The sequence below is a fragment of the Pseudomonas sp. C9-3 genome (assembly GCF_032392015.1).
Lineage (GTDB): Bacteria > Pseudomonadota > Gammaproteobacteria > Pseudomonadales > Pseudomonadaceae > Pseudomonas > Pseudomonas nitroreducens.
In genome coordinates this window covers 5,341,742-5,398,284 of sequence record NZ_CP135919.1, presented here as the reverse complement: position 1 = coordinate 5,398,284, position 56,543 = coordinate 5,341,742, and the positions used below count along the sequence as shown (strand labels likewise).

Here is a 56,543-nt window from a genome sequence, read left to right as displayed (position 1 = left end):
TATTATCTGGGGTCTCTTTTTATGGAGTACGGCCTGCAGAAGAGAATTGGGAATATTTTCTTGCTGGGGAGTGTTTACGTTATTCAGCAGCAATTGTGGGTCTATGCAGGTAATTTAGACTTCTGGATGCAGATTTCCAAGTATCAGCAGGCCTACCTGCCTGTTGTCAGTAGTGTCCTTTCTATTTTGTTCTTCTTCGGTATTTCCGATATCCTGGCGAAGAATCAATCCTTTAGTATGGTTCTGGGATATGTTGGGAAGAATTCTTTGCCTATTGTTCTTCATCACATATTCGGGTTCTTCACAGTGAATGCAGTTCTGTGTCTAATGGGAGTTATCCAGCCTGCCCAAGTGGTGAGTGTGTATTATCAATGGGATACAGTTCACACTTGGCCTTTGTATATGGCTGTCGGTGTGCTCTACTCGTTGCTGTTTGATCGGTATGTTTCAGGACCGATCGCAGGAAAGTTGCGATTCTGGCGAGGTGCGGTGATGCAGAAGTGCACGGGTTTGAGGGGCTGAAACTGGCGTCGCTCCAGTTGGTTTAGCAGAAAGTCGGCACCTGTTCTGGAAACGATCTTCTGCATTGCGTTTCGTGTGCTACGCTGAAGCGAGATTTCAAATCTCGTGGGCGTGTTGATTTACTGTTCGGCTTTACCCAATTTGCTGATTTTAGACTTCTCGAGGAATGCTAAAAGTGCCTAGTCGAATTGATAAAAGTCTTCAGGAAAGGTTTTCCACTGTTTTTTCAGAAAGATTATGGGGGGGGAGTGCGGAGACTGTCTCTGGGCCAGGATCATGCAGAGATAATCCGATGGTTGAAAAGGCGCTTGTAGGACTGACAGATGTCATAGAGCAGTTTGGAATTAAGTCAATCGCAGATATACCTTGCGGTGATTTCAATTTTATTGGTGAGGTGATTGGGAAGCATCCGGCGATAAAGTACACTGGGTACGATATAGTGGAAGATTTGGTCAGGTTGAATAGCGAGAGAAATCCTGGGTTCGAGTTTTGTGTTTTTGATATAGTCTCTGATATTCCTCCTCAAACTGATCTTGTCTTCTGTAAGGAGCTCCTGATTCATCTGGGGAATGATGATATCAATAAGGCTCTTTCCAATATCCGGAATTCTGGCTCGAAGTATTTTATGGCTTCTAACTCCTTTGGTGTCAAAAACGAAGAGCTTCAGCATAATTATCTAGGATATGCACGCCCTATTGATCTGCTTGCCGAGCCATTCGCACTTCCAACTGCCCTTTGGCGAAATGCTTTCTATGCACTTTGGCGCTGTGAAGATATATCTGTTTTCGAAACTGAAAAGCACTGATTTTGATTTGATAGCTGAGCCCTCGATTTTCGAGGGCGTTTAATTCTTACGTCGACGAGTGGGTGTGCAGGCAGCCTAGTGATTCGTCAACTTTCTAGGCTGACATGCAGTTCTGGGGAGGCGGCCCCAATAGCGAAGATAGTATCTTCCCATACTGCACAAGTGCCAGCGCAAGTGTCGAAGATTGCTCCGGCTGGCGCGGCGGGCGTCATGTAAAGCCTGTGTGTCAGTGCACAGAGCGACCTTCAGGCCCGACCGCCAGACTCGGGTGCATATATCTACGTCTTCATAGTAGAGATAGTAGTTTTCGTCGAAGCCGGACAAGCTGGCGTAATCTCTGGCATTGAACAGCATGAACATCCCAGCTATCCAGTCCGGATACATGGTGCCCTCTCCGGTCTGAAGGCTGTAACGATGCTGTGTTCCACCAAATGGCCGCAGCATCAGTTCGCGGAGGCTGGGAAAGCGCCTGGCACTGTCTTCGATAGTGCCTGCGGGTGAGATAATCAATGGTGCTATCACGCTAGTCTGATAGCGAGCCATTGCATCGAGCAGGGCCGGGAAGGGATTTCCGATGAGGCTGATGTCTGGATTGAGAGGGCAAAAACACGCTTGGTTGCAGAGTTTGAAAGCCGCATTGTGATTGGCGCCGAAGCCTTTGGGACGATCGTTTTCTACCACCACGATCCTGGGGTCGGATGGCAGGTCAATGCGTTCCGGAACATTCAGCGTGACCACTATCTGTTTGACTTCCGAGATGTCGATCAGAGACTGTACAAGCTCATTGACCATCCGACCATGGGTATGACTGACTATGGAGACGGCAATCATCTATGCGCTCCAGGCAAATAGGGCGAGAATGAAGTCCCAGTGCTCACACTGACGTTTCCCGCATCAGAAGGTTTGTGCCATCGAAGCGTGTGTTCCAGGAATTCTTCGCCGCAAAATCCCCGCACAGCGCCTGATCATCATTGAAAGATAGTGCCTGGGCTGCCAGAGAGCTAATATCTTCGATCGAGCCGCTTATGAAGGCGCCGGGCTCGTTCCTTCTGAACTTCATTTCGCCGAAATCAGTGGATAGGACTGGTAGCCCGGATGCCCGATATTCGTAGTATTTGATGGGGTCCACCGAGGCGGTCAGTTTATTCTCCCTGAACGGAATGATGCCGACATCGAATCCCAGCAATGCTTTCATTGCATCTGCGTGATTGCAGGGTGGGAGCAATTGCACGTTGTTGGGCAGAGGCGTCCGCGGTGGAGCGAAAACCGGTCCGATCAGGCAGATCCTGTCGTTGGGCCTCAACTCTGCAAGTCTTATCACCCAAGCCCAGTCGAACCACGCGGCGATTGTCCCGACATAACCGAACGTCTTGCTTTCCTGCTTATCTTTTTTCTGTCGTCCAGCACTGGAAAAGCACTTCTGATCCAGTCCGTTCGGTACGAGTTGGAGATTGGGCTTGCTGTTGCTCCAACGATGCTTGAGGCGGGTACTGGTTACCCAAAGTTTGTCGACCCGCTCGACCAACCGCTTCTCGCAATTCATCATGGAGGCTCTGGAAAGCCCCTTGTAGAAGGCGGGAAATTCATCCATCGCGTCATAGACCGATGGCACGTCGGGCAGTTGTGCCAGTACACGAAGGGCCAGGTGGCTCGGCTTGCCAACCACGATGAGAGTATTCTCGGCGCCGGCGAAGACCTGAAGCTGATCCAGCAGCTTGCCCCAACATAATCGATTGATTTGGGCGATTCCGGGTAGGGGCTCAATCGGGAGCGCCCGAGGGATCGCGAGCTGCAGCCAGGAATAATACTCCTGGGCCTCCCCGGGCAGTGATTTTTCCGGACGCTTGAAGTCATTCAATTGCGGCAAGCGTGTGGGGTAGGGATCTACCCAGAATACTTCTCCCCCAGTGCGCAGATGAAACCACTCTACGAACTTCTGCGGCCGTTGGGCAAAGCTCGACCATGGAACTGGTGAGAGATAGATGAGGCGCATTAGCAGAAATGCTCTCGCAGCGCCTTTACGATGCGCTCTGATGCGTGTCCGTCGCCATAGGGCGAAATACCACGAGCCATCGCCTTGTAGGCCTCCTCGTCATCCAGCAGGCGCTGAGTTTCTGCGAGAATCCTGTCATGGTTGGGGCCTACCAGCTTGACTACGCCATGCTCCACCGCCTCGGGTCGTTCCGTTTCATCACGAAGCACCAGCACTGGTTTACCCAGCGCGGGGGCTTCTTCCTGTACTCCGCCGGAGTCGGTCAGGATCAGATAGGCGCGTTTCATGGCCGCTACGAACGGTGCATAGTCCAGCGGTTCGCAGAGCGTGAAATTGGGGACATTGCCAAGGAATTCATAGGCGACATCCTTGACGTTGGGATTGGGGTGGACGGGGTACAGGAACTGCACATCGGGATTAGCCTGCGCAAGCTTCTGCAGTGCTCGGCAAATATTGCGGAAAGGCTCGCCGAAGTTTTCCCGGCGATGAGAGGTCACCATCACCAGGCGTTTGCTCGGGTCCAAGTCGATACCCAATTCCAATGGTTTGGATGCTGTCATCAGTAGGGCATCGATCACCGTATTCCCCGTGACCAGGATCTCGCTCTCGGGAATACCTTCCTTCAGAAGGTTCTGGCGAGAGCCCTCCGTAGGTGCGAAATGCCAATGAGCCAGTTTTCCCGCGATGACGCGATTGGCCTCTTCGGGAAACGGGTTCTGCATGTCCCAGGTCCGCAGGCCCGCTTCGACGTGGCCGACGGGAATACGGTGATAGAAGCAGGCCAGTGCGGCTGTCATGACCGTCGTGGTATCACCCTGAACCAGCACTACATCCGGTTTTTCTGCCAGGAGGACGTCGTCCAGATCGAGCAGTAATCGTGCGGTCAGGGTAGTCAGCGCCTGGTTCGGTCGCATGATATCCAGATCGATATCTGGTTCGATGTCGAAGAAGTTCAAGACCTGATCGAGGATGTGGCGGTGCTGGGCCGTTGCCAGCACTCGCACTTCAGCCCACGCTTCGTTTTTCAGCGCGAGAATGACTGGCGCCATCTTGATGGCTTCGGGACGCGTGCCTACAACACAAAGAATCTTTTTCTTACTCACTTGGACCTCATTCATTGGTCTGAATCGCTTGCCTCTGCAGGCTCTCGATTCTGCTGATATAGCTATGTGCACGAACATCCCAGCTATTGGCTAGGGCAAGGGACCTGAGCCGACTTTTGAAGTTTAGGTCCTCGCACTTCGCCAGTGCATTTTCGATGCCTGCAACGACTTCCTGTGCGTCGCCTCCAGTGAATACCTCTTCAAAGGCAGTGCATTCCAGCATGTCGCTGGTGACGACAACGGGTTTCTCCAACGCGAAGTATTCGAAAAGCTTCAATGGCGATGTCGACTGTGCGATTTCACCTTTGATGAAAGGAATAAAGCAAACATCAAACAGCTCGGCATGTGCCGGAAGATGTTCGTAGTTCACCGGGCCCAGATACAGGACGTTTTCCCGTTTCGGCAAGCTCGGTACGCAGCCGCTGTAGTCGGGACCGATGAAGACAAAACCCTTGTTGGGTAGTAGGCGGCATACCTGATCGATCAGGTCATACCAGAGCCAAGGGGCTATCGCGCCAAAGTAACCAATGACCTCGGCATGCTTTTTCCTGAACTCGATCAGTTGTTGAGATACGGATGATATCTGCAGTTTTCCATGGTCGTAATGCTGGATGTCGACGGCGTTCGGAAGAGAGAGGCTGCGTTCCACCCCGCATTTCTTCTCGGCTTCCGCGAAAAGCAATTGAGCGGAAGCCACCACAAGGTCAGACTGTTCGAAGGCGGCTTTCTTGAGCTCCTGCAGTCGGCGCAAATTTGCCTGGCCCCCCGAGATTGAGGCGTCAATGTGATCTATGTACTCATAGATCGTGATGCCGACCAATTTGGCTTCCAGCAAGTTCCTGTCGGTTGCAAACAGCGAGGTACTGTAGAAGCAGCGGACTGCGCCAGGCAGGGTGTCGAGATTTCCGTCGTTGACCAGCCACAGATTTTCAGTGACTGGCCTGAAGCCGGAGACACCATCGCCTGTCGTCTTGTAGAGCACCAGGGAACCACAGCGCGCCAGTGCGAGCGCTAAGTGATGCGGTCGCTGGTACAGGGTTATCGACCAATCCAGATTGGTCTCGAAAATAAAAATCGGCCCACGCCTTTGGCCGGCCAGCGGCCCTTGGCGGAACTCCTCCCAGGTAAGGTCGCCAGGCTGGTATTGGCCTCGCTTGGTGCTGGTTCTGAACCAGCGTACAAGTGAATGACGGAGTCCGTGCAGGTGATTCCGCAGCGCGGCGGGCATCAACCAGAATGCCCGTCGCGCCAAGCCATACAGCATTGCATTGACGTTCACTTGGACCCCAGAACTGCTTCCTGGCTTGTTGGGAGGTCGACCGTGACCAGCTCCGCCTCGCCGATGATGCCTGCGATCAGTTCAAGATATTTTCCGTAACTGGCTTTCCGGTCGATGGCAATCACCTCCGCCTCTGTCAGGTCAGGGCATTCCGGAGACTGACAAACCGCGATCATCGCGTTCGTCAGGCGCTGCTCGAAAGCGGTACTGGATTGCATTTCCCAGATAGGTCCGTCGTATTCTTTGATCTCGTGGGCGGGGCTGACGAGGTGTACTCCCCTCTTCCCGGAGAAAGACGAAGCGACGCCCACATTACTGATTACGGATGGAAGATTGGCCTGTAGCGCTTCGAGCAGGGTAAGTGGGCCACCCTCGAAGAAGGTTCCGCTGACAAAGGCGTCTGCCATCGCGAGGTAACTCTGGATGCCGGGTGCCGTTCCTGCGTATAGCGCTTTTCCTTGCAGACCGTTGCTGGCGATATAGTCCTGCAGTTCCTGCAGAAGTTGCTTTTCATAAGCAGGGCCGAGGATAACCAGCCTGGCGTCCGGGCAGGTCTTCAGTACTTGTGAAAATGCCTTCAGCGTGCCCAGATGATTTTTCTGATGGTTGATGGCACCTACGTCAAGGAATACAAAATTCTCTTGGTGGAATCCGTATTGCTGACGTAGCCGGGAGCGTTCTGCGCTCTTGTCGATCTTTGCGAAAAGCGACGTATCGATACCGTTATGAATGACGAAGCACTTTTCGGGCGCTACTCCCAGGCGAGCGATGCTGTAGTTTTTCACCTGTTCAGAAACAGCGATGAAAGAGTCGGTCAGTGTGGCTTCACGAGCGAATCGTCGGCGGTCTACGTCGTTGAACCACATGTAGATGTTGTGAAGTACCTGAACGAATGGAATCGTCCGGTCATGGATGTTCTCGATGCCCAGATTGCAGTAGTGCCCCATCACCATTCTGGGCTTCAGGTGTTCAATGATGCTCGCGTGAGAGGCGGCATCGAATTTGCGGCACACCACGGTCAGATTATGTTTTCTTGCCTGTTCGACGGCAGGGCCTGCATTTCCCAAGACCAGAAGAACAACGCGGAACGAGGCTTCAGAGAGTGTCTGGTTGAGGTCGATCACGACATTCTCAAGGCCACCAGCTTCGAAGTTTTCGACCTGAACCAGGATGTCGCACTGCTCGGGAAGTTTCTCAAGTTCCGACTGCACCAGTGCTTCCGGTGCTGCGGGCTGTGGGGCCTTTGTGCGCAAGAGGGGAGCAATGGCAGCCCAGGCGCGACGGGACAGGCGTCCGGCTCGGGTGTGGGCTGGAAGTGCGCGGCGCACCTTGCTCTTTGCCGAGGCCAGGAGCGCTGCTTTGCTTGTTGGCTCGGTAAAGTACTGATAAATCTGCTCGGCCCCGGTCTGGCGCACCTGCTTGAGCTTTTCATAGACCGACAGGTTTACCAGAGCCATTCCTGCACGCTCCGCTTCGGAAGGGAGCGTCGAGTTGAGGAAATCGCCCAGGGTGATGAATTGCATGCCGAGGGCCTTGAAATCGCCAATATCCTCGCAGTCGACGATAGGGATGATGCCCATTGCCAGATACTCGACCAGTTTGGTCGGGCAGGCCACCCGGTTGACGATGATGTCTTCGCGAAGGATGAAGCCGTAGTGGCATTTCGCGTAGATCTTCATCAGCTCGGCATGTGGTTTGGCGTCTACAGTGACACTCTCAAGTAGCGCCTCCGGCAGCATTGCCCTGACAGTGGACGGCTCAGGGCAATAGAAGTGATGCTGGCAACGGTCGGACGTCTTCATGATCGCGTCGATCATCTTCGGGACCTGCTGCCACTTATGCAGGCCGCCTGCATACACGACGATCGGCTTGCCATCTGCCAGCGGCCGACTTGCAACGTCGGGAGCAAAGCTGGGGAACATCGGAAACTCAACGGTACGGGCCTGCAGTTGATCGCGGAACTTCTGTTGCAGGTACTGACGCATGGCGTTCGTCACGACTATCGCCAAACCAGCCTTTTTTACCGCGAGCCGTTCTTCCTTGTCATAGATGAGGGCGCTGAAATAGTCATTGTGCATGCGGAACTCTTCCGGCACGACACCATGAATGTCCACGGCCTTTCGAATGAATGGCAGGTGCAGCAGTTTGCCGAAGCGATTGTCGTACATCCGCAGGACGCTGTGGAAATAGATCTTTCGGCAGCGCAAAGCGGCAGCCAGGGCGAACAGCCTGGCAACCGCTCTGTGCTTCCTGCTGCCAGTTACGCGCAGGACGATGACACCTGCTTCAGGTCGATCAAACCAGGTATCACGGCCGCGAAGCTCTTCGGTCTCGACATAGACACGCCAGTGATTGGGGAACAGCCGATCGACGATCTGAATTCGCTGGAAGTACCCATCACTTTGACGCTCTGGATAGAAGTACCCGCCGAAGAATACGACGCCGTTGAACTGCCGAATGAACTGGAAGCCTTTTTGCGCCAGGGAAATCATTCGGGCCAATTTGCCGTGACCCTGTGGATTCGATGGGGCAAAGCTCGATGGAGGTGGTAGCGCTTTACTGCTGCCGGTTTTGGTAGCAAGGCCGTTGATGAAGAAGTGAATGGCGAAATTGCTGTCAACGCGTTCATGGATGGCAAGTGCAACCCGGTCCAACTGCCCGACTATTTCCTGGCTTTTGTGTCCATTGTCTCGGCCGACAGTCAGGATGGCGTCCAGATTATCGACCGCAATTTGCCAGAAAGCCTGAATGTTTCCATAGGATCTGGCTTGTGCTACTTGGTCTAGGAGAGCCTGCGGTGCCGAGTCTGCATTGGCTTTTAGGGCTTCGGATAGATTGCTGAATTCAGATTCGAAGTAGGTGATCTGATGCTTCAGGCCCGCCCGGTGTAGCTCAAGGAACACTGCTTGTTCAGGCGTTGGATGGCCGTCCTTGAGAGCGAACTCGATATCGCTGGTGAAGGAAACAATCGGCTTTTCGGGGCGGCGCTTCCAGGTAATCGAGTGCTTGGCTTCCAGATAGCTTTTGTTCTTCTGAGCTCTTGCGCTGAAGTATTCATACTGGAGCTTGCCGAACGAAGCGGATCCCCAGTGGTGGATGTAAACATCTCGGGCAAGGAATATCTCGTAACCGCCCTCGATTGCCCGCAGGCAATAATCGTCGTCTTCGAATCCGCCAGGGAAGAAGGTCTCGTCCAGCAGGCCCAGATCATCAAGTGCCTTTCTCGACAATAGGACGCAGAAGAAGGTGACATCCGCAGCAACTAAGTTGCCTTTCCACGCCTTGTTCCAGCGCTCGGCGAAGTCCTGTACGCGTAGATAGGGAGCTTCGGGAATTTCGTTGCTTTGAGAGGCGATGAACTCCGACAGCTGGGCCTCGTAGTCCACGGGGATGCATTGTTCCCCATCGGCCTTGTTGGTGGCTGAACTGATAATGTCCTTGCGATAGGCCTGCAACCTGTCGAGCCAGTGATCGGTGACTATCACGTCGCTGTTCAGGAGACAGACGTGAGTGATTTCAGGATCGTCCAGAAACGCTCTGATACCGACGTTGTTTCCCCCGGAGAAGCCAAGGTTTTCTGGCTGTTCGATATACTGCCAGTCGCCGCCAACCTCGGCGATGTGGTCTACCATCAGCTCGCGAATTCTTTCCTGTTCGTTTGGTTCGGAGGCGTTATCCACCAAAATCAGCTTGAACGGAGATTCGTTGTGCGCACGCCGGACACTGGACAGGGTTGCCTTGACTGCTTCGAAAGCATTGAAAGAGACGATGACTATTCCGGTATTCGTTGCGTAGGTCATGGCTTTTTCTTGGTCATGAATTGATTGAGCGCGCGTTTGAGAAGACTGGGGCGAACGGATTTCTCATCAGCATCCGTATGCTGGTGATTTTCCTTCTCGGCAGCGTATTCGGCAGTGGGCTGAGGCTGCGCTGCCTGGTGTTGGCGCAGCTCCTGAGCAAGAGCTTGCGCTTGCTCACTTTGGCGGATGACTTCTCGGGCCAGTGACTGAGCGTGCTCATCCTGTCGTGCGACTTCTTTCGCCAGCGCCTGGGCGTGTTCATCTTGATGCATGACTTCGCTGGCCAGCTCGTGAGAGCGCAGATGCAGGCGCTCAACTTCATGAGCCAGGGTCTTCAGGCGAGCATCCTGCTCTGCGACGAGCGAAAGTAGGGCTTGCGTTGATCCTTCAAGATTCCGAATCTGCTCATTGCGAGCGCTGAGCTGGCGCTCGAAAAAGCCTTGGCTTTCAACGAGGAACAGACCGGGTTTGTCTTGTTCCTCATCCAGGACTTTGAGCATGTAAGCCGCTCGAGAGGCCTTGTCCATCAACTGGGCCATTTCGGAGAATCCAAAGGGCAGAGGGGACTCGGGGAGGCCAATTACGTTCAGCCACGAGCCTGATGTAAGGCGGATAGCCTCACGGACAGCCCGCAGCAGGTATTGTCGGGCCTTTTCAGGATTCTGCTGGCTAACCGACAGGACAGCCAACCAATGAAAGGCGTCCAGCGTCTTGTTGCCCAACAATGGGCTGTACTTCATTACATCCAGCGATGCGCAGGCTTCGTAGAGTTCAATCGCTGCCAGCCAGTCACCTGAGAGCCTGGCGGTTTCGGCCCTGACGAAGAGCAGGGAGACCTGCCAGCGCAACTGGTGCGGAGTGGGCTCGCTGATCGATTCGTAGCCTTTAGCCTGTTCTTCGAGAGTCTGCGACGGCTTCGGTAGGCCCTCTGATTCAGATAGTTGGCTATATAGGCTGCCGCATAACGCGGCGCCGAAGTCGACCGACTCGGCAGATGCGCGCTCCAAGGTCTGCGTCTGGAGCTGACTGAGCAATTGGCTCGAGTTCGCGCGCATGCCTCTGGATACCATCGAGCGGAGCAGCCAGGGATTGGTGTAATCCCGGGCAAATGCTGAAACGTGAAAGTCTTCGGAGGCTGGCAGCTTCCAGGAGACTTCCTGATAGGGAATCTCCTGGGCAGCGATCGGATCCGCCATTCCGACCAGCAGTATCCACTCACCATCCTGTGGCAGAGGGCTGTCGGGATCAACTTCGACCCAACTGCGTGGCGAGAAATGGCAGCGCATTGCGCCGCCTGCCGTCTGCAGGAAGCCTCGCTCGAGCAGGAAGTAGTGGCTCAGTTCCTTGACCAGGCGGTCCCAGGTGTAGACATGCAAGTGGTGAGGATTAGGATCTTCACCGGTTTCATCCGCCCAGTTGTTCGGAGCGCAGACCATTATGCGGCCGGAGGGTTTGAGGACGCGCTTGAGCGCCTTCAAATACTCCAGCGGGTACGGAACGTGCTCGATGGTTTCAAATGCGCTGATGAAGTCGATGCTGTTGTCTGGGATCTGCTCCAGCGCCTGGGCATCACCCACCAGGAACTCCAGCTTGCCGGGGAGGCCGTAGTGGGCGTTGGCGTAATCGATGCCGAAGTCGCTCAGATCGACGCCGATAACGGAGTGTGCTTGGGAGGAGGCATAAAGGATATGGCTGCCATAGCCAAGCCCACAGGCCACGTCGAGAACTCTATCGCCTGGGCGAATCAGCTCTGCGGCCATGTGGTAGCGAATACAATGGGCATCGCTGCGGCGACCCGTTTCGCGGAGCATGTCGGTATGCAGCAGGCGCTCCTCTTCCAGTACCAGCAGGTCGAAACTCTGCAGCGCCGCTATTGGTACTTTCTCCAGCAGGATGTAGAGCTGATCGCTGTCTTCATTCAGTGCTGCGTAGGGATTTGCCCGGTAATACAGAGGATGCTTTCGAAATCCTGCTTCGTAGCAGCGCGTTTCCCACCAGCCGCGTGACTCACGAATGGCCGGATTCTCGTCCTGTTCGGTAGAGGTGGATATACGCAGGAACACGTAGCGGGACGTCACCCGGCGAATTTCCCTCAGCGCCAGAGCTAGTTCATCCTGGGATAGAGTCTCCAATTGGCCTGCGCTGACCAGTGTTTCAAAATGCTCATCGGGGAAAGGCAGCTCTGTGGCGTAGCCCGGGGTGAAGCGGTCCCCCATTGCGCTGCCGGGGGCGACGAGGCCGAAGGCATTCTGACCTGAGGCCAAAAGCTTTGCGACAAGCGCAGGCTCCAGCGAGAGGACCTTTCCGAAGCCGCAGCTCCTGCCAAGGAGATCCGTCAACTCTTCAGTTAGTGTTGGATCTGCCGACGCTCCGGCTTGGCGTGCTTCCGCGGTGGGCTGCTCGGGGGAGAACTGCTGTTCGCTCATTTCCAGGTCGCCTTCATACGCAAATCTGAGAGTCCGCCAAAGAAGTATTCATCCTGGCGCATCAACGCCTGGAAGAATGCAGCCTCATCTTTCCAGTGCAGCGTTCGCTGTGCCTGGTAGTCTGGGGTCTCCTCGAAGGTGATGGCGGCCTGGATCTCATAGAGATTGGGGCCCAGAATCGAATCACACTCGAGCCAGACATCGAACTCTTCTCCCGTCTGGATCTTTCGCTTCCAGAAAATCTCACCCTCCTGCGCTTTGGCGAGAATCTGCATGTCCTGGTTCAACGTGCCCCAGGAGTAAATCTTGATGCCTTCCCGATTGCGAATACGGATGGATACGTTAATTCGATCCGAGGTGATCCTGGATCTGCAGGTCACTTTGATACGGACGCGGTCGCCAGGGTAGAAGACCGCGCTGGGTTCTCCCTCTGCGTCGTAGGTCTTCACCGAGATGACTTCCATGCCACCGTCGCCAAACGACATATTGTCGGTCCGCCCAGCCACGCTCGGCGCCGCCTGCGGTGCCTCGTCGATGATTGTTGCCGTTTGGGTCTCCTGCACAACTTCCGCTTCGGGCTCAACTGACTGCTCTGGAATGAGGCTGGCGAAGTAGGCTGACTCTTCTTCATGCAGCAGTTTTCGATACGCCAGCAGCACCTGCGAGGAAGAGCCTTGCATGACCTCCTGGCCGCCTTTGAGAAGGATCGAGCGGTGCGTCAGCGTGCGTACGGCTTCCTGGTCGTGAGAGACGAAGAGAAGGGTTACACCATCGGACAGAAGCTTCTCGATGCGTGAGAAGCATCTTTTCTGGAACAGCGCATCACCCACGGCCAGTGCTTCATCGACAATCAAAATGTCCGGATCGATCTGGACCTGTACTGCAAAGGCCAGCCTGACCAGCATGCCACTGGAGTAGGTCTTCACCGGCTGGTCGAGGTACTCGCCGATGTCGGCAAACGCTGCAATCTTGTCAAAGCGCTGGTCGACCTCGTCTCGACTCATACCCAGCAACATTGCGTTCAGGTAGACATTCTCCCGTCCGCTGAAATCTGGATTGAAGCCGGAGCCCAATTCGAGAAGTGCCGCTACCCGACCATGGGTGCTCACGATCCCCACTGTCGGCGCAAGTGTGCCGGTAATCAATTGCAGCAGAGTACTCTTGCCGCTTCCGTTGCGCCCGACGATGCCAAAGGACTCCCCTCGTTTCACTTCGAAGGAAATGTCGCGAAGTGCCCAGTGTTCCTTGTAGTGCACTGTCTGAGGCATGCTCAGGACGCGCTGGACGGGCGGAAGGATGAACTGTTTCAGTCTGTCGCGGGGCGAGGAGTAGATTTCATAGCGCTTCCCGAGCCCGTCGACCTTGATCGAAATCTCGTCAGAGGACATCGGCAAATCCCTTTCTGGTTTTCTGGAACCAGGCATAGCCGATCCAGGCAAAAACGGCGGAGGCGAGGGTTTGCACCAGCCAGTGGTCCCATTGGACGTGCTGCTTCCAAATTAGAATTCCTCTGGTCTGTTCTATGAGGAATGTCATGGGGTTCAGCTGAAAGATTACGTGCATCTGCTCGGGCAGGGCGCTGATTGGATAGAAGACCGGGGAGAGTAGCATCAGGGCAGGAATCACTGCGGTGACCACTTGGTTGACGTCGCGCAGGTAGACGCCAAGCGAGGCAAGAATCCAGCTGAATCCCAGAGTGAGCAGGACCAGTGGAATCAGAATCAGTGGTAGGTAAAGTACTTGAATCGCCGGAATACCAAAGAATACTAGATAGAAGAGCAGCCATACCACGAGGCTGGCGATGAAGTGGAATCCGGCGGCGCCCACCAGTACGAATGGCAGTGTCTCGAGTGGAAAAACTACTTTCTTCACATAGTTGGGATTGCCGAGCACGAGAGTCGGTGCCCGCCCCAGGCACTCGGCGAAGAAGTTGAATATCAGCAGGCCTGAAAATAGGACCAGGGCGAACTCCGTCTTCGATTCGCTGCCTCCTGGCCATCGGGCCTTGAAGACAGTGCTGAAGAAGAAGGTATATACCGTCAGCATCAGAATGGGGTTGAAAAGCGACCACAGAATGCCGAGCAGCGAGCCTTTGTAGCGACCGATAACTTCTCGTTTCGTCAGTGCCAGGAGCAATCCGCGGTTATTCCAGTAGCTTGACAGAAGAGAGCGTGGCGACGTCGAGGCAACAGGCATCAGGAGAACGCCTCGGCATCTTTGAGCGCCAAACCCTGGGCGTCTTTGGCGGAAAGCACTGGGGCGCTTTCGAGCGGCCAGTCGATTGCCAACTCGGGGTCGTCCCACTGGATGCAGCGCTCATGCTTGGGCGCATAGTAGTCGGTGGTCTTGTATAGGAAATCTGCGGATTCGGAGAGTACCAGGAAGCCATGTGCGAAGCCTTCGGGAACCCATAGCTGATGCTTGTTCTGGGCGCTGAGAATGGCACCTGCCCACTGACCAAAAGTAGGTGATGAGCGTCTAAGGTCAACGGCGACGTCGAAGACTTCTCCTTGCACCACTCGAACCAGTTTTCCTTGAGGATTCTGGACTTGATAGTGGAGCCCACGCAGCACGTTCCTGTCGGAGCGCGAGTGGTTGTCCTGGACGAAGTTCAGCGAGCGGCCAATAGCCTCCTCAAACTGCCGGTGATTGTAACTCTCGAAGAAGAAACCACGGTCGTCGCCGAATACTTTTGGCTCGAGCAGAACGACTTCCGGAATGGCAAGACGAGTAGCTTTCATTAATAGACAGTCTCAACGAGCAGGCGTTTAAGATATTGACCGTAGCCATTCTTGGATAGGGGGGCGGCCAGGGCTTCGAGTTGCTCTGCACCGATCCACTTCTGTCGGAAGGCGATCTCTTCCGGGCAGGCTACTTTTAGTCCCTGGCGGTTCTCCAGCGTTGCGATGAAGCTGCTGGCTTCCAGCAGGGAATCGTGGGTTCCAGTGTCTAGCCAAGCGTACCCGCGACCCATTATCTCCACGGAGAGCGTGCCGCTCATCAGGTATGCACGATTGACGTCGGTAATTTCCAGCTCCCCGCGAGCCGAGGGGGTGATGCTCTTGGCTATGTCTATGACCTTATTGTCATAGAAGTACAGCCCGGTGACCGCATAGCTAGACTTGGGCGTGACGGGTTTTTCTTCAAGACTGATGGCCCGGCCGCATGCGTCGAACTCAACGACGCCGTAGCGCTCAGGGTCATGCACATGATAGGCAAAGACGCTGGCGCCATAAGGGCGCCGCATCGCATTGGCCAACAGCTCTTGGAAGTCATGGCCATGATAGATGTTGTCGCCCAATACCAGGGCGCAAGGATCCCGGCCAATGAATTGCTCGCCGATCAGGAATGCCTGTGCCAATCCATCTGGGGATGGCTGGATGGCATACTGTAGATTCAGCCCCCACTTGCTCCCATCTCCGAGCAGTTGCTCGAAGCGCGGAGTGTCCTGCGGCGTAGAAATCACAAGGATGTCCTGGATTCCCGCGAGCATCAGAGTGCTCAGTGGGTAATAGATCATCGGCTTGTCGTACACCGGCAGGAGTTGCTTGGAAACTGCGAGAGTTGCTGGGTGCAACCGGGTGCCGGAACCTCCGGCGAGAATAATTCCCTTGCGCTTCATAGTGCTCCCTGGCCTACCAGCTCTCTGACCATACGACTCACGTGATACTCCCAATCGGGCAGCTCCAGACGGAATGTTCGTTGCAGCTTTTCATTGGCCAGCCTGGAGTTTGCCGGTCTTCTGGCTGGTAGCGGATATTCCGCGGTCGTGATGGGTGTGACACATTCCGGTGTTGCACGAAGCTCGCAGCCCTGGCGGATTGCTTCGGCAATCGTGAATTGCGCGTAACGGTACCAACTGGTTTCCCCGCTGGCGACCAGGTGATAAGTGCCAGCGGCTCGCTCCCGCAATTTCGGGTCCACGCTGAGGCGGCTCAGTACCAGGGCTGTTATGTCGGCGATGAGCTCGGCACTGGTGGGGGAGCCTACTTGATCGGCGATTACGCGCAACTGATCCCGCTCTTTCGCCAGCCGCAGCATCGTCTTGGCGAAGTTCGCGCCACGGGATGCGTAGACCCAGCTGGTGCGGAAGATCAGGTGCTGACAACCACTGCTGCGGATCGCCAGCTCGCCCTCTAGCTTGGTCTGGCCATAGACGCCCAGCGGCCCCGTTGGCGCGTCTTCGTCGAAGGGCTGGTCACCGCTGCCATCAAATACATAGTCGGTAGAGTAATGAACCAACCAGGCGCGGTTTCTGAAGGCCCAGCCTGCAAGGGTGGACACGGCCTCGCAATTAACTCTGCGTGCGTTGTCCTCGTCGTGCTCGGCTTTGTCGACTGCCGTATAGGCACCCGCGTTGACGATGAAGTCAGGGTGCTCTTTGTCCAATAGGCGCTCAAGGCTCGCGGAGTTGGATAGGTCAGCACGGGCTCGGTCGCACACTACGAGACGGGCCAGTGGAGACAGGGCACGTTGCAGCTCCCATCCGACCTGACCGTTGGCACCTAATAGCAGGATCTTGTTCATGCGTATTGCTTGCCCACCCACTCACGGTATGCGCCGCTGGTCACATTGTTGACCCAGTCCTGATGCTCAAGGTACCAGCGCACCGTCTTGCGGATTCCTGTCTCGAAAGTTTCGGCCGGCCGCCAACCCAGCTCCCGCTCAAGCTTCGAGGCGTCGATCGCGTAGCGGCGATCATGGCCGGGTCTGTCTTTGACGAAAGTAATCTGCTCCCGGTAACTCCGTCCGTCGGTACGTGGCTGCTCCTCATCAAGGATGTCGCAGAGGGTATGGACGACTTCGATGTTGGCTTTCTCGTTCCAGCCGCCAACGTTATAGGTTTCCCCGAGCTCACCGGACTCCAGCACCCGTCGAATCGCCGTGCAGTGGTCCTTGACGTACAGCCAGTCGCGGATCTGCTGGCCATCTCCGTAAATGGGCAAAGGTTTTCCTGCAAGCGCGTTATGGATAATCAGTGGGATCAACTTTTCCGGGAAGTGGAATGGACCATAGTTGTTCGAACAATTAGTCGTGAGAACAGGAAGTCCATAGGTATGGTGATATGCCCTGACTAGGTGGTCTGATGCCGCCTTAGACGCCGAATAGGGACTATTGGGTTCGTACTTATTATTTTCGCGAAACGCAGGTTCGTCCCTGTCCAAGGAGCCATACACTTCGTCGGTGGAAACGTGCAGAAAGCGGAACTCGGATCTTTCGGTTTCAGGTAGCCCGCTCCAATAGGCCCGGACTGACTCGAGGAGATGGAAAGTACCGACAATGTTCGTCTGAATGAACTCTTCTGGGCCATGGATCGAGCGATCAACGTGCGATTCGGCAGCGAAGTTCAGTACTGCACGCGGCGCATGCTCTGCCAGTAGGCAATTAAGTAGGGCTCGGTCACCGATATCGCCCTGGACAAATACGTGCCAGGAATTCCCCTCCAGACCGTCCAGGTTCTGACGATTTCCCGCGTAGGTCAGTTTGTCGAGACTGATGACTTTCTCATCAATGTTCGCAAGCCAGTCGAGGACAAAGTTGGCGCCGATGAAGCCGGCGCTGCCGGTAACGAGGATCGTCATAGAGTCAGTCCTTTTCGAGTGTTGGACGTTCGAGGTGATCCATGGGGGGGCTCATGCTCACTGCCATATATTCCCAATGAGGCCTTCGAGTGCTTGTGCTTGCCTCTTGCTAGGGAGAACACGCCCTCCATGGCGGGGGACGGCAAGCAAAGTGAGCGCGTGATGGAGGGGCGTCCCTGAATAGCAGGGCCCTGGTGCGGCGCGTCACTGCCAGAGGGTAAGCGATGTGTGGTCAGGCTACTATCGGGAGCGACGAAGTAGCCTTGCCTTGCCTCTGCGAGGTGGGATGCTTGAGTGGGAAGAGAATGCAGCGTGCGCTTATCCATGAATATCGCGAGCATTGGCACGAAGGCAGAGCTGACGGGCAATACCTCCTGCGGTTCCGTCCGAGGAAATGCAGTTCTGTTTATTGCGATTGCCAGATGGTCACTCTGGCAGGATGCAGCAAGGGTAGGAGCGGCAAGTATAGCCATCGAATCGACACTTGGGATCGGCTCGAAAGGAGCCCCCGAAAAATGACGTAGACAATTGCGCAACGAAAAAGGTTCGTTGCCGTACCTGCATATAGCAAAAATCCCGCTGAAAGGCGGGATTTTTAAGTTTTTGGTGCCGGCACCAGGAGTCGAACCCGGGACCTACTGATTACAAGTCAGTTGCTCTACCAGCTGAGCTATACCGGCAAGGAGGGCGGCCATTATAGCCATGCCAACCTTTGTGTAAACCACTGATTTGTCAGACTCATCCGACAGTTTCTGTCAGTGTCCTCCGGCCGTCGCCGCGCCGGGCTTGGCGCCGAAGGGGGGCTTGGCCAGGCAGATGATGACCAGCATGGCGAGGAACAGCCAGCCAAGCAGCGTGAAGTAATCGATGGTGCTGATCATGTAGGCCTGGCTTTCCACCATGCGTTCGAGCAGGGCGGCGCTGTGCTGGCCGGGGCCGCCCAGTTGTTCGACGGTGGCGCGGGTGGCCGGGTCGTACTGGCTGATGTTCTCGGTCAGGTAGGCGTGGTGCATGGTGGCGCGGCGGTTCCAGATCCAGGTGGTGAGGGATGCGGCGAAGCTGCCGGCGAGGGTCCGCAGGAAGGTCGCCAGGCCCGAGCCGTCGGCGATCTGGTCCGGCGGCAGGTCGGAGAGCAGGATGCTCAGGATCGGCATGAAGAAGAATGCCACGCCAAGGCCCATGAACAGTTGCACCAGGGCGATGTGCATGTAGTCGACGTCAGTGGTGAAGTCGGCGCGCATGAAGCAGGTCGCCGCCATCGCCAGGAAGGCCAGGCCTGCCAGCAGGCGAAGATCGAAATTGTTCGCGTAGCGGCCGACGAGCGGCGACAGGAAGACCGGCAGGATGCCGATCGGCGCTGCCGCCAGGCCCGCCCAGGTAGCGGTGTAACCCATCTGCGTTTGCAGCCACTGCGGCAGCAGCAGGTTCATGCCGAAGAAGCCGGCGTAGCCGCCAACCAGTGCCATGGTTCCTACCGTGAAGTTGCGGTGCACGAACAGTCGCAGATTGACGATCGGGTGCTTGTCGGTCAGCTCCCAGATCACGAAGACCGCCAGGGCGATCACCGCGATGACCGTGCCACCGATGATAAAGCCGGATTCGAACCAGTCCAGGTCATTGCCCTTGTCGAGCACGATTTGCAACGCCCCGACGCCGATCACCAGCATCGCCAGGCCCATGTAGTCCATCGGCGCGTGCTTGATCACGACCGGGCGGGCGCGCAGTTGCTGGTAGACGACCATGGCGGCGAACAGGCCGATGGGCACGTTGATGAAGAAGATCCACGGCCAGCTGTAGCTGTCGGTGATCCAGCCGCCGAGGATGGGCCCGGCAATGGGCGCTACCACCGTCACCATCGCCAGCAGTGCCAGTGCCATCCCCCGTTTCGCTGGGGGATAGATGGAGATCAGCAGGGTCTGGGTAATCGGGTAGAGCGGCCCGGCAACGAAGCCCTGGATGGCACGGAAGCCCACCAGCATGCCCATCTGCTGCGCGACGCCGCAGAGGAACGAGGCAATCACGAAGAGCAGGGTGGCGGCGATGAACAGCCGCACTTCGCCGATCTTCCGGCTGAGCCAGCCGGTCAGCGGCAGGGCGATGGCGTTGCTCACCGCGAACGAGGTGATGACCCAGGTGCCCTGCTCGGAGCTGACCCCTAGGTTGCCGGAGATGGTCGGCAAGGCGACGTTGGCGATAGTGGTGTCGAGCACCTGCATGAAGGTCGCCAGCGATAGGCCGATGGTGGCCATGACCAGGCTGGGTGGGCTGAAACTGCTGCTGTTCTGCTGGCTCATGGCGGCGGTCGGATCAGCGCTGCGCGGTGCTGTGGCTGGCGTCGGCCAGGTTGGCCTGGATCAGCTTCTCGATCAGCTGGTCCGCGGAGGCCAATTGTTCCTGGTAGATGTCGGTGGAGAACACCGCCTCGTGCGGCGCCTGCTGGGCTAGAGCGGGGCCACTCTGGTCGTGCAGGCTGACGTTGACGTCCATGGACAGGCCGATGCGCAGGGGATTCTTCGCCAGCTCCTCGGCGTTGACGCGGATGCGCACGGGTACGCGCTGGACGATCTTGATCCAGTTGCCGGTGGCGTTCTGCGCCGGCAGCAGGGAGAAGGCGCTGCCGGTGCCGACGCCGAGGCTGTCGACGGTGCCGGAGTACTTCACTTCGCTGCCGTAAAGATCCGAGCGGATCTCTACCGGCTGGCCGATGCGCATGTGCTTGAGTTGGGTTTCCTTGAAGTTGGCGTCGATCCACACCTGGTCCAGCGGAATCACCGCCATCAGCGCGGCGCCCGGCTGCACGCGCTGGCCGACCTGCACGGTGCGCTTGGCGACGTAGCCGGTGACCGGCGCGATGATCACCGCACGTGCATCGTCCAGGTACGCCTGGCGCAGCTTGGCAGCGGCAGCCTTCACGTCAGGGTGGGAAGCAATCACGGTGTCGTCGACCAGCGCGCGATTGGTGTCCAGTTGCTGTTCGGAGGTGGTCAGCGAGCTGCGCGCCGTGTCCAGCGCGTCGCGGGCGTGGGCCAGTTCTTCCTGGGAGATGGCGCCGTCGCTGGCCAGGTGCTGGCGGCGCTTGAAGTCCGCCACGGCCTTGGTCAGGGCGACTTTCTTGGCGGCCACGTCGGCCTTGTAGCCGTCGACGTTGCTGAACAGCCCACGCACCTGGCGAACGGTACGCGCGAGATTGGCTTCAGCCTGCTGCAGGGCGATGTCGGCATCGCTGGGGTCGAATTTCACCAGTACCTGGCCCTTGTGCACCAGGTCGCCGTCATCGGCGCCGATGCTGACTACGGTGCCGGTGATCTGCGGGGTGATCTGCACGATGTTGCCGTTCACGTACGCATCGTCGGTGTCTTCGTGCCAGCGGCCGTAGAGGATTTCCCAGGCGACGCTGGCGAGGCCGGCCAGGATGACGACGGCGAGCAGGATCAGCAGCCAGCGCTTGCGCTTGGGATTGCTGCTCGGGGTTTCTTGCGTTGCGGTGCTCATGTCGGGTGCCTCGTTCAGTGCGCGGCGGCCGCGTTCGCCTGGGCGAGCGGGGCGGGAGTGGAAGTGGTGTCGGGCTGGTAGCCACCGCCCAGGGCCTGGATCAGTTGCACCGAGAGGTCGATGCGCTGGGCGTCCAGGCTGGCCAGTTGGCGTTCGGCGAGGAGCAACTGTTGTTGCACGCTGAGGGCGTCGAGGTAGTTGCCGACACCTTCGCCATAACGGCGCATGGCCAGGTCGAAGTTGGATTTGGCGATGTCGCGGGCATCGCGCTGGTCGTCGATCTGCTGCTCCAGCGAGCGCAGCTTGCCGAGGTCGTCGGTGACTTCGCCCAAGGCATTGACCAGGGTCTTGTTGTACTGGGCGACAGCCAGGTCGTAGTCGGCGTCTTTCCCGGCGAGGTTGGCGCGCAGGCGGCCGCCGTCGAAGATCGGCAGGGAGATTGCCGGGGCTATCTGGAAGAAGCGGCTCGGCGCCTTCAATACGTCGCTGGTGTGCAAGGCAGCCAGGCCGACCATCGCGCCCAGGTTCAGGTTGGGATAGAACTCGGTCTTCGCCGAATCGATGCTTTTCGACGCGGCTTCGACGCGCCAGCGTGCGGCAACGATGTCCGGGCGGCGGCCCAGCAGTTCAGCCGGCAGGTTCGACGGCAGGGTCAGCGCGCCAGGCTTGAGCTCCTGCGGGCGCTGCAGTTCCTGGCCGCGGTCCGGGCCCTGGCCGAGCAGGACGGCCAGGGCGATGCGATCGCTGGCGATGTCCTGTTCCGCCGCCGCCAATTGCTGCTTGGCGCTGGCGACCTGGGTTTGCGTCTGTTGCAACTGAACCTTGCTGTCGAGGCCCGCGTCCATGCGCTTCTGGCTGAGCTGGAAGAGATGCTGGGAGCGGTCCAGCTCGTCGCGGGCGAGGTCGCGCGCAACGAAGGCGTGGGCCAGTTCGCTGTAGGCACGGGCGACGTTGGTGGAAAGAGTGATCGACGCGGCCTGGCGGTCGACTTCGGCGGCGTTGGCCTGGCCGAGTGCGGCCTCCCAGGCATCGCGCTGACCGCCCCACAGGTCGAGGTCGTAACTGAAGCTCGCCGACAGGTATTTCACCGCCGAGTAGCGACCGCCGGTCGGCGCCGGCAGGACGCTTTCCGGCGCGCGGATGCCGGCATAACTGGCAGTGCCCTTCACGCTGGGCATGCGCTCGGCGTCCTGCGCCTGGGCGGCCGCTGTGGCCTGGCGGGCACGGGCATCGGCGATTTGCAGGTCCGGGGTGCCACGCAGGGCTTCGTCGATCAGGCTGTCCAGTTGCGCGTCGCCCAGGCCGGTCCACCAGCGCTCGCTGGGCCAGGCGGCGGGCGACAGCGGAGTTCCGTCGAGACTGACGCCGGCCTTCAGGCTGGCGGGATCAACGGCCTTGCCACTGGCGCTCAGGCCCGAATAGTTGGCGCAGCCTGCAAGGCCGAGCACAGCAGCGAACACGGCTGCCGGCAGCAGGGCAATACGAGGAGGTTTCATCTTCACTTCTCCTGCGCCGGGCAGCTGGCCGCGGCGCCGTGGGCGCGCAGGATCTTGTCGAGCAGACCGGTGAGGGTCTGCAGTTCGTCGCTGGAAAGTCCGCCGACCAGTTCGTTCATGGCCGCGGCAGCGATGCGCGGCGCCTCGTCGTTCACCGCCTGGCCCGCAGCGCTCAGGCTCAGACGCACACTGCGGCGATCGTTGGGACAGGGCTGGCGCAGCAGCAGGTCCTTGCGTGACAGGCGGTCGAGCATGCGGGTCATGGAGCCGCTGTCGATCGACAGCTCGCGGCACAGCTCGGCCGGGGTGTTGGCGCGGTCGTTGCCGATGAAGAACAGCACCTTGAACTGCGCGGCGGTGATGTCCAGGTGCGCCAGGTGCTTGTCCAGCAGGCGATCCTTGAGGATGGCGGTGGCGCCCAGCAACTGGCCGATGGAGCCTTTGAACGGAAAGTCCGCGACGTCGTAGTGATTCATGTCAAAACAGATAGCTGCTTAGGCAGTGAAATGTTTCGAAATGATACTGCCTAGGCAGCGATTGACAAGGTGCGATTGTCGCGATTGCGCAACAATCCGTTCGACGAAGCGCAATTGGGACGTGATTGGCAACAGGGATGGTTGATTTCCTACGACCTTGGCGGCTCTTTATGCACAACGGAGAAAGCTTTAGGGCACAAATCGCATATGCCCTGTGATGGCAATCACGAAAGTTCGTAAGTTTCTGTTTTTGAAAGATTTATTTTTCGTGTACAGAAAATGATCAGATCGCAGCGAGACGGTCTGGCCGGTAAGGAAGGTGGCGTTTTTCCTGGGTTACGAACAGAGTTATCCACAGGGCCTGTGGGTGAAGCTCTGGAACGCCCGTCTCAGATGCGTTCAGCCAGCAACAGCAGGTTGCGCGGGGTCATTTGCGTGGCGCAGAAGGCGCCCAGGGTGGCGCGATAGCCCTGCTCCTCAAGGAATAACGCGCGGTCGAGCAGCAGCCAGAGCTCCATGGGCCGGCGCAACAGTCCGCGCACCAGTTCGAGGTTGCGGACTTGGGCCAGTCGCTGCCAGCCTAGGGCCTCCAAATGGAGCCAGTCGACCACGGCAGGCAGGTGGAGGCCCTTGAGCACGGCGAGATCACGACAGTAATCGGCGAAGGATTTGTCCAGCCAGGTCGGTGATACGGGCGGGACGGGCAGGTAGTCGTCACTGTCGCGGACCTCCCGCTGCAGCAGGTCGAATGCCAGTCGACGTGCCATCGAAGCATCGCGCTGACGGCGCACGCGGGCACCGGCGGTCACGGTTTCGGCCAGCGGCAGGCGGAGGTCTTCGCGCGAGAGTCGGAGCGTGGAGCTTTGCGCGGCGTTTGAGAGCGGCTGGTAGTGTTCGCTTTCGATGCGGTTGTAGCAGCAGGGTGCAACCGCAAGCTGGCGGCAGCCGTGAGTGCTGGCGAGCTGCAGCAGGCGCACGTGCAGGTCGCCGCAGGCGTGCAGGGCGACGGCAGTGTGCCCGGCTTGGAGGTGCTCGTGAGCGTTCGGGGCGAGCACGTCCTGCTGGTGATGCCGGGCCTGCAACGGAAGCCGATCACTCAGGCGCTGGCCATCTTCAACCAGTGCACTGTCGAATTCCAGGCTCAACAGTGGCTTGCCGTCGCGGGCCAGCAGGCGGCCCAGATGACCTTTGCCGGCGCACCAGTCGAGCCATTGCTGCGGCGCCTCGGTGAAGTGCAGGCAGCTGGCGAAGGCTTCGATCTGCTGCCACTTGCGGCCGGGTACATCGACCGTCAGCAGGTTCGGCAGCTTCCCCATAGGCGTTGCCGGGAGCGCGCCGACGACGGACAGTTCGGCGGCCCTGGCAGCCAACGTGGGGAAGGGTGCGGGGGCGTCGAGTTGCTGCGGCGCGTTGTGCACCGTATCGGCGTCTTCGAGACTGCGATTGCGCAGCCAGGTGGCCAGTTCGGGGTGCTCGTGCTCCCAAGGCAGCTCCAGCGCCGTGAACGGTTTGGGCCGCCATAGCGCCTGGTGTTCCAGCAGGTAGGCATCCAGAGCCAGGAAGCGCTGGAGCAGGTCGGGGCCGGTCAGGGGAGTGTCGTTCGGGAGCACGGTGCGAAGCGGGAGAAAGCCACGGGGCGCGCATTATAGCGACCCCGTGGGAGAGCGGCGCGCCGGTCAGCGGCCCTGCATGGAGTCGACCTTCAGCCAGCGTTCCAGCAGGCGGAAGATGCGGGTCAGCAGGAGGGTGATGACCAGGTAGAACACCCCGGCGAGGCAGAAGAACAGCATGGCCTCGTAGGTGCGCGCGATGATGGTGCGGGTCATGCCCATGATGTCGAACAGGGTCACGGTGTAGACCACGGCGCTGGCCTTGAGCATGAGGATCACCTCGTTGCTGTAGGCCGGCATGGCGATGCGCGCGGCGCGCGGCAGGATGATGTGGAACAGCGCCTGGCGGCGGGACATGCCCAGCGCGCGGGCCGCCTCTACTTCACCCACCGGGATGGCGTGGATGGCGCCCCGTAGGATTTCGGCGATGTAGGCGGCCGTGTGCAGGGTCATGGTCAGCAGGGCGCACCAGTACGGGTCGCGCAGGTATGGCCAGAGCGGCCCCTTGCGCACGCTTTCGAACTGGGCGAAGCCGTAGTAGACGATGAACAGCTGCAGCAGCAGCGGTGTGCCGCGGAAGAAGAAGATGTAGGCGTAGGGCACGGCGCGTACGTACCAGTGCCGCGAGGCGCGGGCGATGCCCAGCGGTACGGCGAGGCACAGGCCGGCTACCACGGCGATGGCCAGCAGCTCCAGGGTCAGGGTGGCGCCCTGGAGCATCTTCGGCAGCCATTTGAGGATCAGCTCGAGATCGGTCATAGCTCGTTCCTCACGAAGCCGCGGCCGGCGCGACGCTCAAGGAAGTGCAGGGCGGCCATGATGAAGACGGTCAGGCCCAGGTAGATGAAGGCCGCAGTCATGTAGAAGGTGAAGGGTTCCTTGGTCGCGTTGGAAGCGACCTGGGCCTTGCGCATGATTTCGTCGAGGGTGATCAGCGAGACCAGCGCGGTGTCCTTCAGCAGAATCAGATAAAGGTTGCCCAGGCCCGGCAGCGCCACGCGCCACACTTGCGGCAGCACGATACGCCAGAAGATGCGCGGGGCGGAGAGCCCCAGCGCCAGGCCGGCTTCGCGGTGGCCCTTGGGAATCGCCAGTAGCGCGCCACGGAACACCTCGGTGGCGTAGGCGCCAAAGCACAGACCCAGGGCACAGGTGCCGGCGGCGAAGGGCGACAGGGCGAATTCGGGGTAGCCGAACAGGTCACCGATGGCGTTCAGGCCGGCCACGGTGCCGAAATAGATCATCAGTACCCAGAGCGTCTCGGGTACGCCGCGCACCACGGTGGTGTAGAAGCCGCCGAGCATGCGCAGGAAGCTGTTGTTCGAGGTCTTGGCGACGGCGCCGAGCAGGCCGAGGACCAGTCCCACGCAGACTGCGGCGAGCGAGAGCTTGAGCGTCATCCAGGTGCCGGCGATCAATTGATCGCCAAAGCCGTGCAGGTCGAAAATCATGGGGAGTCACGCCTGAAGGCGCGCGCCGCCCGGCAAGGGCGGCGCGGCACGTGCATCAGTAGATGCTGAAGGGGAAGTACTTGTCGTTGATCTTCTTGTAGGTACCGTCGTCGACGATTTCCTTCAGAGCGGCGTTCAGCTTCTCGCGCAGCGGGTCGCCCTTGCGTACGGCGATGCCGATCTTGTCGTTGTCGAATACCGGCTCGCCCTTGAACTCGAAGTCCTTGCCGGCGTCGCTCTTCAGCCAGTCGTATTGCACGAACTTGTCGGCCAGCACGCCGTCGAGGCGGCCCGAGGACAGGTCGAGGTAGGCGTTTTCCTGGGTGTCGTACAGCTTGATGGTGACGACGTCGGACATGTTGTCCTCGAGCCAGGTACCAGCGATGGTCGCGCGCTGCGCACCGATCACCTTGCCTTTCAGGTAGCCCTTGTCGGTCTTGAAGTCGGTGGACTTGGGCGCCACGAACTGTAGCTTGTTGGTGTAGTAGGGGTTGGTGAAGTCGACTGCCTGCTTGCGCTCGTCGGTGATCGACATGGAGGCGACGATGAAGTCGAACTTCTTGGCGTTCAGGGCCGGAATGATGCCGTCCCAGTCCGAAGTGACGACTTCGCATTCGGTCTTCATCTTGGCGCACAGCGCCTTGCCGATGTCGAGGTCGAAACCGACGACCTGGCCGCTGGCGTCGATACCGTTGAAGGGCGGGTAGGCGCCTTCGGTACCGATGCGCAGTTTGTCCGCGGCGATGGCCTGGCTCCCCAGTGCAAAGGTGGCCGCGATAGCCAGAACGATCTTCTTATAGTTGTTCATGCAGTGATGCTCCGTTAGCGGTGGCTGGACATGAATTGTTTACAGCGTGCCGATTGCGGGTTGTCAAATACCTGCTGCGGCGGTCCCTGCTCTTCTACCAGGCCCTGGTGGAGGAACACCACCTCGCTGGAAACCTGGCGGGCAAAGTTCATTTCGTGGGTCACCAGCAGCATGGTGCGACCCTCCTCGGCAAGCGCGCGGATTACGTTAAGCACTTCCTGGACCATTTCCGGGTCCAGTGCCGAAGTCGGCTCGTCGAAGAGGATGACCTTGGGTTGCATCGCCAGCGTACGGGCGATGGCGGCGCGCTGCTGCTGGCCGCCGGAAAGCTGTGCGGGGAAGCTGTGGCGCTTATCGGAGATGCCGACCTTGGCCAGCAGGGCCTCGGCGATCTCGGTGGCCTCGGCCTTGGTCTTGCCCAGCACACGGCGTGGCGCCTCGATGATGTTGTCGAGGATGCTCATGTGCGGCCAGAGGTTGAAGTTCTGGAAGACGAAGCCCAGTTCGCTGCGCAGGCGATTGATCTGCTTGCCGTCCGAGGCGACCAGCGAGCCGTCCTTGGATTTCTTCAGCTTGAGTTCTTCACCGGCGACCAGGATCTGGCCCTGGTGGGGGTTCTCCAGCAGGTTGATGCAACGCAGGAACGTGGATTTACCGGAACCGGAGGAGCCGAGAATGGAAATCACATCGCCGTCGCGGGCGGTCAGGGAAATGCCTTTGAGCACTTCCAGGTCACCGTAACGCTTGTGCAGGTTACGGATTTCCAGTGCGGGTATGGCCGTGGCCATTGGGGGCTCCTCTATTGTTATTCGGACGCTTTCGCAGCAGGTCACTGCAGAATCGGGGCCATCCTGGCGAGGGGCAACCTAACATGCACTCCGGAGTGCGCCAAGCGCCTATCTGCCGCGGTCGTCGGCTGTAGTGGCAAGTTGTCGCATTGCCGCTCGGCGTTGTCGCCTGGGCTGAACTAGGCGCGCCGGATGAGGGCGTCCGATGGTGGCGCGGGGGCGGGATAGTGCCAGTTTGTACCGGCCAGTAAAAGTCCGGCGGCCTCTGGGCCGCCGGTTCGGATCACTGCATCATCTGCCGTAGTTGCGGGCTCGGATCTTCCACCGCCTCGGCGGGCGTGATGTCGTCCTGGGATTCCGGTGGCTGGCTGGCCATCAGGTTCGGATGCCCGGACAGGCGCGGGATCGGCAATGGCTTGGCGTCGGCCAGGCCGGTACCGCCAGCCTCGGTCGCATTGATCGAGGATTTGCGCGGTTGCGTCAGCACGTGGAAATCGGTGATCTCGATGATGCCCTTGCCTTCGGCCAGCAGGTGGAAGGAGAACGCCTTGCGCGCTTCCTCGTTATCGAAGCCGAAGGTCACTTCCAGCGGCTGGTTGCGCTTGACCAGCGGGAGCTCGGGAATCTCGATCGGTACCGGCTTCTCGAAGGAGCGCGTCCTGAGCGTCACTTTCGCTCCATTGGCGTCCATCTGGATTGCGCGGATCTTCAGGCTCACCGTGGTGTGGGTGTTGGCCGGGAACTCCAGGTACTGCGCGCCGATCAGGTTGTCGGTGTACTCGTTGTCGATCTGCGGCTTCAGGCGGATGCGTTCCTTGGTCGCGAACTGGTACTCGCGGGCCGACTGCGCCTTGGTCACCGACTGGTCGAGGATATCGGCGCGAGCGGTCATCAGGCGGGCATCGCGGCCACTGTAGCGACCGACGAACTTGGCGCTGTCGGCGATGAAGCCGTCACTCTGGTAGCGCCGGCAGACCTGCTGGAAGTCGCACTCGGTGAAGTTGCCCTTGCCGTCGTGGTAACGCTGCATGCCGTTGGTGAAGGAGACCATCTCCCGTCCATTGGAGTATTCACGGAACAGCGAGCGGCCGGCGATATCCTGCGGCGCCTTGATGGCGAAGTAGTCGAGCACCGAGGATTCCATGTCGACGTGACCGTAGACGCCGGCCTTCACGGGCGGCAGCGCGGCCTGTTCCGGTGCAAGAATCAGGTTCAGGCCCCAGGCCGAGGCAAGGCGCACGTTGTCGATGCCATGGGATTCGTCGGAGGTAACGATCACCAGGGTGTCCTTCAGCACGCCTTTTTCTTCCAGGCCCTTGAGGAAGGCATCGACGGCGTCGTCCAGGTAGGCGACGGCCGCCTGCCGCGGTGTCGGGTACTTGGCCAGGTACTCCGGGGTGGCCGAATACGGCTGGTGGGTGCCGACGGTGAGCAGTGTGAGCATCCACGGTTGCTTCTTCTGGCGCAGCTGGCCGACATAGTCCAGTGCCCCTTCGAAGAAGGCCTTGTCGTCCATGCCCCAGGCGAACTCCAGGTAGGGCTTCTTCTTGAACCAGTCGCGGCCTAGGGTCTTGTCGAAGCCCATGGCCGGCATGACCTTGTCCTTGGCCATGAAGCGCAGCCCGGCACCCTGCAGGAAGTGGGTGCTGAAGCCGGCCTGGTGCATCTGCGCCGGCAGGCATTCGGCGGCACGGGTCGGGTTGCCCAGCAGCTCGACGCCCTTGGGTGTGCCGTTGTCCAGCTTGCTGTAGTCGCCGCAGAGCATGGCGTAGAGACCGCGGATGGTCTGGTGGCTATGCACTACGTAGTCCGGGGTGGTCATGGCGCGCTCGGCCCAGGTGCTCAGGCGCGGCATCATCGATTCTTCGTAGCTGCTGCTCAGTGCGGCACGGTTGGTGGCCACGTAGGCGCCTGGAATACCTTCCATGGCGATGATCAGCACGTTCTTCGCCTGGCCGCGGCCGGCCAGCAGCGGCGTGCCGTTGAGGTCGTGCTGGGTCAGGCCGGTGACGTCCGGGCGGACCTCCGGAAGGTCGCGGTCGCGCCAGTCCTGATAGGCCATCTCGCCGCTGGTGACAGCGCGGGAGACAAGCTGGTGCGGCAGGTTGAACTGCTTCCACATTTCCGCATCGCTGGGCTGGAAGTACTGCACGGCGGCGTGGCTGGCCAGCAGGACCGCCGGCACGGCATAGGCGTAGCGCGGCAGCGGCTTCTCGCGGCGGCGCCAGAGCAATGCGCTGAGCAGGATGCCGGCGCCGATCAGGATCGCCAGGTGCAGGTGGTTGAGGCCGCCGCCCTCGGTGGAGTTGGCGACGAAGGTCGGGTCCGCGAGGAAGTGCAGGTCTTCCGGTGCGGGCATGCGGCCCACGGCGCTGACCAGTTCGGCGGTGCCGATCACCGACAGCGCCCAGACCAGCATCACCGGAATCGCGATGAACAGTCGTCGATTATGCAGCGCGACGACCAGCAGTGTGCCGAGTGCCAGGTCCGACAGGTAGCCCAGCGGGGAGCCCCAGCCAAGGCTGTAGCGGCCGATCAGCGGGATCAGCAGGAAAAGGGCAGACAGAGAAACCAGGTTGCCCCGGGAATTCCACCAGCTAATGAGTTTGCGCACAGTGACTCCGCTACCAAACATCGAATCCCGGAGGGTATCCCACTCATAGTGTGGAAATCGTCCGGATGGTCATGATTCTGAAAGATCGGTGTGCTATGCGCCAGTAGACACTGTACTTAGGCAAACATTCGATACGAATCGCGGGGGCGTGCCGGGGCGGGGGAGTGACTTGTTCGGACGGGAATGAAAAAGCCCCTGAAATCTCGCGATTTCAGGGGCTTTTCGGAAGGCTTGGTGCCCAGGGACGGAATCGAACCGCCGACACGGGGATTTTCAATCCCCTGCTCTACCAACTGAGCTACCTGGGCAACGTGGCGCGCATTAAAAGGGTTTTCGGAAAGGGTGTCAAGCGTGCCGCGAAAAAATTTTTCAAATAATACCGGAGCTTACGCGCTGGGCGGGACGTAACCCTCGGCCTGCGCGTATTCCTCACCGCTGAGGAACTTGTCCATTTCGGTGCTGAGGAACTTGCGATCCTCGGCGTTCATCATGTTCAGACGACGCTCGTTGATCAGCATGGTCTGGTGCTTCTGCCATTCTTCCCAGGCTTTCTTCGAAACGTGCTCGTAGATGTCCTGGCCCTTGGCGCCGGGATAGGGTGCGCGATCGAGGCCGGGCAGCTCTTCTTTGTATTTGCGGCACATCACCAGTCGGGTCATGACATTTCTCCTGCGTTCAACACGTCGGCGGCTCGTTTGAGCAGCCTCTTCACCGGGGCGGCAAGGCCGAGCCGCGGCGGGGTGGCGAGGTTATACCAGAGCCAGTCGGCCTCGGCCACGGCGGGGGTTGCGTCCTCGACGCGCACCAGCCAGGGCTCGATGGCCAACTGGAAGTGGCTGAAGGTATGGGTCAGGCCGGGCAGTTCGCGGCGCTCGCCCAGGCGCAGGGCATGGCGCTGGGCCAGTGGGTCGAGAGCGGCGAGATCGTCCAGCTCGGGGAAGCTCCACAGGCCGCCCCAGAGGCCGGTCGACGGGCGGCGGTAGAGCAGGATGTCGCCTCCGCGGTTGGCCAGGATCGGCATCAGCGTGCGCTTCTGCGGGAGTGCCTTGCGCGGCTTGGATACCGGGAAGTCGGTCTCGCGGCCGAGGAAGTGCGCGCGGCAGCCTTCGCGCAGGGGGCAGAGCAGGCAGCTCGGCTTGCTGCGGGTGCAGAGCGTGGCGCCCAGGTCCATCATCGCCTGGGTGTAGTGGTTCACTCGCGCGTGCGGGGTGAAGCGCTCGGCGGCCTCCCACAGCTGCTTGGCCACCTTGGGCTCGCCCGGGTAGCCATCGCAGGCGAGATAGCGGGCCAGCACGCGCTTGACGTTGCCGTCGAGGATCGGCGCGCGCAGGCCCATGGAGATGCTGGCGATGGCGCCGGCGGTGGAGCGGCCGATGCCGGGCAACTCGGCGAGCTGCTCGACGTCACGAGGGAACTCGCCACCGTGCTGCTCCATCACGGTCTTCGCGGTTTTGTGCAGGTTGCGGGCGCGGGTGTAGTAGCCCAGGCCCGTCCACAGATGCAGCACCTCGTCTTCCGGCGCGTTGGCGAGGTCGGCCACGGTGGGCAGCGCCGTCATGAAGCGGTCGTAGTAGCCCATCACGGTGCTGACCTGGGTCTGCTGCAGCATGATTTCCGAGACCCACACCCGGTAGGGCGTGATGTTCTGCTGCCAGGGCAGGTCATGGCGGCCGTGCGTGTCGAACCAGTCGAGCACGGCCGAATGGAAGCTTTGCGGGGTCACTTCTTGAACAGCCCTTTGAGTGCGTCTTTGAGTTCGGGACTGACCTTGTCGCCGAGCTTCTCTTCGAGTTTCTGGTTCAGCCGGTCCCCGGCCAACCGTGCGGCGATCTTGCCGATGCCGTCCTTGTCCAGGCGGCAGGCCTTGGCGCCCAGCTCCAGTGGGCCGCGGCAGCGCAGCGGCCATTCGATGCCGACATAGCGCTTGTTCACCTCACAGGCCGGATCGGGCATATCGCTTTTGTCGCCTTCGATGGTCACGCCGACGCGGTAGTCCATGCCCAGTACACGCAGGTCGAGGTTGCCGTCAGCCTTGACTGTCAGGCCGGGAATGCTGGCCTTGAGGTCCGGGTTGCTGGCCACGCCGTTGCGGAAGGTGAGGTTGCCCTGCAGTTCGCGGAACGGTGTGTCCTTGCCGCCGTGCTCGGCGGTCAGCGACTTGCGGTTGAGCGTGGCGATGCCCTGGCACAGTTGTTGTTCCAGGTTGGCGTTGAGCAGCACGCCCTGGGTCATGACGAAGCGCGCGGTGCCGTTGAGGTTGTCGATCCAGGCCTTTTGACTGTTGCCCTGGGTGGTGATGTCGGCATCCAGGTCGAGCAGGCCCTTCACCGGCGGCTTCTGGCCCTGGGATTCGAGCAGGCGCTCCACCGGTATGTCGGCGATGTGTTTCTTGGCCTTCAGGGTCGGTACGTCCTGGCGCACGTCGAGGCTGGCAGTGGCGTTGAACTTGCCGTCGTAGAGCTCGCCGCGCATGTCGTCGAGGCTGAGCAGGCCGCCCTGGCCGCGCAGCTTGAGCACGGCGTTGTCGATGGGCAGCTTGTCCAGGGTCAGTTGACCGAGGGTCAGGCTGGCGTCCAGGTCCAGTGCACGGAGGCGGGCGATAGGCAGCAGCGGCGCGTCGCTCCAGGCTTGCTGGGTCGGCTGGTTGGGCAGCGGAGTGTCGCCTTTGATAGCGCTCTGCTCGGTGCTGGCAACTTCGGCCTTGCGCGCGCTGTTGGTGGCTTCCTGGGCCTTCTTGACCTTGGCCGGCAGGTAGCGGTCGAGGTTCAGCTTGTCGCCGGACAGCTGGGCGCGGATGGCCTGCTTGCCGAAGTCGGCGATGCCGAGGTTACCGCTGAAGCTGCTGTCGTCCAGCTTCAGCTTGAGGTCGTTCAAGGTCAGGCTGTTGCGGGTGCCGCTGACGCGGGTGGCCAGTTCGAGCTTGGTGAGGGTGGTGGCGTCGGCCATTTCCGGCAGGGTCTGGCCGATGCTTTCGAGGAATTCACGCAGATTGAACGGCGCCAGCGAGAGGCCGCCATCGAACTTGGGCTCCTTGTCCAGCTCGCGGGCCTTGATCTCGCCGAGGGCGCGCAGCTGGTTGACGGTGACCTTCAGGCCATTCCACTCGGCAATCTGGGCTGCCTGGTCGAGTACCAGCTGGCCCTGGGCACTGTAGTTGGCGGTCTTGCCCTGGAACTGGTCACCGGAAACTTCGCCGGAGAGCTTGGCGTCTTCGAGCTGGTAGCGCTTGAGGGCGCGGTCGAAGCGCAGGTTGCCGGTCAGTTCGGTGCGGGCGCGGATCACCGGCTGGTTGGTACCCAGGTAGGCGCTGAGCTTGAGCGGGATGTTGCTGCCTTCGCGGATGGCACCGGTGGTCAGCTCGATACCCTCGACGCTGTAGGTCTTGCCGCTCTGGGCGTCGGCGTAGTCGATACGGGCGTTCTTCACGTTCAGGCTGTCGATGTCCAGCTTCATCGCCTGGTGGGATTGCTGGGCGTCAGCCTTGGCCTGCTCGGTCGGCGCGGGCGCCGGTTGTGCGGCAGGCGGCGTGCCGGCAGCGGGCTGGGCGGGCTTGCCGATACTTTCCCAGTTGCCGACGCCGGCCTTGTCCCTGTTCAGGGAAAGGGTCAGGCCCTCGACGCGGATATCGCTCATCTGCACTTCCTTGCGCAGCAGCGGCAGCACGCGCACGGACATGGCCAGCAACTGGGCGTCGGCGAACGGCTTGTCCGGGGTCTGCAGGCTCGCCACGCTGGTGTCATGCAGTTCCAGCCCGAGCCAGGGGAACAGGCTCCAGCCGATATCGCCCTTGAGGTTCAGTTCGAGGTTGGCCTTGTCCCGGGCGAGCTGGCGGATCTCGTCCTTGTAGTCGTTCGGGTCGAAGAAGTGGGTCAGCACGAAGCCGGCGGCGACGATGAGCAGCAGCAGGACCAGGGCGATGATGCCGATGATTTTGCCGAACGCTTTCATGGACGGGTCCTTGTTCAGGCGGCGAATGGAATGGCGAGGAAGTATACCAATGACGCGCCGGCACCCCAGCCCGCAGGGCAGGGTGCCGTTATTGCGGAGTTGGAACGGGGACGCGACGCTCGGTTCCCGTCATGAGCGCGATCAGGTCGTTTCCAGTATCAGGCCAAGATGTTCGGCGAAAACAGCCGCTTCGTGTTTGCCGTCAGGTGCTGTCAGCCGCAGCACGCCCCCTTGCAGCACAGCCAGGCGCTGCGCCTCCTCGAGAAGGCGGCGGGCCACGCCGCGTCCGCGGGTGACTTGGCGCACGCAGAGGCGGGAGAGCCGCCAGGTATCGCCATCACGCTCGATCCAGGCGGCGCCCAGCAGGCGATCATTGAAGCGCCCGGTGAACAGCAGGCCGTCGGCAAGCCCGTGCTCGACCAGCTCGCCGGCGTCTGCGAAGGGCGCCAACAGCCAGTCGGGCGCGTCGGCGTAGATCTTCAGCAGGTCCTGGCGGTCCTGGTCGCTGGGCTGGGTCAGGTGCTGGACGACGACGGGCATGCTCGATCCTCGTATTCGGGCCGCGCAGTGTAGGACCATCGGCCAGCGCCGACCACCGCCCGTAGCGGCGCAGCGCCCGGCGCGCCTATAATGCCGGCCCTTCTTATAATTACGTGCAGTGTTAGCTGTGGAGCTGGTGATGGCCGAACGCAAGGCATCCGTCGCGCGCGACACCCTGGAAACCCAGATCAAGGTTTCCATCGACCTGGATGGAACGGGCAAGGCCCGCTTCGATACCGGGGTTCCCTTCCTCGAGCACATGATGGACCAGATCGCCCGCCACGGCCTGATCGACCTGGACATCGAGTGCAAGGGCGACCTGCATATCGACGACCACCATACCGTCGAAGACATCGGCATCACCCTCGGCCAGGCCTTCGCCAAGGCTATCGGCGACAAGAAGGGCATCCGCCGCTACGGCCATGCCTACGTGCCGCTGGACGAGGCGCTGTCGCGTGTGGTCATCGACTTCTCCGGCCGCCCCGGCTTGCAGATGCACGTGCCGTTCACACGCGCCAGTGTCGGTGGCTTCGACGTGGACCTGTTCATGGAGTTCTTCCAGGGCTTCGTCAACCACGCCAACGTCACCCTGCATATCGACAACCTGCGCGGGCACAACACCCACCACCAGATCGAAACCGTGTTCAAGGCCTTCGGCCGCGCGCTGCGCATGGCCATCGAGCTTGACGAGCGCATGGCCGGCCAGATGCCGTCCACCAAAGGGTGCCTGTAATGCAGACCGTCGCCGTCATCGACTACGGCATGGGCAACCTGCACTCGGTGTCCAAGGCGCTGGAGCGCGTGGGCGCCGGGCGCGTGCTGGTGACCAGCGACGCCAATGTGATCCGCGAGGCGGACCGCGTGGTGTTCCCCGGCGTCGGCGCGATCCGCGACTGCATGGCCGAGATCAAGCGTCTGGGCTTCGACAGCCTGGTGCGTGAAGTCAGCCAGGACCGTCCGTTCCTCGGCATCTGCGTCGGCATGCAGGCGCTGATGGAGCGTAGTGAAGAGAATGACGGCGTCGACTGCATCGGCCTGTTCCCCGGCCAGGTGCGCTTCTTCGGCAAGGACCTGCGCGAGGACGGCGAGCACCTGAAAGTGCCGCACATGGGCTGGAACGAAGTGGCGCAGGGCGTCGATCACCCGTTGTGGCACGACATCCCGAACAACGCGCGCTTCTACTTCGTGCACAGCTACTACATCGAGGCGGGCAACCCGCGCCAGGTGGTCGGCCGCGGCCACTACGGGCGTGATTTCGCCGCTGCGCTGGCCGATGGCTCGCGCTTCGCCGTGCAGTTCCACCCGGAGAAGAGCCATACCCACGGCCTGCAGTTGCTGCAGAACTTCGCCGCCTGGGATGGCCGCTGGTAAGCCATGGCCCGCCAGAAGGACAAGCCCGCGATTCTCGAACTCGATGGCGCCCAGCGCCAGAGTGCGGCGCGGGCCATCCAGCGTTTTCTCGAAGACCGTTTCGAGCTGGACGTCGGCTCCTTCGAGGCCGAGGAGGCGCTGGATTTCTTCATGCGCGAGTTCGGCCCGCTGTTCTACAACAAGGCGATCTTCGACGTGCAATCTCACCTGAAAGACCGGTTCGAGAGCATCGAAAGCGACTTGTGGGCGCTCGAGAAGAGCTGACCCGACCCCATTCATCTTTGGATTCGAGCAGGTTCAACCCATGCTGATCATCCCCGCAATCGATCTGAAAGACGGCGCCTGCGTGCGCCTGCGCCAGGGCCTGATGGAAGACGCCACCGTCTTCTCCGACGACCCGGTATCCATGGCCGCCAAGTGGGTGGAGGGCGGCTGCCGTCGTCTGCACCTGGTGGACCTGAACGGCGCCTTCGAAGGCAAGCCGGTCAACGGTGAAGTGGTCACCGCCATCGCCAAGCGCTACCCGAACCTGCCGATCCAGATCGGCGGCGGCATCCGTTCGCTGGAAACCATCGAGCACTACGTCCGCGCCGGCGTCAGCTACGTGATCATCGGTACCAAGGCAGTGAAGCAGCCGGAATTTGTCGCCGAAGCCTGCAAGGCATTCCCGGGCAAGGTCATCGTTGGCCTCGACGCGAAAGACGGCTTCGTCGCCACCGATGGCTGGGCTGAAGTGAGCTCGGTACAGGTCATCGACCTGGCCAAGCGTTTCGAGGCCGATGGCGTCTCGGCGATCGTCTACACCGACATCGCGAAGGACGGCATGATGCAGGGCTGCAACGTCGAAGCCACCGCTGCCCTGGCCAACGCCACGCGCATCCCGGTGATCGCTTCGGGCGGCATCCACAATCTGGGCGACATCCAGAAACTGCTGGACGCCCGCACGCCGGGCATCGTCGGCGCCATCACTGGCCGCGCGATCTATGAAGGCACGCTGGACGTCGCCGAAGCCCAGGCACTGTGCGACGCCTTCAAGGGCTGATTCGAACGTGGGGTGGGTTAGCCGTGCAGCGGCATAACCCACCGATGAGGGCATCGGGTGGCGAGACAGCACGGGTATCGCTGTGCTCCACCCATCCTACGAGAGCATTGCTATGGCACTGGCTAAACGCATCATTCCCTGCCTCGACGTGGACAACGGCCGCGTGGTGAAGGGCGTCAAGTTCGAGAACATCCGCGACGCCGGCGACCCGGTGGAAATCGCCCGTCGCTACGACGAGCAGGGCGCTGACGAGATCACCTTCCTCGACATCACCGCCAGCGTCGATGGTCGCGACACCACCCTGCACACCGTCGAGCGCATGGCCAGCCAGGTGTTCATCCCGCTGACCGTGGGCGGCGGCGTCAGGACGGTGCAGGACATCCGCAACCTGCTCAATGCCGGTGCGGACAAGGTCTCGATCAACACCGCCGCGGTATTCACCCCGGAGTTCGTCGGCGAAGCCGCCGCGCGCTTCGGCTCGCAGTGCATTGTGGTCGCCATCGACGCCAAGAAAGTGTCGGCCCCCGGCGAAACCCCGCGCTGGGAAATCTTCACCCACGGCGGCCGCAAGCCTACCGGGCTGGATGCAGTGGAGTGGGCGAAGAAGATGGAAGGCCTGGGCGCCGGTGAAATCCTGCTGACCAGCATGGATCAGGACGGCGTCAAGAGCGGCTACGACCTGGGCGTGACCCGCGCCATCAGTGAGGCTGTGGGCGTTCCGGTGATCGCTTCCGGCGGCGTCGGTAACCTGGAGCATCTGGCCGCCGGCATCATCGAAGGCAAGGCCGACGCGGTTCTGGCGGCGAGCATCTTCCACTTCGGCGAGTACAGCGTGCCGGAGGCCAAGGCCTACCTGGCCAGCCGCGGTATCGTCGTGCGCTGATCCCTTCCGGGCCGGGGTTCTCCCGGCCCGATGGCTCTATCGCGAGCCTTTCTCTCCTGCGTCCGGTGGCCGCATCCCCTTCCTGCGCACGAAGCTTGCTAGCCGAAGGCTTCAGTCAAGGTAATGGCGTATCTATGTCCCATTGCCATATTCATAGGGTTTATTGGCGTCAATTCTCCGAGTAAGCTCTGCGCCTTCTCAGAAATGTCATACGCAGGAAATATCTCGATGCTGAAGCGCATTCTGCTCGCATGGCTAGGCTGCGGCCTGCTTCTGGCCGGTGCGGCAAGGGCCGAAACGGATTCTTCGGATTACAGCGTGGTGCTGCTCACCGAGAACTTCCCCCCTTACAACATGGCCATCAACGGCAAGAACTTCGCCCAGGAAGACAGCATCGACGGCATCGCCGTGGATATCGTCAAGGAGATGTTCAAGCGCGCCGGTGTGCAGTACAGCCTGACCCTGCGCTTCCCCTGGGACCGCATCTACAAGCTGGCGCTGGAGAAGCCCGGCTACGGCGTGTTCGTCACCGCCCGCCTGCCCGAGCGCGAAAGCCAGTTCAAGTGGGTCGGCCCGATCGGTCCGGACGACTGGGTGCTGCTGGCCAAGGCCGACAGCCAGATCAGCCTGAACAATCTGGACGAAGCGAAGAAATACCGCGTCGGCGCCTACAAGGGCGACGCCATGGCCCAGTACCTGAGCGAGCACGGCTTCGAGCCGGTGCTGGCGCTGCGTGACCAGGAGAACGCCGCCAAGCTGCGCGACGGCCAGATTGACCTGTGGGCCAGCGGTGACCCGGCGGGGCGCTACCTGGCCAAGCAGGTTGGCGTCACCGGCCTGAAGACCGTGCTGCGCTTCAACAGCGACCAGCTGTTCCTCGCGCTGAACCGCGAGACCCCGGATGCCGTGGTGCAGAAGCTGCAGGCGGCGCTGGACAAGATGCGCGCCGAAGGCTTCGTCGACGACGTGCTCAACAGTTACCTGTGACACCCGAAGGCCGGCCACTCGCCGGCCTTCGTGTTTGGCGCCGACATCCCTCGGCGCCGGTTTTGCCACGGAAGGCAGACGAGCGAAGTATTCCGTCCCCTCTGCAGGGATGCCGCAAGCCCAATAACGATAACCAAGCGAGCGGTATGACCATGCTGAAAGTCCTGATCAAGACCCTGACCCTGGGTCTGTTGCTGGGGGCCGCCACGGCCCGCGCCGAGTTGCCCGCCGATTACAAGATGGTGCTGCTCACCGAGAACTTCCCGCCGTTCAACATGGCGGTGGACGACAAGAACTTCGCCCGTGATGACGGTATCGACGGCATCAGCGCCGATATCGTTCGCGAGATGTTCAAGCGCGCCGGCATCCAGTACAGCCTGAGCCTGCGTTTCCCCTGGGATCGCCTGTACAAGCTGGCCCTCGACAAGCCCGACTACGGGCTGTTCTCCACTACCTATACGCCCGAGCGCGTGCCGCTGTTCAAGTGGGTCGGGCCGATCGCCAAGACCCACTGGGTGCTGCTGGCGCCGCCGGGCAGTTCGATCAAGGTGAAGGACCTCAAGGATGCCGCCAAATACAAGCTCGGCGCCTACAAGAACGACGCCGTCAGCCAGAACCTGGAGAGCCAGGGCATCCCGGTGCTCAATGCGCTGCGCGATCAGGAAAACGTGAAGAAGCTGACCACCGGCGAAATCGACCTTTGGGCCACCACCGATCCCGTGGGCCGTTACCTGGCCAAGCAGGAGGGCGTATCCGGCCTGCAGACCGTGCTGCGTTTCAACGAGGCGCAGTTGTACCTGGCGATCAACAAGGACACGCCGGACGAGGTGGTGGCCAAGCTGCAGAAGGCGCTGGACGAGATGCGCGCCGATGGCTTCATCGAGCAGGCGACCAATAACTACCTGTAAGGTCGGCTTATCGTTGTAGGAGCGAGCTTGCTCGCGAACCCAGCTTCCGCGGATTTCGGTGCCGGGCGCTGTTCGCGAGCAAGCTCGCTCCTACAGAAAGCCGATCCTGGCTACATCTATCGGTAAATCCCATCCCGACCATGCCCCGCCATGGCACGGTTGCCGCGCTCGGCGATCATCAACGGCGGTTTCACCAGCTCGAAGCCCTGGGCCTTCAGCGTCGGCAAAACACGCTTGAGCACCGCCAGGGTCGCCGGCTTCGGGTGCCCGATCATCACCACGGTTCCCTGCTTGCGCGCCAGTTGCAGGCCGCGCTGCATCTGCTCCATCACCGCGGCTTCGCTCGGGTCGTCATCGAGGAATACATCCCGCGAGAGGCTGGCAAGGCCGATCTTCTGCGCCTCGGCGGCGGCCACGGTGGCGGCGCTGGTACGGCTATCGAGCAGGAACAGGTGGCGGCGCTGCAGCTCCGTCGCCAGCCAGGCCATGGCCGGGCGGTCGGCTGTCATGCGGCTGCCTTCGTGGTTGTTCAGGCCTTGCACATAAGGGACTTTCGCCAGCGCGGCGTCCAGACGCCGGGCTCTTTCGTCCTGGGTCAGTTCAGGGCTCCAGGCGAAGTCACCGCCGGCCGGGTCCATCGGCATGTGCAGCATTACCGTGCGCCCGCGCTGGTGCGCCTCGCGCGCAAGCTCGGCGGCGTGGGGTGTGTCGGGGATGATGGCCAGGGCAATGGCAGGGGATATGTCGAGCACCTGGCGGTCGCGCGCCAAGTTCTGCCCGAGGTCGTCGATGACGATGCTGACCAGCGGCTTGCTGCCGTCCGGCCGGGGCGCGGCGGCCACCGACAGGCACAGCAGCGCACCCAGGCACAGGCCGAACAGCAGCCGGGCCGGGCGCATCGGTCAGTTGTTGCCGCGGCTGACGCTGAGTCCTTTCAGCAGGCTGAGGGCTTGGCTGAGCTGGTAGTCGCCATCCTGCGGGCGATCCTCCGGCGGCTTGCCGGAGGCGGTCGGACGATCCTGGCCACCATTGCCGTTGGCCAGGTGACCCTGCAGGTCGGCTTCCTTGAACCCGTCGAATTCGCTCTTCTCGCGGGTCACCTTGGCGCGTTCCACCTCGATGTCCGGGGTGATGCCCTGGGCCTGGATGGAGCGGCCATTGGGGGTGTAGTACAGCGCGGTGGTGAGCTTCAGGGCGCGGTCGTTGTTCAGCGGCAGCACGGTCTGCACCGAGCCCTTGCCGAAGCTGTCGGTGCCCATGAGGATGCCGCGCTTCTGGTCCTGCAGAGCGCCGGCGACGATTTCTGCCGCCGAGGCGCTGCCGCCGTTGATCAGTACCACCAGCGGCACACCGTCGCTCGGGTCGGCCGGATCGGCGGAGAAGCGCAGCTCGGAGTTGGGGATGCGGCCCTTGGTGTAGACGATCAGCCCCTTGGTGAGGAAGGCGTCCGCCACTTCCACCGCCGACTGCAGCACGCCGCCAGGGTTGTTGCGCAGGTCCAGGATCACGCCCTTGAGCTTGCCCTTGTTGTCGTTGCGCAGCTTGGACAGCGCCTTGACGGTCTCCTCGCCGGTGTTGACCTGGAACTGGGTGATGCGCAGGTAGCCATAGCCCGGTTCGAGCATCTGGCTCTTCACGCTCTTCACCTTGATGATGGCGCGCTTGAGGGTGACGTCGAACGGCTTGCCGCCGCCACGCACGATGGTCAGGGTGATCGGCGAGCCGGCCTTGCCGCGCATGCTGTCCACCGCCTCGTTCATCGACTGGCCCTTGGTCGGCTTGCCGTCGATCTTGACGATCAGGTCGCCCGGCTGGATGCCGGCGTTGGCGGCGGGGGTGTCGTCGATCGGCGAGATCACCTTGACGAAGCCATCCTCGCTGCCGACCTCGATGCCGAGGCCACCGAATTCGCCGCTGGTGCTTTCCTGCAGCTCGGCGAACTCTTCCGGGCCGAGGTACGCCGAGTGCGGGTCGAGGTTGCTGAGCATGCCCTTGATGGCATTCTCCAGCAGCGTCTTGTCGTCCACCGGTTCCACATAGGCCGCCTTCACCCGGTCGAGGACCTCGGCAAAGGTGCGCAGCTCATCGAGCGGCAGCGGAGCCTCCTTGCCGTTGGCCGCAGCAGATGCGGCTGGCGCGTCGGCGGCCTGGACCGCACCGACGCCGAGCAGCAAGGCCAGGGCCAGGGTAGTAAGACGGAAAGCTTGCGACATGTTTGGCTCCTAATGCGTGATCGCCGCTTATCCTTGCGTGCGACACCAGGTCGAAGGGTCCGCCGGGCGGCCCTGATGGCGAATGGCAAAATACACCGCCGGGGTACTCTGACCCCCGCTGGCTCCCACGGTTGCAATGGGATCGCCCGCTTTGACGGTATCGCCGGCGTCCTTCAGAAGACTTTGATTATGCCCATAAAGGCTCAGGTAGCCACCACCGTGGTCGAGAATCACCAGTAGGCCGGAGCCGCGCAGCCAGTCGGCGAACACCACACGACCGCCATGTACGGCACGCACGGTGCTGCCGGCAGAAGCGCCGATCAGCACGCCGTCCCAGGTGGCACGGGGGTCGTCGCCACGCGGGCTGCCGAAGCGCGCCAGGACTCGGCCATCCACCGGCCAGGGCAGCCGGCCCTTGGTGGCGGCAAAGGCTCCGCCGAAACCGGCGCCGCTGGAAACCAGCGGGCCGCTGTAATCGGGGCGCTTCGAGGGGGTGTCCGGCTTCTCGCCACGGGCCGCCAGTTCCTGCTCGCGCTTCACCCGCTCGCGCTCGGCGGCCAGGGCGCGCTGCCGCGCTTCCTCGGCTTCACGGGCCTGGCGGGCGAGGGTTTCCTCAATGGTCTTGAGCACCTTGTTGAGGTCTTCCTGGCTCTGCTCGCGGTCCTTGAGCTTGTTGCCGCCGTCCTTGAGGTCGCTGTTGAGCTTGGCCAGGGTCTCCTGGCGCGCCTTGCGGGCGTCGGCCAGTTCCTGGCGACGGGCTTCCAGAGCGCTCTGCTGGGCGACCTGCTCGTCCTTCTGCGAGGTGATTTCCTGCTCGACGTTGCTCAGTTGGCGCAAGGTCTCGTTGAAGGCCGAGAGCTGCTCCAAGCGCGCCTTGTTGATGTAGTCGTAGTAGGTGAGGGTGCGGCTGAACTTCTCAGGATGCTCCTGGTTCAGCAGCAGCTTCAGGTATTCCTGACGGCCGCTCTGGTAGGCGGCGCGGGCCTGGATGGCGATCAGGCGCTGCTGCTCAAGGCGCGCGCCCTGGAGTTTTTTTTTCTCTGAATCGAGGCGCTGCAGCTCTTCCTCGTTCTTCTTCATCTCGTCCTGGATCTGCTTGATCTGCTTCTCCAGGTCGCCCATCTGGGTCTCGGTGGACTTGAGCTGCTTCTGCACCCCGGACTTCTCGTCCTGGATGTTCTTCAGGTTTTTCTTCAGCTCGTTGATGTCTTTCTGCGTCTGCTCCAGCTGACGCTGGGCGTCGGCGCGTTCGTCGGCAACGGCCGGGAGCGGGCTCAGGAGGCAGATCAGCAGCAGCGGGAGGAGGGCGCGAGGCATTGGGCGGCGGGGACCTGAAGTCTGGACGGCCTAGTATGCCCGTGGCGGGCATTAAAAAAAACGCCCCAGGCCGCATGGCGTGGGGCGTTTGCTCTGACCGACGGGAGGTGGCTCACGTTCCCGCCAGATCGATACCCATTAAAGCAGGGTGACGATCGATTTCCCGGTCATCTCTTTTGGCTGCTCCAGACCCATCAGGTTCAGCAGGGTCGGGGCCACGTCGGCGAGTACGCCGCCCTCGCGGATGCTCAGCTTGCGCTTGCCGATATAGACGAAAGGCACCGGTTCGCAGGTGTGCGCGGTGTGCGCCTGGCCGGTCATGGCGTCTTCCATCTGCTCGACGTTGCCGTGGTCGGCGGTGATCAGTGCTTCGCCGCCGACCTTGTCCAGAGCCTCGACGATACGACCGACGCAGGTATCCAGGCACTCAACGGCTTTCACCGCGGCCTCGAACACGCCGGTGTGGCCGACCATGTCGCCGTTGGCGTAGTTGACGATGATCACGTCGAAGCGCTGGTTCTCGATGGCGTCGACGATCTTGTCGGTGACCTCCGGCGCGCTCATTTCCGGCTGCAGGTCATAAGTGGCGACCTTGGGCGAGGGGATGAGGATGCGTTCTTCGCCTTCGAACGGCTCTTCGCGGCCGCCGGAGAAGAAGAAGGTCACGTGGGCGTATTTCTCGGTCTCGGCGATGCGCAGCTGGGTCTTGCCGTTCTTGGCCAAGTACTCGCCCAGGACGTTGTCCAGGGATTCGGGCTTGAACGCGCTGGGTGCCGGAATGCTCGCCGCGTACTGGGTCAGCATCACGTATTCGGCCAGGTGCAGCTCGCGCTGGCGCGGGAATTCCTTGAAGCCCGGCTCGACGAAGGCGCGCGACAGCTCGCGGGCACGGTCGGCGCGGAAGTTCATGAAGACCACGGCGTCGCCATCTTCCACGCGCACCTGTGCGCCGATGCGAGTGGCCTTGACGAATTCGTCGCTCTCACCGCGCTCGTAGGCTGCGTTCAGCGCGCCCACGGCGGTCTCGGCGGTGAATTCGGCAGTGCCGTCGGTGATCAGGTTGTAGGCGGCTTCGACGCGGTCCCAGCGATTGTCGCGGTCCATGGCGAAGTAGCGGCCGATGATGCTGGCGGTACGGCCCTTGCCGATGCGGGCGAAGGCGTCGTCGAGCAGCTTCAGCGACGGCTCGGCACTCCTGGGCGGCGTGTCGCGACCGTCGAGGAAGGCGTGCAGGTAGATTTTCTCGGCGCCACGCTGGGCGGCCAGCTCGGCCATGGCGATCAGGTGGTCCTGGTGGCTGTGTACGCCACCATCGGAAAGCAGGCCGAGGATGTGCACGGCCTTGCCGGCATTCGCTGCCTTGTCGACGGCGCCAGTCAGCACGGGGTTCTGGAAGAACTCGCCATCGCGGATCGCCTTGGTGACGCGGGTGAAGTCCTGGTAGACGACACGGCCTGCGCCCAGGTTCATGTGGCCGACCTCGGAGTTGCCCATCTGGCCGTCGGGCAGGCCGACGTCCATGCCCGAGCCGGAGATCAGGCCGTTGGGCTGGCTGGCCAGCAGGCGGTCCCAGTTGGGCTTCTTCGCGGCATAGATGGCGTTGTATTCCGGGCTCTCGCTATGGCCGAAGCCGTCCAGAATGATCAGGACCAGCGGTTTGGGCGTTGCAGTCATAGTTACGGCTCTTTCCGAGAATAGGGGTCAGAAAAGGACACACATTTTACCTTTTGGTGCCGACAGACGCCATGATCCCTAGGGTTCAGCCGTCAGATACGCGCGTGTATACTGGCCGGCATTTTTACGTCTGGATGTCCTGCGCATGTCTTCGTTTCTTCCTCGTCTGATCGAATTCGCCACCCACCACTACCTGCTGGTCGGTGCCCTGGTCATCCTGCTGGTACTGCTGGCCCTGCACGAAATGCGCAAGGGCGGCCGCGCGCTGTCCACCCGCGAGCTGACTGCCATGGTCAACGCCGAGCAGGCCGTGGTGCTGGATATCCGTCCCACCAAGGAGTTCACCACCGGTCACATCGTCGGTGCCCTGAATATCCCGGCGGACAAGCTGAACGCCCGCATGAGCGAGCTGGACAAACACAAGGCCAAGACCATCATCGTGGTCGACGGCATGGGGCAGCACTCGGGCACCTGGTGCAGCGTGCTGCAGAAGGCTGGCTACACCGCCGCCAAGCTTTCCGGCGGTATCGGCAGCTGGCGTGGCGACAACCTGCCCCTGGTGAAGTGAGATGCCGTCGACCTTGATCTACACCAGCGCGTGGTGCCCTTATTGCATCCGCGCCAAGGCCCTGCTGGACAAGAAGGGTGTCGCCTACGAGGAAATCTCCGTGGACGGCAAGCCTGGCGTTCGCGCCGAGATGGCCAGCAAGGCGGGCCGCACTTCGGTGCCGCAGATCTGGATCGACGGAACCCACATCGGCGGCTGCGACGATCTTTACGCGCTGGAACGCGCGGGCAAGCTGGATACGCTGCTCTCGGCGTGATCCCTCATTCTGAAACGATGCACAAGAAGGTCCCGAAATGACTGAACAAGCCAGCAACGGCGCAGCCGAGCAAGACAACAACCCGCAGTTCTCGCTGCAGCGCATCTACGTACGCGACCTCTCCTTCGAAGCCCCCAAGGCTCCGGAAATCTTCCGCCAGGAGTGGCAGCCGGCCATTTCGATGGACCTGAACACCCGTCAGAAGCAGCTAGACGGCGACTTCTACGAAGTGGTCCTGACCGTTTCGGTGACCGTGAAGAACAACGAGGAAACCGCTTTCATCGCTGAAGTGCAGCAGGCCGGCATCTTCCTGATCAAGGGCCTGGACGCTTCCAGCATGAGCCACACCCTGGGCGCCTTCTGCCCGAACATCCTCTTCCCGTACGCTCGCGAAACTCTGGACAGCCTGGTTGTCCGCGGTTCGTTCCCGGCGCTGATGCTGTCCCCGGTGAACTTCGATGCGCTGTACGCGCAGGAAATCGCCCGTATGCAGGCTTCCGGCGAGATCCCGGCTCAGTAATCACTGACGCCAGACGAGAAAGGCGCCTTCGGGCGCCTTTTTCTTTGCCTGCGATCTGAATTGTACAAAATTTGAACAGCTACACGAAGGCCACGTACCGCCTGCCGTTGAGCTGTTTATCCACAGACTGTTGCAGCAATTGCCCAAGCCTGTTGTGGGTAAATGCGCGGGCTCTTTTGTAGGAGCGAGCTTGCTCGCGAACCGCTTTTGCCGGTGGCGCTGGTGTCACGGTTGTTCGCAAGCAAGCTCGCTCCTGCAGGGGAATGCCGCGCAGTGCGTTCAAGTTTGGTGCATGCGCACTAGCAGGGCGCAGGTGCAGCGACACTCTGCGCGCCGCGACATGCCTGGGGAGCGCTGCCGTCAGCGAGTTTCAGTTAACGGGTAAAAATCGCTGAAAGCCTCATGCAGCAAGGCCTGTAGGGTCTTTTCGTGTCGTGCCTCCGCTCACCGACAAGGTCCTGAGCACGTTTTGGCACGCCCTCTGCAATACCTCTGACAACAGCGATTTCAGGGGCCTCGGTACAGGCAGGCTGGGGAACCCCTCTTTTACATCTAGCGAGCGTGCAGCCCGAAGCGGCGGCCGTCGCAGCCGGTTCGGGGGTCCTGGTACAGGCAGGCCGGGAAAGCCCCCTTTTTATGCCCGCAGGCGTGCTACGGCGCCCTGCGCACCCGTTAGGGGTCCTGGTACAGGCAGGCCGGGGAAACCCCTCTTTTATGCCCGCGAACCTTCGCTCGAAGGCATCGCCTCCCACTTCGGGGCCCCGGACCAGGCAGGCCGGGAACACCCCGCTTTTATTCGGGCCGCGCGCTGATGCTCAGGCGCCACCGGCCCTCGACTTCGGTGCTGTCCCAGGTACCTTGCAGGCGCCGGGTCGACAGCAGCGTCAGCAGAAGCCCTTCCCCTTGCGGCTCCAGTCTCCAGCGCACCGGAGCATCACCGATCCGCAGTTGCCCCTGCTGTGCCGTGGCAACGGCTTCGATCTGCAGCACCAGTGCGCCGTCCTGGTGGCCGGCGCGAACGGCCGGCTGCGCGTCCAGGGTGAGTACCAGACCATCGGGCGAAGGCTCTATGGCGAGGATCCGGGTTGGCCCTTCGTGCGGCGGATTGACCAGGCGGCCTATCATCAGGCCCAGCAGCAGGCCCAGCACACACAGCGAAACCATCACTTTCAGCCAGGGCCTGGGCCGCATTTGCTCCTTTGCGGGAGTAGAATGCCCGCCGTTCTCAGGCTCGGAGCGCTGCATGTTCCACGTAATCCTTTTTCAACCGGAAATTCCCCCCAACACTGGCAACATTATCAGGCTGTGCGCCAACGCGGGCGCAAGCCTGCACCTGATCGAGCCGCTGGGATTCGAGCTGGACGACAAGCGCCTGCGTCGCGCCGGGCTGGATTACCACGAGTACGCCAGCGTGCGGCGCTACGCGAGCCTCGAGGAATGCCTGGAACAGCTCGGCCGCCCGCGCCTGTTCGCCTTCACCACCAAGGGTTCGCAGCCATTCCATGAAGTGGCTTACGAGCGTGGCGACGCTTTCCTCTTCGGCCCGGAAAGCCGTGGGCTGCCCGAGGAAGTGCGTGACGCGCTGCCGCCGGAGCAGCGTGTGCGCCTGCCGATGCGTCCGGGTTGCCGCAGCCTGAACCTGTCCAATACCGTTGCCGTGACCGTCTATGAAGCCTGGCGTCAACACGGCTTCGCCATGGACTGAGCGTTTTTTGTACGGTCCGCGCAAACCCGCGTGGGCTGTGAAGCGCAGCGGCTTGCCCCAAGCTTATCCACAGGCAGGCGCACAGCCGATGTGGGCAACCCGCAAATTCCTGCACAGAAACCGAGCAAACCCCCAGACCGCGCATGCTCTGGGCTGTAGCACGTTCCTTCCCCGTTCCGTGCACAGTGTTATCCACAGGTTCTGGGGGTAAATGCTACCGGGATGTGACCCGGTTTAATGGACGTTGATGGCGGTCATGGTCCGCACCGAAAGCCAATGGCGCGCTCGCCAACTGCGCAGGAGCGGACTGCCCGGCACCGCGCTACGGGGTTTGGCGCAGCAACACAAGAAAAAGGGGCCTTCGGCCCCTTTTCAGTGGAGCGACGTCAGTCGTCGCCGTCCTCGTCCGGGCCGTCGATCTTCATGCCCAGTTCCTTGATCTTGCGGGTCAGGGTATTGCGGCCCCAGCCCAGCAGCACGGCGGCGTCGCGGCGGCGGCCGGCGGTGTGCTTGAGCGCGGTCTCGATCATGATCCGCTCGAACGCCGGCACGGCGGTGTCCAGCAGGTTCGACTGCCCGCGTCCCAGTGCCTGGTCGGCCCAATGGCGCAAGGCCTGCTCCCAGTTGGCGGCCGGCACGCTGTCCTGTGGCTGGGTCATCAGCTCCGGCGGCAGATCGTCGATATGCACCTCGCGGCCGGATGCCATGACGGTGATCCAGCGGCAGGTGTTTTCCAGCTGGCGCACGTTGCCCGGCCAGCCGAGGTTCTTCAGGTATTCCTCGGTTTCCGGCTTGAGCAGCTTCGGCTCGACCGCCAGCTCCTGCGCCGCGCGCGAAAGGAAGTGCCGGGCGAGTGCCGGGATGTCCTCGCGGCGGTCGGCCAGGCGCGGAATGTGCACCCGGATGACGTTCAGGCGGTGGAGCAGGTCTTCGCGGAACTTGCCTTCGCGCACCAGGTTTTCCAGGTTCTGGTGAGTGGCGGCGATGATTCGCACGTCCACTTTCACCGGGGTGTGGCCACCCACCCGGTAGAACTCGCCATCAGCCAGCACGCGCAGCAGGCGGGTCTGGGTGTCGGCCGGCATGTCGCCGATCTCGTCGAGGAACAGCGAACCGCCATCGGCCTGCTCGAAGCGGCCGCGGCGCTGGTTGGCTGCGCCGGTGAAGGCGCCTTTCTCGTGGCCGAACAGTTCCGACTCCATCAGATCCTTGGGGATCGCCGCCATGTTCAGCGCGATGAACGGCGAAGCCGCGCGCGGGCTGTGGCGGTGCAGGGCGTGGGCGACCAGCTCCTTGCCGGTACCCGATTCGCCGTTGATCAGCACGGTGATGTTGGAGTGGGAGAGGCGGCCGATGGCACGGAACACCTCCTGCATCGCCGGCGCCTCGCCGATGATTTCCGGGGTGCGTGTCTGGTTGGCCGGGGCTTCCAGGCCCTGTTGCTCCTGGGCGTGCTGGTTGGCGCGCTTGACCAGGGAGACGGCCTCGTCGACGTCGAACGGCTTGGGCAGGTATTCGAAGGCGCCGCCCTGGTAGGAGGCCACCGCGCTGTCCAGGTCCGAATGCGCAGTCATGATGATCACCGGCAGGCGCGGGTGCACCTCGCGGATCTGCGCCAGCAAATCCAGGCCGCTGGAACCGGGCATACGGATGTCGGAGATGATCACGTCCGGTTGTTGCCGGCCCAGGCGGCTCATCACGCTGTCGGCGCTGTCGAAGCTGACGGTGGTCATGCCTTCCTGCTGCAGGGCTTTTTCCAGCACCCAGCGGATGGAGCGGTCGTCGTCGACGATCCAGACGGTCTCTGATCGGCTCATGGTCAATGGACTCCTTGTTCCAGGGGCAGGAACAGACTGAACACGGTGTGGCCGGGATGGCTCTCGCATTCGATCAAGCCCTGGTGCTGGCTGATGATGTTCTGGGTGATGGCGAGGCCCAGGCCGGTGCCGTCGGCGCGGCCGCTGACCATGGGATAGAAGATGGTGTCCTGCAGTTCAGCCGGAATGCCCGGGCCGTTGTCGATGATCTCCACCTTGCACACCAGGCGATGGCGCGTGTGGCCGATGGTGAACTGGCGCAGGGTGCGGGTGCGCAGGGTGATGCGCCCCAGCTTGAGTTCGTTTTGCGCGGCGATCGCCTGCATGGCGTTGCGCACGATGTTGAGCACCGCCTGGATCATCTGCTCGCGGTCGATCAGCAGGTCCGGGATGCTCGGGTCGTAGTCGCGCACCAGCGGAATGGTGCCCTGGGTTTCGGCTTCGACGAGGCTGCAGACGCGCTCCAGCACTTCGTGGACGTTGGTCACCGAGAGCTGCGGGAGCTTGTTGGAGCCGAGCATGCGGTCCACCAGGTTCCTCAGCCGGTCGGCTTCCTCGATGATGACGTTGGTGTAGTCCTTGAGCGATTCGTCCGGCAGCTCGCGGGAAAGCAGCTGCGCCGCGCCACGAATCCCACCCAGCGGGTTCTTGATCTCATGGGCCAGGCCGCGCACCAGGAGCTTGGTGGTCTCCTGCTTGGACAGTTGCGCCTCTTCCTTGGTGATCCGCAGCAGCCGGTCGCGAGGGTGGACTTCGAGTAGCAGCAGGGTGTCGCGACGGTCGAGGATCGGCGTCACCGCGTAGTCGACGGTGATGGTCTGGCCGGTCAGCGAGGTCAGGGTCGCTTCGCGCTTGGTGAAGGGGTGCGCCTCTTCCACGGCCTGGCGCAGCGACTGCAGCGCCTCGGGCGATTCGGTGAACAGCTCGCTGATGAATTGCCCATGGCTGCGCTGGCCACTGACTGCCAGCAGCATTTCCGCTGCCGGGTTCATGTACTCCAGGCGCAGCTCGGCGTTGAGCAGGATCACCGCCGTGGTGAGGTTGTCGAGCAACAGGCGGAGCTGGGTTTCTGTAGGCATGGCGTAGGAGATGTCCCAAGACTGTGCGGGAAAATGCAAGAAGCAAACCAGGCCCTGAAAAGACGCGTATTTCGCGGCATCGCGCTGATTTGCGGTGCGCAGGCGGCCAATCCGCTCAGCGGGAGTGACCCGAAATGGGGAGAGTATAGAAAGTGGTGCAGGCACATGCACCGATATGGTGCATTTGTGGCAGATCGCACGCCGCCGTCAGCGACGGTCGGCGCTGAGTGGTTGGCTGCGGTCGAGGTCGAGCGAGTCGGCCACGGAAACGCGGAACATGTGGAAGGGCTGGTTGGGCGTCTGCTCGATGGTGCGCCCGAGGGTGTCGATGATTTCCACCGACAGCTGGTGAGTGCCGCGATCGATGTTGTTCAGCGGGAAGACCGGGCTGCGGCCAGGGTCGCCGACCGGCTTGCCGTCCAGCAGCAGGCGGTAGAGGTGGCCGGGCAACAGGGCCGGGTCACTGGTGGCGGAAACGATAAGGGCCCCGTCATTGGCGCGTACGGTGGCATCGGGCTCCGGCACGATGATGCGCAGCAACTGGTAGGCCGGCGGGCCGGGCGGCAACGCGGGAGTGGCCGGTGCGTAGAGCGGCGGCGGCATGTGCACGCCATTGGGCGAGCCGGGCTGGGAGTTGGTCGGCGCCAGTTGCAGCTTCTGCGCGTTGCCGCGCGGTGGCTGGTCGGTGAAGACGCGGTTGCCGTCCTTGTCGATGTAGGTGTAGACCTCGGCGCTGGCCGAGAGGCAGAACAGCACCGAGAACAGGAAAACTACCAGGTGACGCATCGTCAGTTGCCCTTGCGCGCTGGGCTGTTGGTACTGATGCGCTGCAGGGTGAAGCTCACCGGGCTGCTGGCCTGGATCACCCGGCTGCCCTGCAGCACCTGGACTGCCAGGGTGTGGTCGCCACGGTCGATGTTCTGCAGGCCGATGCTGGTGCTGCTGGTCGGGGCGCCGTAGGGCTGGCCGTCGAGCAACAGCTGCAATTGGTGATCCGGCGCCAGGGCCGGCTGCACCACGACGTTCACCATGAAGGTGCCGTTGTTCTGGCGCAGCGATTCGTCGTCCGGCAGGTTGCTCAGGGCGAGAATGGCGTAGGCGCCGGTCGCCTGGCTCTGGCCGCCGCCGTCGACGGGGACGATGGGAGCCTGCGGGCCGACGGTGTTGGTCGGTGGCAGTTCCACGGGCTTGGCGTCGACGTTGGTCGGCGGCTGGTTGGTGAACACCGTCTTGCCGTTGGCGTCGGTGTACTTGTAGATCTGCGCGCTGGCTGGCAATGCGGCGGCGAGCAGCAGGGCGGTAAGGATCAGGCGCATGAAGAATCTCCGGATGGTCGTGCCAAGCCTTGCACCGCCGACGGCGGCTGGCAAGTTGCCTATTGTCTTTCAGCAGGGCGCCGCGCGTTGTGCGCTGCTGCTCGTCGAAGGACCTTTCCCGCGCGGGACGGGTCCGAGCCTGGCGCCGGCGTCTGTATGATGCGGGCGAGCGTCATTTTCCATCGGTGTGGGGTGTGCCTGTGATTTCGATTCGTTACCTGCTTCGTCAGTGGCTGCTGCTGTGCTGCCTGGGCCTCGGCTTGTCCGTCGCCGGGCCCGCGCTGGCGGCGCTTCCCGGGCAGCTGGCCGGGGTGACGGGCGGTGGCGAGACCAAGGTCAGTGATGCCCAGTTGGAGCAGTCGCTGAACCAGGTGATCAAGACCCTGGAGAACGACCAGCAGCGCGGTGACCTGCTGAAGAAACTCAAGCAACTGCGCGATGCGACGCAGAAGGGTGCGGAGGAGCAGGGCGGCGTGCTCGGCCTGATCGGCGATACCCTGGGCAGCCTGGAGAAGCAGTTCGAAGGCGCCAACAGCCCGATGGTGCGCTGGGCCGAGCTGTTCCAGGGGGCGGGTTACGAGCTGGAAGTGCGCACGCCGTCGCTGGCGGAATGGCCGGGAATGATCCTCGATTTTGCCCTGGTCATCCTCATCTGGGCCTGCGTCGCCCTCGGCCTGCGCTGGGTTGCCGGGCGCATGCGCAAGCGTTTCGGCCTGGAAGGCGAGCTGCCGCAGCATCCCAAGACCCGCGATCTGCTGCTGTTCGCCTTGCGCAAGCTGGGCCCCTGGCTGGTCGCCTTCCTGATTACCGTCTACCTGTCGGTTGTGCTGCCCAGCTCGCTCGGCAAGCTGGTGGCGATGGTGATCGCTTACACCCTGGTGTGCGGCACGCTGTTCTCCGCCCTGTGCGTGATCTCCCTGTCGCTGCTCAGCGGCCCGCACCGCATGCGTGCGCTGGATATCCTGCGGCGCCGCGCCTTCCGCCCGCTCTGGCTGATCGGCAGCCTCGCCGCGCTGGGCGAGGTGATGCACGACCCGCGCGTCATCGAGAGCCTGGGCATGAACATCTCGCTGTTCGTCGGTTCGGTGGCGAATATCTGCGCGGCGCTGCTCACCGCGCTGTTCGTCCTGCAGTTCCGCCGCCCCATCGCACACCTGATCCGCAACCAGCCACTGGAGCGCCGCCTCAAGCGCCGCGGCCTGAGCGACCTGGTCGAGCTGATCGGCTCGATCTGGTTCCTGCCGGTGCTGGTGCTGGTGGGCATTTCGCTGTTCGCCACCATCGTTACTGCCGGCGACAGCAGCTACGCACTGCGCCGGGCCCTGGTCTGCGCCGTCGTGGCGGTGGTGGCGATGACCGTCAACGGCCTGATCCGTCGCGCGCACCAGCGCTCTGCCCGGCGCGGTGCGCGTCGCCATGCGCCCTACATCGAGCAATTGCAGAGCTTCGGCTACACGCTGCTGCACATCGCCAGCCTGCTGTTCTTCTTGGAGATCGGCCTGCGCGTCTGGGGCATGTCGCTGATCCGCTTCGCCGAGGGCGACGGCTCGCAGATCAGCCTCAAGCTGTTCAGCTTCGGCACCACCCTGCTGGTCGCCTGGCTGGTCTGGATCCTCACGGACACCGCCGTGCAGCACAGCCTTGGACTGGGCGGCAAGAAGAGCGCCAATGCCCGTGCCCTGACCATGCTGCCGCTGATCCGCAACGTACTGTTCGTGACCATCGCGGTGATCGCCCTGATCGTCGCCCTGGCCAACATGGGCATGAACGTCACGCCGCTGCTTGCCGGTGCCGGTGTGATCGGCCTGGCCATCGGTTTCGGCGCGCAATCGCTGGTGGCGGATCTGATCACCGGCCTGTTCATCATCATCGAGGACTCGCTGTCCATCGACGACTACGTCGACGTTGGCGGCCACCTCGGCACGGTGGAGGGCCTGACCATCCGCACCGTGCGCCTGCGCGACCTGGACGGCGTGGTGCACACCATCCCGTTCAGCGAGATCAAGAGCATCAAGAACTACTCGCGCCAGTTCGGCTACGCCATGTTCCGCTGGCCGGTGCCGGCGAGCATGCCGATCGACGACGCGCTGGCGCTGGTCAAGGAAGTCTCCGGCGAGCTGCGCACCGACCGCACCATCAACCGCGCCATCTGGTCGCCACTGGAAATCCAGGGTATCGAGAGCTTCGATGCCGGCCAGGCGATCCTGCGCTTCCGCTTCAAGACCGCGCCGATCCGCCAGTGGGAAGTACAGCGCGCGTTCAACCTGCGCCTGCGGCAGAAGCTCGACAAGGCCGGGCTGGAGCTCTCCATGCCGCGCCTGAACGTGCAGCTTTCGCGCATGCGCAAATCGCGCCGCGAGGACGACGAGGAACAGGGCGTGCCGGCGGACGGTGGTATCTGATCCCGGCCTCCCGTTGCAGGAGCGAGCCTGCTCGCGATCAGATCAGTGCCAAGCGGTTCGCGAGCAGGCTCGCTCCTGCGGGGATGAGCTGCGGCGTTTTTCTGCAGGCATAAAAAAGGCCTCCCGAAGGAGGCCTTAATGCTGTCGCTATTTATAGGTATTCGTGGATCAGACGCTGTAGTACAGGTCGTATTCCAGCGGGTGCACGAAGGTGCGCACCTTGATTTCTTCTTCCGACTTCAGCTCGATGTAGGCATCGATGAACTCGTCGGTGAACACGCCGCCCTTGGTCAGGAACGCACGGCCCTTGTCGAGTTCTTCCAGCGCCTCTTTCAGGCTGCCGCAAACCTGCGGGATTTCCTTCGCCTCTTCCGGCGGCAGGTCGTACAGGTTCTTGTCGGCGGCATCGCCGGGGTGAATCTTGTTCTGGATGCCGTCCAGGCCGGCCATCAGCAGAGCGGCGAAGCACAGGTAGGGGTTGGCAGCCGGGTCCGGGAAGCGCGCCTCGATGCGGCGGGCTTTCGGGCTGGAAACGTACGGGATACGGATCGAGGCGGAGCGGTTGCGGGCCGAGTAGGCCAGCATGACCGGGGCTTCGAAGCCAGGAACCAGACGCTTGTAGGAGTTGGTGGCCGGGTTGGTGAAGCCGTTCAGGGCTTTACCGTGCTTGATGATGCCGCCGATGAAGTACAGGGCGGTATCGGACAGGCCGGCATAGCCTTCGCCAGCGAAGGTGTTCTTGCCATCCTTGGAGATGGACATGTGCACGTGCATGCCCGAGCCGTTGTCGCCGTACAGCGGCTTCGGCATGAAGGTCACGGTCTTGCCGTAGGCGTCGGCAACGTTGTGCACGCAGTACTTCAGGGTCTGGACTTCGTCAGCCTTGGCAACGAGGGTGTTGAACTTCACACCGATCTCGTTCTGGCCAGCGGTGGCCACTTCGTGGTGGTGGACTTCCACGACCAGGCCCATTTCTTCCAGGGCGTTGCACATGGCGGTACGGATTTCGTGGTCGTGGTCGACCGGCGGTACCGGGAAGTAGCCGCCTTTGACGCCCGGACGGTGACCCTTGTTGCCGGTCTCGATGTCGGCGTCGGTGTTCCAGGAAGCCTGCTCGGAGAAGATCTTGAACATCGAGCCGGAGATGTCGGACTTGAACTTCACTTCGTCGAAGATGAAGAACTCCGGCTCCGGGCCGACGAATACGGTGTCACCGATACCGGTGGACTTCAGGTATTCCTCGGCACGCTTGGCGATGTTGCGCGGGTCGCGCTCGTAGCCTTGCATGGTGCTCGGCTCGATGATGTCGCAAACGATGATCAGGGTCGGCTCTTCGGTGAACGGGTCGAGCACGGCGGTGCTGTCGTCCGGGAGCAGGATCATGTCGGAGGCTTCGATGCCCTTCCAGCCTTCGATGGAGGAACCATCGAACATCTTGCCGGCTTCGAAGAACTCGTCGTCCAGCGCGTCGCGGGCGGGCATGGTGACGTGCTGCTGCTTGCCTTTGGTATCGGTGAAGCGCAGGTCAACCCACTTCACGTCATGATCTTTGATCAGTTGTTGCGACTTGTACGACATGCTGTCCTCCAGGAGGGATTAGAGCTGGGAGCTTTTTCGTGCCCCAGTATCGGGTGATGCCGGCCGGAATACTCCGCCAGGGCAACCTGCCTCACAAGAGAGCAAGTTGCGTGCCAGTGCCCGTAAATGGGCAGAAGCCCTGAAATCACGGGCTGTGGCGGGTATTGCAGAGAA

At 61.5% G+C, this 56,543-nt stretch carries 50 protein-coding genes and 2 tRNA genes (1 of these 52 cut by a window edge); 14 read left to right on the top strand and 38 right to left on the bottom strand.

Annotated elements, in window-relative coordinates; all coding sequences use genetic code 11:
- Together RS899_RS24745 and RS899_RS24740 are read left to right on the top strand one after the other, a co-directional pair.
- Positions 1 to 522: the 3' end of an acyltransferase family protein gene (locus RS899_RS24745; RefSeq protein ID WP_315808303.1), read on the top strand. Its footprint begins 594 nt before the window's first position; 522 of the gene's 1,116 nt are visible here — the last part of the coding sequence; its start codon lies off the left edge, out of view; the stop codon is at positions 520 to 522.
- 175 nt (positions 523 to 697) lie between these two features.
- Entirely contained in the window at positions 698 to 1,327 is a 630-nt protein-coding gene (locus RS899_RS24740; protein ID WP_315808302.1) for a class I SAM-dependent methyltransferase, read from the top strand.
- A 75-nt stretch (positions 1,328 to 1,402) separates the two neighbouring features.
- Here the strand turns inward: RS899_RS24740 and RS899_RS24735 are convergent, their stop codons facing one another.
- The 28 genes from RS899_RS24735 to RS899_RS24600 form a co-directional block, all read right to left on the bottom strand.
- Complete coding sequence (locus RS899_RS24735) at positions 1,403 to 2,158, bottom strand: glycosyltransferase (protein WP_233297486.1); 756 nt, start codon at positions 2,156 to 2,158, stop codon at positions 1,403 to 1,405.
- A gap of 43 nt (positions 2,159 to 2,201) precedes the next feature.
- On the bottom strand, positions 2,202 to 3,320 hold the full coding sequence (locus RS899_RS24730; protein ID WP_315808301.1) for a glycosyl transferase: 1,119 nt from the start codon (positions 3,318 to 3,320) through the stop codon (positions 2,202 to 2,204).
- The gene (gene wecB / locus RS899_RS24725) at positions 3,320 to 4,369 is read right to left on the bottom strand and encodes a non-hydrolyzing UDP-N-acetylglucosamine 2-epimerase (protein ID WP_233297590.1); all 1,050 of its coding nucleotides are present in this window, start codon (positions 4,367 to 4,369) and stop codon (positions 3,320 to 3,322) included. The genes RS899_RS24730 and wecB overlap by 1 nt, the downstream gene beginning before the upstream one ends.
- Positions 4,370 to 4,430: 61 nt before the next feature.
- Positions 4,431 to 5,702, bottom strand: coding sequence for a hypothetical protein (locus tag RS899_RS24720; protein WP_233297484.1), 1,272 nt, complete (start codon positions 5,700 to 5,702; stop codon positions 4,431 to 4,433).
- Entirely contained in the window at positions 5,699 to 9,502 is a 3,804-nt protein-coding gene (locus RS899_RS24715) for a glycosyltransferase (RefSeq protein WP_315808300.1), read from the bottom strand. Before RS899_RS24715 ends, RS899_RS24720 begins: the two co-directional genes overlap by 4 nt.
- Complete coding sequence (locus RS899_RS24710; RefSeq protein WP_315808299.1) at positions 9,499 to 11,928, bottom strand: class I SAM-dependent methyltransferase; 2,430 nt, start codon at positions 11,926 to 11,928, stop codon at positions 9,499 to 9,501. The genes RS899_RS24715 and RS899_RS24710 overlap by 4 nt, the downstream gene beginning before the upstream one ends.
- A complete protein-coding gene (locus RS899_RS24705; protein WP_315808298.1) occupies positions 11,925 to 13,316 on the bottom strand; it encodes an ABC transporter ATP-binding protein in 1,392 nt (463 codons plus the stop codon). Before RS899_RS24705 ends, RS899_RS24710 begins: the two co-directional genes overlap by 4 nt.
- Entirely contained in the window at positions 13,306 to 14,124 is an 819-nt protein-coding gene (locus tag RS899_RS24700) for an ABC transporter permease (protein ID WP_233297480.1), read from the bottom strand. The genes RS899_RS24705 and RS899_RS24700 overlap by 11 nt, the downstream gene beginning before the upstream one ends.
- Positions 14,124 to 14,669, bottom strand: coding sequence for a dTDP-4-dehydrorhamnose 3,5-epimerase (rfbC, locus tag RS899_RS24695; protein ID WP_233297479.1), 546 nt, complete (start codon positions 14,667 to 14,669; stop codon positions 14,124 to 14,126). Before rfbC ends, RS899_RS24700 begins: the two co-directional genes overlap by 1 nt.
- Positions 14,669 to 15,550: a glucose-1-phosphate thymidylyltransferase RfbA gene (gene rfbA, locus RS899_RS24690; RefSeq protein ID WP_233297478.1), complete on the bottom strand. Its 882-nt coding sequence runs from the start codon at positions 15,548 to 15,550 to the stop codon at positions 14,669 to 14,671. Before rfbA ends, rfbC begins: the two co-directional genes overlap by 1 nt.
- Positions 15,547 to 16,455, bottom strand: coding sequence for a dTDP-4-dehydrorhamnose reductase (gene rfbD / locus RS899_RS24685; RefSeq protein ID WP_233297477.1), 909 nt, complete (start codon positions 16,453 to 16,455; stop codon positions 15,547 to 15,549). Before rfbD ends, rfbA begins: the two co-directional genes overlap by 4 nt.
- Positions 16,452 to 17,510: a dTDP-glucose 4,6-dehydratase gene (rfbB, locus tag RS899_RS24680; RefSeq protein ID WP_233297476.1), complete on the bottom strand. Its 1,059-nt coding sequence runs from the start codon at positions 17,508 to 17,510 to the stop codon at positions 16,452 to 16,454. The genes rfbD and rfbB overlap by 4 nt, the downstream gene beginning before the upstream one ends.
- A 604-nt stretch (positions 17,511 to 18,114) precedes the next feature.
- A tRNA-Thr gene (locus RS899_RS24675) sits at positions 18,115 to 18,190 on the bottom strand.
- Positions 18,191 to 18,265: 75 nt separating this feature from the next.
- Entirely contained in the window at positions 18,266 to 19,804 is a 1,539-nt protein-coding gene (locus RS899_RS24670) for a DHA2 family efflux MFS transporter permease subunit (protein ID WP_054910724.1), read from the bottom strand.
- A gap of 13 nt (positions 19,805 to 19,817) precedes the next feature.
- The gene (locus RS899_RS24665; protein WP_315808297.1) at positions 19,818 to 21,002 is read right to left on the bottom strand and encodes an efflux RND transporter periplasmic adaptor subunit; all 1,185 of its coding nucleotides are present in this window, start codon (positions 21,000 to 21,002) and stop codon (positions 19,818 to 19,820) included.
- Between the two features lie 14 nt (positions 21,003 to 21,016).
- Positions 21,017 to 22,498, bottom strand: coding sequence for an efflux transporter outer membrane subunit (locus tag RS899_RS24660; RefSeq protein ID WP_315808296.1), 1,482 nt, complete (start codon positions 22,496 to 22,498; stop codon positions 21,017 to 21,019).
- Positions 22,499 to 22,500: 2 nt separating this feature from the next.
- Positions 22,501 to 22,974, bottom strand: a complete 474-nt coding sequence (locus tag RS899_RS24655; RefSeq protein ID WP_024762232.1) for a MarR family winged helix-turn-helix transcriptional regulator — start codon at positions 22,972 to 22,974, stop codon at positions 22,501 to 22,503.
- A gap of 389 nt (positions 22,975 to 23,363) precedes the next feature.
- Complete coding sequence (locus RS899_RS24650) at positions 23,364 to 24,584, bottom strand: methyltransferase (RefSeq protein ID WP_315808295.1); 1,221 nt, start codon at positions 24,582 to 24,584, stop codon at positions 23,364 to 23,366.
- Between the two features lie 66 nt (positions 24,585 to 24,650).
- Positions 24,651 to 25,343 carry an ABC transporter permease gene (locus RS899_RS24645; RefSeq protein WP_024762234.1) on the bottom strand — a complete coding sequence of 231 codons (693 nt, stop codon included), beginning with the start codon at positions 25,341 to 25,343 and terminating at the stop codon, positions 24,651 to 24,653.
- Positions 25,340 to 26,035, bottom strand: a complete 696-nt coding sequence (locus tag RS899_RS24640) for an ABC transporter permease (protein ID WP_315808294.1) — start codon at positions 26,033 to 26,035, stop codon at positions 25,340 to 25,342. The genes RS899_RS24645 and RS899_RS24640 overlap by 4 nt, the downstream gene beginning before the upstream one ends.
- A gap of 55 nt (positions 26,036 to 26,090) precedes the next feature.
- On the bottom strand, positions 26,091 to 26,843 hold the full coding sequence (locus RS899_RS24635) for an ABC transporter substrate-binding protein (protein WP_024762236.1): 753 nt from the start codon (positions 26,841 to 26,843) through the stop codon (positions 26,091 to 26,093).
- A gap of 14 nt (positions 26,844 to 26,857) precedes the next feature.
- Complete coding sequence (locus RS899_RS24630; RefSeq protein ID WP_024762237.1) at positions 26,858 to 27,631, bottom strand: ABC transporter ATP-binding protein; 774 nt, start codon at positions 27,629 to 27,631, stop codon at positions 26,858 to 26,860.
- Between the two features lie 283 nt (positions 27,632 to 27,914).
- Positions 27,915 to 30,245, bottom strand: a complete 2,331-nt coding sequence (locus RS899_RS24625) for an LTA synthase family protein (protein WP_065348181.1) — start codon at positions 30,243 to 30,245, stop codon at positions 27,915 to 27,917.
- A gap of 232 nt (positions 30,246 to 30,477) precedes the next feature.
- Positions 30,478 to 30,553, bottom strand: a tRNA-Phe gene (locus tag RS899_RS24620).
- Positions 30,554 to 30,631: 78 nt separating this feature from the next.
- Entirely contained in the window at positions 30,632 to 30,904 is a 273-nt protein-coding gene (locus RS899_RS24615; protein ID WP_037012291.1) for an oxidative damage protection protein, read from the bottom strand.
- Complete coding sequence (gene mutY, locus RS899_RS24610; protein WP_315808293.1) at positions 30,901 to 31,968, bottom strand: A/G-specific adenine glycosylase; 1,068 nt, start codon at positions 31,966 to 31,968, stop codon at positions 30,901 to 30,903. The genes RS899_RS24615 and mutY overlap by 4 nt, the downstream gene beginning before the upstream one ends.
- Complete coding sequence (locus RS899_RS24605) at positions 31,965 to 34,193, bottom strand: AsmA family protein (protein ID WP_315808292.1); 2,229 nt, start codon at positions 34,191 to 34,193, stop codon at positions 31,965 to 31,967. Before RS899_RS24605 ends, mutY begins: the two co-directional genes overlap by 4 nt.
- A 141-nt stretch (positions 34,194 to 34,334) precedes the next feature.
- Complete coding sequence (locus RS899_RS24600) at positions 34,335 to 34,733, bottom strand: acetyl-CoA sensor PanZ family protein (RefSeq protein ID WP_315808291.1); 399 nt, start codon at positions 34,731 to 34,733, stop codon at positions 34,335 to 34,337.
- 139 nt (positions 34,734 to 34,872) lie between these two features.
- On the opposite strand from RS899_RS24600, the gene hisB reads away from it, so the two are divergent.
- The 7 genes from hisB (at position 34,873) to RS899_RS24565 (ending at position 39,924) form a co-directional block, all read left to right on the top strand.
- Positions 34,873 to 35,466, top strand: coding sequence for an imidazoleglycerol-phosphate dehydratase HisB (gene hisB, locus RS899_RS24595; RefSeq protein ID WP_015479330.1), 594 nt, complete (start codon positions 34,873 to 34,875; stop codon positions 35,464 to 35,466).
- Complete coding sequence (gene hisH, locus RS899_RS24590; RefSeq protein WP_233297467.1) at positions 35,466 to 36,104, top strand: imidazole glycerol phosphate synthase subunit HisH; 639 nt, start codon at positions 35,466 to 35,468, stop codon at positions 36,102 to 36,104. Before hisB ends, hisH begins: the two co-directional genes overlap by 1 nt.
- Positions 36,105 to 36,107: 3 nt before the next feature.
- Entirely contained in the window at positions 36,108 to 36,368 is a 261-nt protein-coding gene (locus RS899_RS24585) for a DUF2164 domain-containing protein (protein ID WP_015479328.1), read from the top strand.
- 40 nt (positions 36,369 to 36,408) lie between these two features.
- Positions 36,409 to 37,146, top strand: a complete 738-nt coding sequence (gene hisA, locus RS899_RS24580; protein ID WP_024762243.1) for a 1-(5-phosphoribosyl)-5-[(5-phosphoribosylamino)methylideneamino]imidazole-4-carboxamide isomerase — start codon at positions 36,409 to 36,411, stop codon at positions 37,144 to 37,146.
- A 112-nt stretch (positions 37,147 to 37,258) separates the two neighbouring features.
- Complete coding sequence (gene hisF, locus RS899_RS24575) at positions 37,259 to 38,029, top strand: imidazole glycerol phosphate synthase subunit HisF (protein WP_024762245.1); 771 nt, start codon at positions 37,259 to 37,261, stop codon at positions 38,027 to 38,029.
- A gap of 231 nt (positions 38,030 to 38,260) precedes the next feature.
- Positions 38,261 to 39,016 (top strand): ABC transporter substrate-binding protein, encoded by a 756-nt coding sequence (locus tag RS899_RS24570; RefSeq protein WP_315810474.1) that lies wholly within the window; start codon positions 38,261 to 38,263, stop codon positions 39,014 to 39,016.
- 152 nt (positions 39,017 to 39,168) lie between these two features.
- Positions 39,169 to 39,924: a substrate-binding periplasmic protein gene (locus tag RS899_RS24565; protein WP_054910504.1), complete on the top strand. Its 756-nt coding sequence runs from the start codon at positions 39,169 to 39,171 to the stop codon at positions 39,922 to 39,924.
- Between the two features lie 116 nt (positions 39,925 to 40,040).
- Here RS899_RS24565 and RS899_RS24560 read toward each other — a convergent pair whose 3' ends face one another.
- From RS899_RS24560 to gpmI, 4 genes are all read right to left on the bottom strand, one after another.
- On the bottom strand, positions 40,041 to 40,823 hold the full coding sequence (locus RS899_RS24560) for a divergent polysaccharide deacetylase family protein (RefSeq protein ID WP_315808290.1): 783 nt from the start codon (positions 40,821 to 40,823) through the stop codon (positions 40,041 to 40,043).
- Positions 40,824 to 40,826: 3 nt separating this feature from the next.
- On the bottom strand, positions 40,827 to 42,137 hold the full coding sequence (locus RS899_RS24555) for a S41 family peptidase (RefSeq protein WP_054910494.1): 1,311 nt from the start codon (positions 42,135 to 42,137) through the stop codon (positions 40,827 to 40,829).
- A 27-nt stretch (positions 42,138 to 42,164) separates the two neighbouring features.
- Entirely contained in the window at positions 42,165 to 43,454 is a 1,290-nt protein-coding gene (locus RS899_RS24550) for a murein hydrolase activator EnvC family protein (RefSeq protein WP_054910495.1), read from the bottom strand.
- Positions 43,455 to 43,592: 138 nt separating this feature from the next.
- Positions 43,593 to 45,128 (bottom strand): 2,3-bisphosphoglycerate-independent phosphoglycerate mutase, encoded by a 1,536-nt coding sequence (gene gpmI, locus RS899_RS24545; protein WP_315808289.1) that lies wholly within the window; start codon positions 45,126 to 45,128, stop codon positions 43,593 to 43,595.
- A 145-nt stretch (positions 45,129 to 45,273) separates the two neighbouring features.
- On the opposite strand from gpmI, the gene RS899_RS24540 reads away from it, so the two are divergent.
- From RS899_RS24540 to secB, 3 genes are read left to right on the top strand one after another with little or no spacing between them, the layout of a single operon-like run.
- Positions 45,274 to 45,696, top strand: a complete 423-nt coding sequence (locus RS899_RS24540; RefSeq protein ID WP_024762248.1) for a rhodanese-like domain-containing protein — start codon at positions 45,274 to 45,276, stop codon at positions 45,694 to 45,696.
- A gap of 1 nt (position 45,697) precedes the next feature.
- On the top strand, positions 45,698 to 45,952 hold the full coding sequence (gene grxC, locus RS899_RS24535) for a glutaredoxin 3 (protein ID WP_024762249.1): 255 nt from the start codon (positions 45,698 to 45,700) through the stop codon (positions 45,950 to 45,952).
- Positions 45,953 to 45,989: 37 nt separating this feature from the next.
- On the top strand, positions 45,990 to 46,472 hold the full coding sequence (secB, locus tag RS899_RS24530) for a protein-export chaperone SecB (RefSeq protein ID WP_233297462.1): 483 nt from the start codon (positions 45,990 to 45,992) through the stop codon (positions 46,470 to 46,472).
- 792 nt (positions 46,473 to 47,264) lie between these two features.
- On the opposite strand, the gene RS899_RS24525 is transcribed toward secB, so the two are convergent.
- Entirely contained in the window at positions 47,265 to 47,663 is a 399-nt protein-coding gene (locus RS899_RS24525) for a hypothetical protein (protein ID WP_315808288.1), read from the bottom strand.
- A 52-nt stretch (positions 47,664 to 47,715) separates the two neighbouring features.
- Here RS899_RS24525 and trmL point away from each other — a divergent pair, with 52 nt between their 5' ends.
- The gene (trmL, locus tag RS899_RS24520) at positions 47,716 to 48,177 is read left to right on the top strand and encodes a tRNA (uridine(34)/cytosine(34)/5-carboxymethylaminomethyluridine(34)-2'-O)-methyltransferase TrmL (protein WP_233297460.1); all 462 of its coding nucleotides are present in this window, start codon (positions 47,716 to 47,718) and stop codon (positions 48,175 to 48,177) included.
- A 386-nt stretch (positions 48,178 to 48,563) separates the two neighbouring features.
- Here trmL and ntrC read toward each other — a convergent pair whose 3' ends face one another.
- From ntrC to RS899_RS24500, 4 genes are all read right to left on the bottom strand, one after another.
- Complete coding sequence (gene ntrC, locus RS899_RS24515; RefSeq protein WP_315808287.1) at positions 48,564 to 49,994, bottom strand: two-component system response regulator NtrC; 1,431 nt, start codon at positions 49,992 to 49,994, stop codon at positions 48,564 to 48,566.
- Between the two features lie 2 nt (positions 49,995 to 49,996).
- The gene (gene glnL, locus RS899_RS24510; protein ID WP_024766655.1) at positions 49,997 to 51,073 is read right to left on the bottom strand and encodes a nitrogen regulation protein NR(II); all 1,077 of its coding nucleotides are present in this window, start codon (positions 51,071 to 51,073) and stop codon (positions 49,997 to 49,999) included.
- 207 nt (positions 51,074 to 51,280) lie between these two features.
- A complete protein-coding gene (locus RS899_RS24505; protein WP_233297459.1) occupies positions 51,281 to 51,859 on the bottom strand; it encodes a DUF4124 domain-containing protein in 579 nt (192 codons plus the stop codon).
- A gap of 2 nt (positions 51,860 to 51,861) precedes the next feature.
- Positions 51,862 to 52,389, bottom strand: coding sequence for a DUF4124 domain-containing protein (locus tag RS899_RS24500; RefSeq protein WP_054910501.1), 528 nt, complete (start codon positions 52,387 to 52,389; stop codon positions 51,862 to 51,864).
- A 194-nt stretch (positions 52,390 to 52,583) separates the two neighbouring features.
- Between RS899_RS24500 and RS899_RS24495 the strand changes: the two genes are divergently transcribed.
- Positions 52,584 to 54,791 carry a mechanosensitive ion channel family protein gene (locus tag RS899_RS24495; RefSeq protein ID WP_233297458.1) on the top strand — a complete coding sequence of 736 codons (2,208 nt, stop codon included), beginning with the start codon at positions 52,584 to 52,586 and terminating at the stop codon, positions 54,789 to 54,791.
- Positions 54,792 to 54,959: 168 nt separating this feature from the next.
- Here RS899_RS24495 and glnA read toward each other — a convergent pair whose 3' ends face one another.
- Positions 54,960 to 56,369 carry a glutamate--ammonia ligase gene (gene glnA / locus RS899_RS24490; protein WP_017517179.1) on the bottom strand — a complete coding sequence of 470 codons (1,410 nt, stop codon included), beginning with the start codon at positions 56,367 to 56,369 and terminating at the stop codon, positions 54,960 to 54,962.
- Positions 56,370 to 56,543: the final 174 nt, after the last annotated feature.

What these genes read in the sequence shown, in the direction of transcription:
- RS899_RS24505 (WP_233297459.1), bottom strand. Translation starts at nt 51,859, where the DNA reads ATGCGTCACCTGGTAGTTTTCCTGTTCTCGGTGCTGTTCTGCCTCTCG.
- RS899_RS24560 (WP_315808290.1), bottom strand. Translation starts at nt 40,823, where the DNA reads ATGCGCCCGGCCCGGCTGCTGTTCGGCCTGTGCCTGGGTGCGCTGCTG.
- secB (WP_233297462.1), top strand. Translation starts at nt 45,990, where the DNA reads ATGACTGAACAAGCCAGCAACGGCGCAGCCGAGCAAGACAACAACCCG.
- glnA (WP_017517179.1), bottom strand. Translation starts at nt 56,369, where the DNA reads ATGTCGTACAAGTCGCAACAACTGATCAAAGATCATGACGTGAAGTGG.
- RS899_RS24525 (WP_315808288.1), bottom strand. Translation starts at nt 47,663, where the DNA reads ATGCGGCCCAGGCCCTGGCTGAAAGTGATGGTTTCGCTGTGTGTGCTG.
- RS899_RS24645 (WP_024762234.1), bottom strand. Translation starts at nt 25,343, where the DNA reads ATGACCGATCTCGAGCTGATCCTCAAATGGCTGCCGAAGATGCTCCAG.
- RS899_RS24660 (WP_315808296.1), bottom strand. Translation starts at nt 22,498, where the DNA reads ATGAAACCTCCTCGTATTGCCCTGCTGCCGGCAGCCGTGTTCGCTGCT.
- RS899_RS24730 (WP_315808301.1), bottom strand. Translation starts at nt 3,320, where the DNA reads ATGCGCCTCATCTATCTCTCACCAGTTCCATGGTCGAGCTTTGCCCAA.
- RS899_RS24700 (WP_233297480.1), bottom strand. Translation starts at nt 14,124, where the DNA reads ATGCCTGTTGCCTCGACGTCGCCACGCTCTCTTCTGTCAAGCTACTGG.
- RS899_RS24630 (WP_024762237.1), bottom strand. Translation starts at nt 27,631, where the DNA reads ATGGCCACGGCCATACCCGCACTGGAAATCCGTAACCTGCACAAGCGT.
- RS899_RS24565 (WP_054910504.1), top strand. Translation starts at nt 39,169, where the DNA reads ATGCTGAAAGTCCTGATCAAGACCCTGACCCTGGGTCTGTTGCTGGGG.
- RS899_RS24640 (WP_315808294.1), bottom strand. Translation starts at nt 26,035, where the DNA reads ATGATTTTCGACCTGCACGGCTTTGGCGATCAATTGATCGCCGGCACC.
- RS899_RS24735 (WP_233297486.1), bottom strand. Translation starts at nt 2,158, where the DNA reads ATGATTGCCGTCTCCATAGTCAGTCATACCCATGGTCGGATGGTCAAT.
- RS899_RS24710 (WP_315808299.1), bottom strand. Translation starts at nt 11,928, where the DNA reads ATGAGCGAACAGCAGTTCTCCCCCGAGCAGCCCACCGCGGAAGCACGC.
- RS899_RS24615 (WP_037012291.1), bottom strand. Translation starts at nt 30,904, where the DNA reads ATGACCCGACTGGTGATGTGCCGCAAATACAAAGAAGAGCTGCCCGGC.
- rfbD (WP_233297477.1), bottom strand. Translation starts at nt 16,455, where the DNA reads ATGAACAAGATCCTGCTATTAGGTGCCAACGGTCAGGTCGGATGGGAG.
- RS899_RS24655 (WP_024762232.1), bottom strand. Translation starts at nt 22,974, where the DNA reads ATGAATCACTACGACGTCGCGGACTTTCCGTTCAAAGGCTCCATCGGC.
- RS899_RS24585 (WP_015479328.1), top strand. Translation starts at nt 36,108, where the DNA reads ATGGCCCGCCAGAAGGACAAGCCCGCGATTCTCGAACTCGATGGCGCC.
- gpmI (WP_315808289.1), bottom strand. Translation starts at nt 45,128, where the DNA reads ATGACTGCAACGCCCAAACCGCTGGTCCTGATCATTCTGGACGGCTTC.
- RS899_RS24670 (WP_054910724.1), bottom strand. Translation starts at nt 19,804, where the DNA reads ATGAGCCAGCAGAACAGCAGCAGTTTCAGCCCACCCAGCCTGGTCATG.
- RS899_RS24665 (WP_315808297.1), bottom strand. Translation starts at nt 21,002, where the DNA reads ATGAGCACCGCAACGCAAGAAACCCCGAGCAGCAATCCCAAGCGCAAG.
- rfbA (WP_233297478.1), bottom strand. Translation starts at nt 15,550, where the DNA reads ATGAAGCGCAAGGGAATTATTCTCGCCGGAGGTTCCGGCACCCGGTTG.
- RS899_RS24540 (WP_024762248.1), top strand. Translation starts at nt 45,274, where the DNA reads ATGTCTTCGTTTCTTCCTCGTCTGATCGAATTCGCCACCCACCACTAC.
- trmL (WP_233297460.1), top strand. Translation starts at nt 47,716, where the DNA reads ATGTTCCACGTAATCCTTTTTCAACCGGAAATTCCCCCCAACACTGGC.
- RS899_RS24715 (WP_315808300.1), bottom strand. Translation starts at nt 9,502, where the DNA reads ATGACCTACGCAACGAATACCGGAATAGTCATCGTCTCTTTCAATGCT.
- RS899_RS24605 (WP_315808292.1), bottom strand. Translation starts at nt 34,193, where the DNA reads ATGAAAGCGTTCGGCAAAATCATCGGCATCATCGCCCTGGTCCTGCTG.
- glnL (WP_024766655.1), bottom strand. Translation starts at nt 51,073, where the DNA reads ATGCCTACAGAAACCCAGCTCCGCCTGTTGCTCGACAACCTCACCACG.
- RS899_RS24600 (WP_315808291.1), bottom strand. Translation starts at nt 34,733, where the DNA reads ATGCCCGTCGTCGTCCAGCACCTGACCCAGCCCAGCGACCAGGACCGC.
- hisA (WP_024762243.1), top strand. Translation starts at nt 36,409, where the DNA reads ATGCTGATCATCCCCGCAATCGATCTGAAAGACGGCGCCTGCGTGCGC.
- wecB (WP_233297590.1), bottom strand. Translation starts at nt 4,369, where the DNA reads ATGGCGCCAGTCATTCTCGCGCTGAAAAACGAAGCGTGGGCTGAAGTG.
- RS899_RS24555 (WP_054910494.1), bottom strand. Translation starts at nt 42,137, where the DNA reads ATGTCGCAAGCTTTCCGTCTTACTACCCTGGCCCTGGCCTTGCTGCTC.
- rfbB (WP_233297476.1), bottom strand. Translation starts at nt 17,510, where the DNA reads ATGACGATCCTCGTTACCGGCAGCGCCGGCTTCATCGGCGCCAACTTT.
- hisB (WP_015479330.1), top strand. Translation starts at nt 34,873, where the DNA reads ATGGCCGAACGCAAGGCATCCGTCGCGCGCGACACCCTGGAAACCCAG.
- RS899_RS24705 (WP_315808298.1), bottom strand. Translation starts at nt 13,316, where the DNA reads ATGTCCTCTGACGAGATTTCGATCAAGGTCGACGGGCTCGGGAAGCGC.
- hisH (WP_233297467.1), top strand. Translation starts at nt 35,466, where the DNA reads ATGCAGACCGTCGCCGTCATCGACTACGGCATGGGCAACCTGCACTCG.
- rfbC (WP_233297479.1), bottom strand. Translation starts at nt 14,669, where the DNA reads ATGAAAGCTACTCGTCTTGCCATTCCGGAAGTCGTTCTGCTCGAGCCA.
- RS899_RS24635 (WP_024762236.1), bottom strand. Translation starts at nt 26,843, where the DNA reads ATGAACAACTATAAGAAGATCGTTCTGGCTATCGCGGCCACCTTTGCA.
- ntrC (WP_315808287.1), bottom strand. Translation starts at nt 49,994, where the DNA reads ATGAGCCGATCAGAGACCGTCTGGATCGTCGACGACGACCGCTCCATC.
- grxC (WP_024762249.1), top strand. Translation starts at nt 45,698, where the DNA reads ATGCCGTCGACCTTGATCTACACCAGCGCGTGGTGCCCTTATTGCATC.
- hisF (WP_024762245.1), top strand. Translation starts at nt 37,259, where the DNA reads ATGGCACTGGCTAAACGCATCATTCCCTGCCTCGACGTGGACAACGGC.
- RS899_RS24500 (WP_054910501.1), bottom strand. Translation starts at nt 52,389, where the DNA reads ATGCGCCTGATCCTTACCGCCCTGCTGCTCGCCGCCGCATTGCCAGCC.
- RS899_RS24550 (WP_054910495.1), bottom strand. Translation starts at nt 43,454, where the DNA reads ATGCCTCGCGCCCTCCTCCCGCTGCTGCTGATCTGCCTCCTGAGCCCG.